53 protein-coding genes and 1 pseudogene (2 of these 54 running past the window's edge) are annotated in these 55,431 nt (G+C 72.2%); 29 read left to right on the top strand and 25 right to left on the bottom strand.

The window, feature by feature from the left end:
• A protein-coding gene (locus ACFZCF_RS17610; RefSeq protein ID WP_391287173.1) for a DNA topoisomerase IB crosses the window boundary here: on the bottom strand, positions 1–878 show its 5' portion. 133 nt of this gene lie to the left of the window's left edge; the window shows 878 of its 1,011 coding nt (coding positions 1–878); the start codon lies at positions 876–878; the stop codon falls past the left edge of the window.
• A gap of 415 nt (positions 879–1,293) precedes the next feature.
• Here ACFZCF_RS17610 and ACFZCF_RS17605 point away from each other — a divergent pair, with 415 nt between their 5' ends.
• On the top strand, positions 1,294–2,100 hold the full coding sequence (locus ACFZCF_RS17605; RefSeq protein WP_388443845.1) for a class I SAM-dependent methyltransferase: 807 nt from the start codon (positions 1,294–1,296) through the stop codon (positions 2,098–2,100).
• Between the two features lie 48 nt (positions 2,101–2,148).
• Here the strand turns inward: ACFZCF_RS17605 and ACFZCF_RS17600 are convergent, their stop codons facing one another.
• Positions 2,149–2,904: an SDR family oxidoreductase gene (locus ACFZCF_RS17600; RefSeq protein WP_391287172.1), complete on the bottom strand. Its 756-nt coding sequence runs from the start codon at positions 2,902–2,904 to the stop codon at positions 2,149–2,151.
• A 633-nt stretch (positions 2,905–3,537) separates the two neighbouring features.
• Between ACFZCF_RS17600 and ACFZCF_RS17595 the strand changes: the two genes are divergently transcribed.
• Together ACFZCF_RS17595 and ACFZCF_RS17590 are read left to right on the top strand one after the other, a co-directional pair.
• Positions 3,538–4,062: a hypothetical protein gene (locus tag ACFZCF_RS17595; RefSeq protein ID WP_391287171.1), complete on the top strand. Its 525-nt coding sequence runs from the start codon at positions 3,538–3,540 to the stop codon at positions 4,060–4,062.
• A complete protein-coding gene (locus tag ACFZCF_RS17590) occupies positions 4,059–6,257 on the top strand; it encodes a M48 family metalloprotease (protein ID WP_391287170.1) in 2,199 nt (732 codons plus the stop codon). Before ACFZCF_RS17595 ends, ACFZCF_RS17590 begins: the two co-directional genes overlap by 4 nt.
• 188 nt (positions 6,258–6,445) lie before the next feature.
• Here the strand turns inward: ACFZCF_RS17590 and ACFZCF_RS17585 are convergent, their stop codons facing one another.
• Positions 6,446–6,979 carry a hypothetical protein gene (locus tag ACFZCF_RS17585; protein WP_391287169.1) on the bottom strand — a complete coding sequence of 178 codons (534 nt, stop codon included), beginning with the start codon at positions 6,977–6,979 and terminating at the stop codon, positions 6,446–6,448.
• A gap of 164 nt (positions 6,980–7,143) precedes the next feature.
• A complete protein-coding gene (locus ACFZCF_RS17580; RefSeq protein ID WP_391287168.1) occupies positions 7,144–8,187 on the bottom strand; it encodes a saccharopine dehydrogenase NADP-binding domain-containing protein in 1,044 nt (347 codons plus the stop codon).
• Positions 8,188–8,317: 130 nt separating this feature from the next.
• Here ACFZCF_RS17580 and ACFZCF_RS17575 point away from each other — a divergent pair, with 130 nt between their 5' ends.
• A complete protein-coding gene (locus tag ACFZCF_RS17575) occupies positions 8,318–9,253 on the top strand; it encodes a helix-turn-helix domain-containing protein (RefSeq protein ID WP_391287167.1) in 936 nt (311 codons plus the stop codon).
• Positions 9,254–9,397: 144 nt separating this feature from the next.
• Here ACFZCF_RS17575 and ACFZCF_RS17570 read toward each other — a convergent pair whose 3' ends face one another.
• Positions 9,398–10,390 carry a LuxR C-terminal-related transcriptional regulator gene (locus tag ACFZCF_RS17570; protein ID WP_388443824.1) on the bottom strand — a complete coding sequence of 331 codons (993 nt, stop codon included), beginning with the start codon at positions 10,388–10,390 and terminating at the stop codon, positions 9,398–9,400.
• A gap of 147 nt (positions 10,391–10,537) precedes the next feature.
• Here ACFZCF_RS17570 and ACFZCF_RS17565 point away from each other — a divergent pair, with 147 nt between their 5' ends.
• Complete coding sequence (locus ACFZCF_RS17565) at positions 10,538–10,837, top strand: hypothetical protein (RefSeq protein WP_391287166.1); 300 nt, start codon at positions 10,538–10,540, stop codon at positions 10,835–10,837.
• A gap of 455 nt (positions 10,838–11,292) precedes the next feature.
• On the opposite strand, the gene ACFZCF_RS17560 is transcribed toward ACFZCF_RS17565, so the two are convergent.
• Entirely contained in the window at positions 11,293–12,087 is a 795-nt protein-coding gene (locus ACFZCF_RS17560; protein ID WP_391287165.1) for a TSUP family transporter, read from the bottom strand.
• Positions 12,088–13,053: 966 nt separating this feature from the next.
• Between ACFZCF_RS17560 and ACFZCF_RS17555 the strand changes: the two genes are divergently transcribed.
• The 12 genes and pseudogenes from ACFZCF_RS17555 to ACFZCF_RS17500 form a co-directional block, all read left to right on the top strand.
• Positions 13,054–13,305: a hypothetical protein gene (locus ACFZCF_RS17555; RefSeq protein ID WP_391287164.1), complete on the top strand. Its 252-nt coding sequence runs from the start codon at positions 13,054–13,056 to the stop codon at positions 13,303–13,305.
• A gap of 597 nt (positions 13,306–13,902) precedes the next feature.
• Positions 13,903–16,479 carry a class III lanthionine synthetase LanKC gene (lanKC, locus tag ACFZCF_RS17550; protein WP_391287163.1) on the top strand — a complete coding sequence of 859 codons (2,577 nt, stop codon included), beginning with the start codon at positions 13,903–13,905 and terminating at the stop codon, positions 16,477–16,479.
• 56 nt (positions 16,480–16,535) lie between these two features.
• The gene (locus ACFZCF_RS17545) at positions 16,536–16,658 is read left to right on the top strand and encodes a hypothetical protein (protein WP_388443812.1); all 123 of its coding nucleotides are present in this window, start codon (positions 16,536–16,538) and stop codon (positions 16,656–16,658) included.
• Between the two features lie 81 nt (positions 16,659–16,739).
• Positions 16,740–16,862, top strand: a complete 123-nt coding sequence (locus ACFZCF_RS17540) for a hypothetical protein (RefSeq protein ID WP_388443810.1) — start codon at positions 16,740–16,742, stop codon at positions 16,860–16,862.
• A 72-nt stretch (positions 16,863–16,934) separates the two neighbouring features.
• Positions 16,935–17,057 carry a hypothetical protein gene (locus ACFZCF_RS17535; protein WP_267882304.1) on the top strand — a complete coding sequence of 41 codons (123 nt, stop codon included), beginning with the start codon at positions 16,935–16,937 and terminating at the stop codon, positions 17,055–17,057.
• An 81-nt stretch (positions 17,058–17,138) separates the two neighbouring features.
• Positions 17,139–17,261 (top strand): hypothetical protein, encoded by a 123-nt coding sequence (locus ACFZCF_RS17530; RefSeq protein WP_267882304.1) that lies wholly within the window; start codon positions 17,139–17,141, stop codon positions 17,259–17,261.
• A gap of 84 nt (positions 17,262–17,345) precedes the next feature.
• Positions 17,346–17,468 (top strand): hypothetical protein, encoded by a 123-nt coding sequence (locus ACFZCF_RS17525; RefSeq protein ID WP_391287162.1) that lies wholly within the window; start codon positions 17,346–17,348, stop codon positions 17,466–17,468.
• A gap of 100 nt (positions 17,469–17,568) precedes the next feature.
• Complete coding sequence (locus ACFZCF_RS17520; protein WP_267882304.1) at positions 17,569–17,691, top strand: hypothetical protein; 123 nt, start codon at positions 17,569–17,571, stop codon at positions 17,689–17,691.
• A gap of 84 nt (positions 17,692–17,775) precedes the next feature.
• Positions 17,776–17,898, top strand: a complete 123-nt coding sequence (locus ACFZCF_RS17515) for a hypothetical protein (protein WP_391287162.1) — start codon at positions 17,776–17,778, stop codon at positions 17,896–17,898.
• 86 nt (positions 17,899–17,984) lie between these two features.
• The gene (locus ACFZCF_RS17510) at positions 17,985–19,310 is read left to right on the top strand and encodes an MFS transporter (protein ID WP_391287161.1); all 1,326 of its coding nucleotides are present in this window, start codon (positions 17,985–17,987) and stop codon (positions 19,308–19,310) included.
• Between the two features lie 672 nt (positions 19,311–19,982).
• Positions 19,983–20,774 (top strand): transporter substrate-binding domain-containing protein, encoded by a 792-nt coding sequence (locus ACFZCF_RS17505; RefSeq protein ID WP_391287160.1) that lies wholly within the window; start codon positions 19,983–19,985, stop codon positions 20,772–20,774.
• A 186-nt stretch (positions 20,775–20,960) separates the two neighbouring features.
• Positions 20,961–21,125 (top strand): annotated as a pseudogene (locus tag ACFZCF_RS17500) (IS5/IS1182 family transposase); the annotation flags it as partial.
• Here ACFZCF_RS17500 and ACFZCF_RS17495 read toward each other — a convergent pair.
• Entirely contained in the window at positions 21,115–21,471 is a 357-nt protein-coding gene (locus ACFZCF_RS17495; protein ID WP_391287159.1) for a hypothetical protein, read from the bottom strand. The pseudogene ACFZCF_RS17500 and the gene ACFZCF_RS17495 overlap by 11 nt on opposite strands.
• A 293-nt stretch (positions 21,472–21,764) precedes the next feature.
• Between ACFZCF_RS17495 and ACFZCF_RS17490 the strand changes: the two genes are divergently transcribed.
• Complete coding sequence (locus ACFZCF_RS17490; protein ID WP_391287158.1) at positions 21,765–22,580, top strand: SDR family oxidoreductase; 816 nt, start codon at positions 21,765–21,767, stop codon at positions 22,578–22,580.
• Positions 22,581–23,172: 592 nt separating this feature from the next.
• On the opposite strand, the gene ACFZCF_RS17485 is transcribed toward ACFZCF_RS17490, so the two are convergent.
• On the bottom strand, positions 23,173–23,805 hold the full coding sequence (locus tag ACFZCF_RS17485) for a type III effector protein (protein ID WP_388443800.1): 633 nt from the start codon (positions 23,803–23,805) through the stop codon (positions 23,173–23,175).
• Positions 23,806–23,932: 127 nt separating this feature from the next.
• Here ACFZCF_RS17485 and ACFZCF_RS17480 point away from each other — a divergent pair, with 127 nt between their 5' ends.
• From ACFZCF_RS17480 to ACFZCF_RS17470, 3 genes are all read left to right on the top strand, one after another.
• On the top strand, positions 23,933–24,364 hold the full coding sequence (locus ACFZCF_RS17480) for an Hsp20/alpha crystallin family protein (protein WP_388443798.1): 432 nt from the start codon (positions 23,933–23,935) through the stop codon (positions 24,362–24,364).
• A 101-nt stretch (positions 24,365–24,465) separates the two neighbouring features.
• Positions 24,466–24,861, top strand: a complete 396-nt coding sequence (locus ACFZCF_RS17475) for a DUF2267 domain-containing protein (RefSeq protein WP_388443796.1) — start codon at positions 24,466–24,468, stop codon at positions 24,859–24,861.
• 77 nt (positions 24,862–24,938) lie between these two features.
• Positions 24,939–25,376 (top strand): DUF2267 domain-containing protein, encoded by a 438-nt coding sequence (locus ACFZCF_RS17470; RefSeq protein WP_388444918.1) that lies wholly within the window; start codon positions 24,939–24,941, stop codon positions 25,374–25,376.
• Positions 25,377–25,944: 568 nt separating this feature from the next.
• Here ACFZCF_RS17470 and ACFZCF_RS17465 read toward each other — a convergent pair.
• Positions 25,945–26,253, bottom strand: coding sequence for a TMEM175 family protein (locus ACFZCF_RS17465; protein WP_391287157.1), 309 nt, complete (start codon positions 26,251–26,253; stop codon positions 25,945–25,947).
• 299 nt (positions 26,254–26,552) lie between these two features.
• Between ACFZCF_RS17465 and ACFZCF_RS17460 the strand changes: the two genes are divergently transcribed.
• Positions 26,553–28,049, top strand: a complete 1,497-nt coding sequence (locus ACFZCF_RS17460; protein ID WP_391287156.1) for a hypothetical protein — start codon at positions 26,553–26,555, stop codon at positions 28,047–28,049.
• Between the two features lie 222 nt (positions 28,050–28,271).
• Here the strand turns inward: ACFZCF_RS17460 and ACFZCF_RS17455 are convergent, their stop codons facing one another.
• The 4 genes from ACFZCF_RS17455 to ACFZCF_RS17440 form a co-directional block, all read right to left on the bottom strand.
• A complete protein-coding gene (locus tag ACFZCF_RS17455) occupies positions 28,272–29,207 on the bottom strand; it encodes a hypothetical protein (RefSeq protein WP_391287155.1) in 936 nt (311 codons plus the stop codon).
• Positions 29,208–29,225: 18 nt separating this feature from the next.
• Entirely contained in the window at positions 29,226–29,555 is a 330-nt protein-coding gene (locus ACFZCF_RS17450; protein WP_391287154.1) for a hypothetical protein, read from the bottom strand.
• 504 nt (positions 29,556–30,059) lie between these two features.
• The gene (locus ACFZCF_RS17445; protein WP_391287153.1) at positions 30,060–31,088 is read right to left on the bottom strand and encodes an MASE1 domain-containing protein; all 1,029 of its coding nucleotides are present in this window, start codon (positions 31,086–31,088) and stop codon (positions 30,060–30,062) included.
• 374 nt (positions 31,089–31,462) lie between these two features.
• A complete protein-coding gene (locus ACFZCF_RS17440; RefSeq protein ID WP_391287152.1) occupies positions 31,463–32,359 on the bottom strand; it encodes a SpoIIE family protein phosphatase in 897 nt (298 codons plus the stop codon).
• Positions 32,360–32,702: 343 nt separating this feature from the next.
• On the opposite strand from ACFZCF_RS17440, the gene ACFZCF_RS17435 reads away from it, so the two are divergent.
• Positions 32,703–34,259 (top strand): SpoIIE family protein phosphatase, encoded by a 1,557-nt coding sequence (locus ACFZCF_RS17435; protein WP_391287151.1) that lies wholly within the window; start codon positions 32,703–32,705, stop codon positions 34,257–34,259.
• A gap of 294 nt (positions 34,260–34,553) precedes the next feature.
• Here the strand turns inward: ACFZCF_RS17435 and ACFZCF_RS17430 are convergent, their stop codons facing one another.
• From ACFZCF_RS17430 to ACFZCF_RS17420, 3 genes are all read right to left on the bottom strand, one after another.
• Positions 34,554–34,835 (bottom strand): hypothetical protein, encoded by a 282-nt coding sequence (locus ACFZCF_RS17430; RefSeq protein ID WP_388443788.1) that lies wholly within the window; start codon positions 34,833–34,835, stop codon positions 34,554–34,556.
• 433 nt (positions 34,836–35,268) lie between these two features.
• On the bottom strand, positions 35,269–36,090 hold the full coding sequence (locus ACFZCF_RS17425; protein WP_391287150.1) for a hypothetical protein: 822 nt from the start codon (positions 36,088–36,090) through the stop codon (positions 35,269–35,271).
• A 413-nt stretch (positions 36,091–36,503) separates the two neighbouring features.
• On the bottom strand, positions 36,504–36,965 hold the full coding sequence (locus ACFZCF_RS17420) for an RICIN domain-containing protein (RefSeq protein WP_391287149.1): 462 nt from the start codon (positions 36,963–36,965) through the stop codon (positions 36,504–36,506).
• Positions 36,966–37,735: 770 nt separating this feature from the next.
• Between ACFZCF_RS17420 and ACFZCF_RS17415 the strand changes: the two genes are divergently transcribed.
• On the top strand, positions 37,736–38,413 hold the full coding sequence (locus ACFZCF_RS17415) for a hypothetical protein (protein ID WP_391287148.1): 678 nt from the start codon (positions 37,736–37,738) through the stop codon (positions 38,411–38,413).
• 80 nt (positions 38,414–38,493) lie between these two features.
• Here ACFZCF_RS17415 and ACFZCF_RS17410 read toward each other — a convergent pair whose 3' ends face one another.
• Entirely contained in the window at positions 38,494–39,588 is a 1,095-nt protein-coding gene (locus tag ACFZCF_RS17410) for a hypothetical protein (protein WP_391287147.1), read from the bottom strand.
• Between the two features lie 477 nt (positions 39,589–40,065).
• Between ACFZCF_RS17410 and ACFZCF_RS17405 the strand changes: the two genes are divergently transcribed.
• Both ACFZCF_RS17405 and ACFZCF_RS17400 read left to right on the top strand, forming a co-directional pair.
• A complete protein-coding gene (locus ACFZCF_RS17405) occupies positions 40,066–40,644 on the top strand; it encodes a TetR family transcriptional regulator (RefSeq protein WP_391287146.1) in 579 nt (192 codons plus the stop codon).
• A gap of 243 nt (positions 40,645–40,887) precedes the next feature.
• Entirely contained in the window at positions 40,888–41,670 is a 783-nt protein-coding gene (locus tag ACFZCF_RS17400; RefSeq protein ID WP_391287145.1) for an oxidoreductase, read from the top strand.
• Positions 41,671–42,003: 333 nt separating this feature from the next.
• On the opposite strand, the gene ACFZCF_RS17395 is transcribed toward ACFZCF_RS17400, so the two are convergent.
• The 5 genes from ACFZCF_RS17395 to ACFZCF_RS17375 form a co-directional block, all read right to left on the bottom strand.
• Positions 42,004–43,638: a trypsin-like serine protease gene (locus tag ACFZCF_RS17395; protein WP_391287144.1), complete on the bottom strand. Its 1,635-nt coding sequence runs from the start codon at positions 43,636–43,638 to the stop codon at positions 42,004–42,006.
• A gap of 131 nt (positions 43,639–43,769) precedes the next feature.
• On the bottom strand, positions 43,770–44,270 hold the full coding sequence (locus ACFZCF_RS17390; protein WP_391287143.1) for a hypothetical protein: 501 nt from the start codon (positions 44,268–44,270) through the stop codon (positions 43,770–43,772).
• 140 nt (positions 44,271–44,410) lie between these two features.
• A complete protein-coding gene (locus ACFZCF_RS17385; protein ID WP_391287603.1) occupies positions 44,411–44,806 on the bottom strand; it encodes a hypothetical protein in 396 nt (131 codons plus the stop codon).
• Entirely contained in the window at positions 44,806–48,327 is a 3,522-nt protein-coding gene (locus ACFZCF_RS17380; RefSeq protein ID WP_391287142.1) for an ALF repeat-containing protein, read from the bottom strand. Before ACFZCF_RS17380 ends, ACFZCF_RS17385 begins: the two co-directional genes overlap by 1 nt.
• 968 nt (positions 48,328–49,295) lie before the next feature.
• Positions 49,296–50,291, bottom strand: a complete 996-nt coding sequence (locus tag ACFZCF_RS17375; protein ID WP_388443767.1) for a LuxR C-terminal-related transcriptional regulator — start codon at positions 50,289–50,291, stop codon at positions 49,296–49,298.
• Between the two features lie 80 nt (positions 50,292–50,371).
• On the opposite strand from ACFZCF_RS17375, the gene ACFZCF_RS17370 reads away from it, so the two are divergent.
• Both ACFZCF_RS17370 and ACFZCF_RS17365 read left to right on the top strand, forming a co-directional pair.
• On the top strand, positions 50,372–50,668 hold the full coding sequence (locus ACFZCF_RS17370; protein WP_391287141.1) for a hypothetical protein: 297 nt from the start codon (positions 50,372–50,374) through the stop codon (positions 50,666–50,668).
• Positions 50,669–51,009: 341 nt separating this feature from the next.
• Positions 51,010–51,153 (top strand): hypothetical protein, encoded by a 144-nt coding sequence (locus ACFZCF_RS17365; protein WP_391287140.1) that lies wholly within the window; start codon positions 51,010–51,012, stop codon positions 51,151–51,153.
• Positions 51,154–51,589: 436 nt separating this feature from the next.
• On the opposite strand, the gene ACFZCF_RS17360 is transcribed toward ACFZCF_RS17365, so the two are convergent.
• On the bottom strand, positions 51,590–51,883 hold the full coding sequence (locus ACFZCF_RS17360) for a hypothetical protein (protein WP_391287139.1): 294 nt from the start codon (positions 51,881–51,883) through the stop codon (positions 51,590–51,592).
• 686 nt (positions 51,884–52,569) lie between these two features.
• Between ACFZCF_RS17360 and ACFZCF_RS17355 the strand changes: the two genes are divergently transcribed.
• Entirely contained in the window at positions 52,570–53,673 is a 1,104-nt protein-coding gene (locus ACFZCF_RS17355) for a DUF5954 family protein (RefSeq protein WP_391287138.1), read from the top strand.
• 91 nt (positions 53,674–53,764) lie between these two features.
• On the opposite strand, the gene ACFZCF_RS17350 is transcribed toward ACFZCF_RS17355, so the two are convergent.
• Positions 53,765–54,049: a DUF3027 domain-containing protein gene (locus ACFZCF_RS17350; RefSeq protein WP_391287137.1), complete on the bottom strand. Its 285-nt coding sequence runs from the start codon at positions 54,047–54,049 to the stop codon at positions 53,765–53,767.
• A gap of 1,271 nt (positions 54,050–55,320) precedes the next feature.
• Positions 55,321–55,431, bottom strand: partial view of a PAS domain-containing protein gene (locus ACFZCF_RS17345; protein ID WP_391287136.1) — the 3' end only. It continues 567 nt past the right edge of the window; 111 of the gene's 678 nt are visible here — the last part of the coding sequence; its start codon lies off the right edge, out of view; the stop codon is at positions 55,321–55,323.

Here is a 55,431-nt window from a genome sequence, read left to right as displayed (position 1 = left end):
GGGTCGATGTAGGAGGCCCGGCAGACCGCCGGGGTGTTGCCGAGGTACTCGCTGACCTCGCGGACGGCCCGGCGGACCGCCTTCGCGCGCGCCGCACGGGACTTCCGCGCCACCGGCTGCGAAACGGCGAGCGCGACGGCGGCGAGAACGGTGGCGTGCCAGGTGCGGAAGTCCTTGGCGGTGATGTCCCGCCCCGAGTTCTCCCGCAGGTACGCGTTGAGTTCCTCGGCCCGGAGGTCGTGCCAGGCGCCGTCCTCCCAGTAGGCGAACAGCCGGGGGCCGCCGTTGCGGCGCGCCAGCAGCATGCGGACCACCTGATAGGCGGGCTCGTCCACGAGGGTGTGGTGCTGCCGGCGACCCGACTTGGCCGGATAGCCGAGGCAGATCTCCCCGCCCGAGCAGGAGGCGTGCTCGCGCAGCAGGGGCGTGAGGCCGTACGAGGCGTTGTCCCGCAGATGCCGTTCGCCGCCGATCCGGAAGAAGCCCAGGTCGAGGAGGCGCGCCGCGCAGGCGAGCACCCGTTCCCGGCAGAGACCGCGCCGGGCGAGGTCACGCTCGACTGCCCGGCGCAGCAGTGGCAGCCCGCGCGCGACCTGCCGCACGTGCGTGTGCTTCGCCTCCTCCCGCCGGCGCCGGAACTCCGCGTGGTACAGGTACTGCCGCCGGCCCGCCGCGTCCGTGCCCACGGCCTGGATGTGCCCGTTGGCCCAGGGGCAGATCCACACGTCCCGCCAGGCGGGAGGGATGACGAGCGCGACGACCCTGGCCTGGTCCTCCGCGCCCAGCGGAGCGCCCGTGGCATCGAGATAGCGGAAGCCGCGGCCGTGGCGGACCCGCCGCCAGCCGGGCCGGTCCGGATCGCTCGTCCTGAGCCGCATCCTTCCACTATGACGCGGGCGGACGGCACGGCCCTGCGGCGAGGGGCCGACTGGGTCAGTAGCAGCGGGCAAAGGTCCAAGGCCCGCACGTGCCCCCTCGGCAGGTACTCCGAACAACCGCGTCCCGTCCCGTCCTGTGCGCCCCTGGCCGACCTGGCTCACGGCCACGCCGGCAGGTACCCCGAACACCAGGCCCACGGCCCTCCCGGCGGGTGACCCGAACAGCGACGTGCCGCGGACCCGGCCCCTGGTGAACGGGGGCCGCAGGCAGGGGAAGCCGCCGCCTGACGAGGGTCGGGCGCGGTACGCACACCCCGTCGCCTCCCGACTCGGCCGGTGGTGGCGCCGTCGACACGATGGTTCCCGGCCGCCACACTTGCCGTGGAGGTGACGCCCTGTGGCGGAGTCAGTGGAAATGCGGGACACGGTCCGGGAGACGTACGGGCCGACCGACCTCAGCTCGGTCCCGGTGTTCGCCGGCGGTTTCATCAATTTCGGGTTCTGGAGCTCGATCGACCTCGCCGGGCCGCTCTCGGTCGACGACCGTATCCGCAGCCAGCAGGACATGTACCGACACGTGCTCGACGCCGCGGGACCGATCGCCGGCAGGCGGCTGCTCGAGGTCGGCTGCGGGCTCGGCGTCGGGTGCGCCCTGGCGCTGCGCGAGTACGACCCGGCGCACATCACGGGCATGGACATCCACCCGCAGCAGCTGGACCGTGCCCGCCGGGCCAACGCGGCGCTGCTGGAGGCCTCTCCGCGGAAACTCCGGTTCGAGCAGGGTGCGGCGGAGCGGATGCCCTTCGGGGACGGCGAGTTCGACCGCGTCCACAGCGTCGAGGCCGCCCAGCACTTCGACGACCTGGTCGCCTTCGCCCGCGAGACCGCCCGGGTCCTTGCGCCCGGCGGGCGGGTCGCCGTCGCGAGCTTCTTCACCCCCGACGACGATCCGGCCCACGGCGGCCGCCTCGCCGACCTCCTCGACACGTACGCCGACGGCCTGGACATCGCCCGCCCCGTCACCCTTCTGACGGACGCGTTCACCCGGGCGGGCCTGACGGACGCGCGGGCCGACTCCATCGGTCCGGAGGTGTGGGAGGGCTGGGACCGCTGGCTGTCGGACCAGTGGAAACCGGGCACCTGGCCCCGCAACTTCCTGAAGGCCCACCAGGAGGGCACTCTGGACTACTACGTCGTCACGGCCGCTCGCCCCGAGTCCTGACCCCCGACCGGGACGGACACGTACGTCCGCCACCGCGTCGACCAGGCCTCAGCGGTGGGGTACGGAGCCGACCAGGCCGCCGTCGACCACCAGGTCCTGGCCGGTGATGTACGACGCGTCGTCGGAGGCGAGGAAAGCGACGGCGGCGGCGACCTGGTCGGCATGGCCGACGGCGCCGAGCGGCACCTGGGCCGCGTTGTGGGCATCGGCCTCGGGACCGGTGGTGGCGGCGCGGTACATGTCGGTGTCGATGTATCCGGGGCTGACGGAGTTGACGCGGATGCCGCGCGGCGCCAGGTCGGAGCCGAGCGTGCGGGCCAGGTTGTGGACGGCGGCCTTGGTCGCCGAGTAGACGGAGGCGACGGGGAGGCCGCGGTAGAGGGTCCAGGAGGCGTTGAGGACGACCGCGCCGCCGTCCTTCAGCAGCGGCAGCGCCTTCTGGACGGTGAAGAAAACGCCTTTGCAGTTGACGTCGACGGAGTGGTCGAAATCGGCTTCGGTGAGGTCGGCGCTGGGCTTGAAGACGCCGGTGCCGGCGTTGGCGAAGACGACGTCCAGGCTGCCCCGCCAGGTCTCCAGGCGACGCATCAGCACATCCAGATCGGCCAGAACCGCGGCATCGGCGCGGACAGTCAACAGCCGTTCCGACGCGTCGAGTTCCGCCGCTGCCTTGGCGAGCCGGGCCTCGTCGCGCCCGGTGATGGCGACGTGGGCGCCCTCGTCGAGAAGGCGGCGCGCGGTCGCGAGGCCCATGCCCGAGGTGCCGCCGGTGATCAGAACCGTGTGGTCGGTGAATCGCTGCATGCGGACGATCCTCCGGCGTCGGGCGGAGGATCGGCAGTGCGGGACGAACATAGGTCTGGCACCACCACCTTCGCGCCTGGGGGGCGACTCCGCAGCACACCACCGCGACCGCGCGTTCCGCTCAGCCGAGAGGCGCGGCCGCGCCTCCGGGAGGAAGGCCAGCCGCTCTTCCGTGCGCGAGCCCGTCGCTGGAGAGCAGCATCAGGCGATGACCAGCCAGCTCGGGGAAAGGTCGAGAGGGTGCGGTCGAAGACGAGTGCGCCGACTGCCGTATGGCCGACGGCCTTCCCGCCGGTGCCGCCCGCACGATGGCGCGCTCGGCACAGATCTCCGCGCACTCTGGGCCGTCGGGATCGCCGCGACTCCCGCACCGGCACTCGGGTCGAGCTGCCCCCGGGACGGCAGCCGGCAGCGAGCGCACCGGCCGGCGGCGCTCAGCCGCGACACCGCCGGTTCCACCCCACTCCACCACCCCGTAGACGGTGACGCGGCCGAGACCGGTCTCTCGCGGGGTCGAATCCGGCCATCGGCCCCCGCGGTGTCTCCCGTGGGCCCCGGGCCCGGCGTACCCTGCGCCGCATCGGGCGGGACGTCGGAGCGACGGGGGTCGGGGTGGCTACGTACGACCGGGACATGGCGACGCGGCTGGCGCGGAAGGCGGTGGCGCTCGTCGCGCCGCACGAACTGGCACAGTTCGAGCTGACGGCGCAGGCCTTCCACAGCGCTCCGGAGCACATGCGGGCCGGTCACGGCGTCCGCCGCGACGATCCGCTGGGCTTCGGCCTGGAGACCGCGGCCACCCTGCTCGGCACGGTCTCCCTGCTGACGGCGGTGCACGTCCTCGACCACTTCTCCCAGCAGGCGGCCGGACAGATGGCCGACACGGCCCGACAGGGTCTGCGGGGGCGCTTCCGCCGGCGTCGCCGCGTGTCGGAGACGGCGCCCGCGCTGCCCCGCCGCGCGCCCCTGTCTGCCGAGCAGCTCGCCGAGCTGCGCCAGGTGGCCCGTGCCACCGCGCTGCGCCTGAGGGTTCCGGAGGCGCAGGCACAGGCCCTCGCGGACGGCATCGTTGCCGAACTGGCCACAGCGGTAGGGGAGTCGACCGCAGGCGAGGGGGCAGGGGAGGCCCCGGCCGGCTCGGCCGACGGACCGGGATGACCCCCCTGCCGCCGCCGTCGTCGTCCCGTGGATCCGGCCCGGCGGCCGGACCCTTCGCCCTGCCCTCGGGTACGACGGTCCGCTTCGTCCTGCTGATCGCGGCGGTGACGGCGGTGACGGCCCTCACCGTCAACTCGGTGTCGGCCGCGCTCGTGCTCGACGCGGACCTCCCGCGGATGGCGGAGTACCTCGACTGCCTCGCCGCGGCGGCGGACGAGGCAGCGGCACGGCGGGCGGAGGACCCGTCGGTCTTCATCCCCGAACCCTTCGAGCACGGCTGCCATGACCCCAGAGGCATGGCGGATTGGGTCCCCGGAGCCGCCACGGGCCTCCTCCTTCTGGTGATCCTCGGCGTCTACCTGGCGCTGCCCCCGTGGCGTATCGCCCGTCGCCGCTACCGCCCGCTCACCGGTATGCCGGAGCTGTCGGCCACCCTCACCGGGCTGGTCGCCGAGACCGGCGTACGCGCACGCGTCACCTTCCTGGCCGAGCCCCTCGACCCGACGATCGCCGCCCTCGCGTTCGGCCGGGTCGGGCGGCGGTACGTGGTGCTCAGCGGCGGGCTGCTGGCACTGTCCGCCCACGACCGGGCGGCGTTCCGGGCCGTCGTCCTCCACGAACTCGCGCACATCCGCAACCGCGACCTGGACGTCGGCTTCCTCACCCTGATCGTGTGGCGGACGTGCGGACCGCCGGTGCTGGCGTTCGCCGGGCTGGCGTTCCTGCTCGCTCCGGTCCTTCAGGGGGCGGCCGTGGTGCTCGTGTACGCCTTCGCCGCCCAACTCGGCCTGCTGGCCCTCCTGGTGACGTTGCTGAGTAGGGCGGTGCTCCGAAGCCGCGAGCTGTACGCCGACGCCCGCGTGTGCCGTTGGGAGGGCGGGAGCGCCTCCTTGCGGCGGCTGTTCGAGAGCCAGGACCGTGCGACCGCGCCGCAAGGTCCGGCGACCGGCCGCGGCGCCGTCTGGGGCCTGCTGCGGGCCCATCCGACGCCGGCCCGGCGCCTGGCGGCCTTGGAGGACGACGGCGCCCTCTCCCACGTCGGCTTCTGGGACCTGGGCGCCGTCGGCGCCGTGGCGGCCTTCGTCCATCAGATCGTCGCCCAAGGGCCGGCCGGCGGCGGATTCCGCGGCGGCCGACTGCCCGAGCACCTCCCCGTGGCGCTGGCCGCAGGCCTCCTCGTCACGGCGGCGGGGACCGTGGTGTGGCGGGCGGTGGCCCGCGGATCGGCGCTCCGGGTGCGCGCCGCCGGGATCGGACTCGGCCTCGGGACAGGCCTGGTGACCGTGCTCAGGCCGAGCGGACTGCAGATGCTGGCGACACTCGGCGGCAAGGGCATCTCGTACGTGCTGCCCTACGCGGCCCTGCTGTGCCTGGCCGGATGGGCGCTGGTGCGCTGGCTGGTGACGGTGGCCGACGCCTGGCAGCCGGTGGCGGAGCGCGCACGCCGGCCCCACGTGCTGTCCGCCCTAGTCCTGGCGCTCTCTGCCGCAGGCCTGACCACCACGCTCGCGTACCTTCTCTCACTGCCGAACCTGGTCGTCTACGCCGCGTCGTTCATCGCGCCCGAGGTGCCGGGCGCCCTGGTCCTCGTCGGCAGCACCGTCTACCTCCTCGGTGACCGCCTCTCCACCGTACTGCTCCCGTTTCTGCTGACCGGGGCGTCGATCCCCCTGCTCGGAGCCGTTCTCGCGGGCCGCCGACGCGACAAGGGGCTCGGCACCGGCTTCGGGCCACCGAAGCCGGTCGCCCGGCTCGTCGTACGGCTCGGAGTGCCGGCCGCGTTCGCCGCCGCCGTTCTGAACCTGGTGCTCGCTGTCCTCGACCCCTTTCCGGAGTACGCCTGGCTTCTGCTGCTCGCGCTCTTCGGGCTTGCGGAAGTGGGCGCGGCCGTGTGGGCGACCCGGGACGAGGCACCGCTCCGCCTGGTGCGCGGCCTGGTGGCCGTCCTCGGTTGCGGTCTGCTGGGCGCGCTCGGGTGGATCGTCCTCGTGAAGACGCTGACGTCCTGCCTGCCCGGCGGCATGCCGTGCGGCCCGCTCCCCGACGTCGGCCAGGTGCGTGTCGCCGTCCTGGCCATGACCTTGACCGCCGTACCCGCCTGGTTGACGTTCGCCGGGGTCGACGCGCTCACCACCGCCCGGCGGCACCGCCGACCGCCCCCACCGGTGCCGGGACCGCTCCACCGCCCCTGGTGACGCCGGACGCCGACGGTTCACCCGGTCCCCGCGCGTGCCCGAGGCCCCCGTTCACCCCGCCGCACGGCCCCGACTCCCCGGAGCGAGGCGCACGGCCCCGACTCCGAGGAGCGAGGCGCTCGGTCGTAGGAGCACCTGCGGAATGCGCGCGCGGGGGCTGCACGGCCGGCGGCCGGCGGCCGGCTGCGTCAGCCGGGGAAGGAGAAGTACAGCGCGTCGCTGTAGAAGGAGGCGAAGTGCTTCTGCCAGTCGACGCGGACCGAGGTCAGCCAGTCGTCGTTCCGGCCGGCGATCGCCGCCTCGGCCTCGGCGACGGCGTCAGGGATGTCCTCGGACACCAGACGCCGCACGCTCTCCACCGGATCGTCATCGGTCATCGAGACGATCTCCCCGGTCTCCAGGACGAAATACTCCGCCCGCTGCTTGTCCAGGTGGGCCGTGGTCCTGGCGACGCAGTCGGCGAACTCGGCGTCGCCTTCCAGGCCCTTGCCGACCACGCGCAGCAGCTCGCGGAGCAGGTCCGCGCCGCCGGTGTAGTCCGCGGCGATGCCGACCGGAGGGTTCCAGATCATGGACGGGACCTGGGTGGTCCCGCGGCCCACCAGGAGCTTGTGCGCGAGCGGAATGTCCCAGTTGTGCTCCGATATGCATCGGATCCGCTGAGGGATCCCCGTCTCGTTCGGCATCGAGTCGGCGGAGTAGAGATACGAACGGTTAGCCATGGCGGCGACGCTAACACCGGCGACCGACAACGCGCCGACGCACCGCAGTCCACCCGCCCACCAGCCCGGTCACGGCCGCTGGGGCGTACGTACGCGGGCCGTCGACGTCCCGGTCGCCACCGCCCGTCGAGGACCCGCGTCCGATGGCGGGCGGGTCGCCCGGGTCAGGCGTTCCGGCGCTGCGGGTGCAGGCCGAGGGTGACGTGCGGCGCGAGCGCCTGCAGGAAGTCCGCGGCGTCGAAGATCTCGCCGGCGGCGACGACGCCGACGGCCTTGGTGCGGCCGGCCAGGACGCGCTGGAGGGCCTCGGCGACGAGGGGCGCCGTGACGGCGTAGATGTCCCGGCCGCCGGCGGTGGCCCGGCGTTCGGCTCCGCCGGAGCGGACGACGACGTCGACGACGAAGGTCTGGTCCGAGCGCCCGAGCTCGTCGGCGGCGGCCGGGGCCGGCGTGTGCGGCGCGGTGACGTCCCGGGCCGCCTCGACGCTCATGTAGGTGGTCACCTCGGGGATGGAGAGGTGCTGGGCGACGGTGACGACGTCCGCCATCGTGAACTCCCCGATCACCGGCCGGGGTCCCAGCGGCTCGGGGAACGCCCACTCCAGGGTGGGCGCGGCGTCGGCGCGGCGCTCCCACCGTCCGCCGCTGTAGCGCAGGCGGTGGTCGCCGCGCCGGGCCCGGGAGACCGCGCCCGAGAGCCGGGTACCCGCGGTGGGGTGCCAACTGCTGAGCGCGTAGGCGATGTGCGCCTCGTCGGCTTCGGTCCAGTCGCCCATCGCCGCGGTGGTCAGCAGATCGCCGAGGCCGCCGAAGAAGGCCATGGCCGGGACGATCACCGCTCCCGCGCCCCGGGCCCGCTCGCGGTAGTGGGCGAAGGTGTCGAGGTTGGCCTCCAGTTCGGCGGCCACGTCCAGGTAGGGGATCCGCGCGCGGAGCGCGGCCTCGATGACGGGGCCCGTGGTCGAGGCGAAGGGGCCGGCGCAGTTGATCACCGCCGCCGTGCCCGCCAGGGCCCGGTCCAGCGAAGCGGGGTCCTCGGCCGACGCCACCCGGGCCTCCAGGCCGTGGTGGCGGGCCATCTCCTCCAGGGTCCGCGCGTCGCGCCCGGACAGCACCGGGGTGAACCCCCGTGCCACCAGCTCCGCGACCACGAACCGTCCGGTGTGACCGTAGGCGCCGAACACCGTCACCGGCGTGCCTGACCCCATGGGACTCTCCCCTGCACTCGAATGAAGCCCGCCGCGGGGTCGTTCCGCCGCGGCCTGACATCGCCATCCTGTCCTTCCGGCAGGGACCCGCACGAGCGTCGGAAACGACATGCCACGTACAGTTTCGGACATGCCTGCTGTCGCGCTGGCCGTCACCGACGGCATGCTCCACTACGAACTGTCCGTGGCGGTCGAGGTCTTCGGGTCCGACCTGACCCACCTCGTGGACCCCTGGTACGACTTCTCCCTCTGCGGGAGCGGTCCGGTGGACGTCGGCCGCTTCCGACTGGAGCCCGACAACGGACTCGACCACCTCGCACGCGCGGACACGGTGATCGTCCCCGGCTGGGCCGACACCGACCGCGACCCGCCCGCCGAGCTGGTCGAGGCGGTGCGCGCGGCCCACGCGGCCGGTGCCCGCGTGGCCTCCCTGTGCACGGGCGCCTTCGTCCTGGGCGCGGCAGGACTGCTCGACGGCAGGCGTGCCACCACCCACTGGGCCCACACGGGGGAACTGGCCCGGCGCCACCCCGCGGCCACCGTCGATCCCGACGTCCTCTTCGTCGACAACGGCGACGTCCTCACCTCCGCGGGCAAGGCCGCCGCCATGGACCTGTGCCTGCACCTGGTCCGCCTCGACCACGGCTCGGCCGACGCCAACAAGATCGCCCGACGCCTGGTCGTCCCGCCCCATCGGGACGGCGGCCAGGCCCAGTTCATCGCCACCCCCCTCCCCGCCCCCGGCAACCACCCCCTGGGCGAGCTGTTCCCCTGGGTGCTGGAGCGCCTGGACCAGCCGCTCACCGTGGAGGACCTGGCCCGCCGGGCCCGCATGAGCTCGCGCCACCTCGCCCGCCACTTCAAGCGCCTGACCGGTACCACGCCCCTGCAATGGCTCCACACCCAGCGCATCCGCCACGCCCAGGAACTGCTGGAGACCACCGACGCCACCGTGGACACCATCGCCACGGCCACCGGCATGGGCACCGCGACCACCCTGCGCCGCCACTTCCACCGCAGCGTCGGCGTCCCGCCCGACACCTACCGCCGCACGTTCCGCCCCTGAAACAGCACCGGGGCTGAGCCCGGGTCCGGGCCCAGACCCAGGCCCAGGTCTGGTCACGCTCCGAGCCAGGGTCACTTCAGGCTCCGGCCCCAGGTCTTGTCAGGCTCCGGCCCCGGGTCGGGGCAGGCTCCGGCCCGGGGCCGGTCAGGGTCTGGGGAGCCAGCCGTGGTGGGCGGCGTTGGCGCCGGCCTGGAAGCGGGAGCGGGCGTTGAGACGCTCCATGAGGTCGGCGGCGATGCGGCGGGCGGTACGCGGGGAGACGCCGAGGTGTTTGGCGATGGTCTCGTCGGTGTGCCCTTGCGCGAGGAGCTGGAGGGTGGCGGCCTCCTGCGGAGGGAGGCCGTTGGGGTCGGTGCGCGGGGCATGGCCGAGAGGGGTGGCGGTGCTCCAGACGCTCTCGAAGAGCGCGCAGAGGGCGGCGACGGTGCCGGCTCCGGTGAGGACGACCGCGCCGGTGCGGGCGTCGTTGGTGTCGATGGGGAGGACGGCGTGCGTGCGGTCCGCGATGATCATGCGGATGGGGAGGGTGGGGCTGGTGCGGACCTGGGCGCCGTGGGTGTTGAGCCAGTCGACGTGGTCCAGGGTGGGCGTGTGGTTGCGGACGCTGTCGAGGTAGACGGTGCGCAGCCGGATGCCGCGCTGGAGGAGCTCGGCGTTGGGGGCGCGGCTGGCTTCCAGGTCGGCGGCGGTGTGGGCGCCGCCGGGGGCGAAGGTGGTGATCTCGCTGGTGGCCTGGGCGGCGAGGCGGGCGAGGCGCTCGCGGATCTCGTCGGGACCGGTGAGTTGCTCGGCCTCGGCGTCGGGGGAGCGGGGGCGCAGGGCGGAGCACTCGGCGATGAGCTGGGCGGCGGCGGCACGTGAGGCCTCCACGCGCATCTGCTGGGCGGCCAGTTCGGCCTGCTGACGTGCGAGGAGGACCTCCATGGCCGTCTCGGGGCTGATGGCCCGGAACCCGGCGCCTTCGTGGGCGGCTGGGCGGACCAGGGCGAGTTCGCTGAGTCGGTCGAGGCCGGTGCGTACTTGCTCTTCGGTCATGGACAACAGACGGGCGAGTTCGGCCACGCCGTCTTGGGGCCGGCCGAGCATGGCGCGGTAGACGCGTTCGGCGTCGGTGTCGAGTCCCAGTATGTCCAGCACTGTTCGACCTTTCCTTGGTCGCCTCAGGAGTGCACGGATTGTAAAGGCATTGTGTCCGTCCGCACAGGTGGACGGTTTCTGCATGGCCGGAAGCGTCCGTGGGCGTGGGCTTGTGACGGTTCACGGGGGCCCTGGAGGATCGGATTCATGTATCTCGTACACGCCCGCCTGAGGGCTCCCACAGGCCAGCGACTGCCCTCTTACGCTGCTGCTTTCGTCTGCTGCCAGGCACGGGACGCGGAGTGCCTGGAGCACGTGAGCGTCCACGAGTCGGGGGAGGAGTGGGTGCTGGGTCTGTTTTTCGCCACCGGGACGCTCGCGGAGGCCGAACGGAACGCCTCCGGGCTCTGCGACCGCGCCCTGCGGGCGCCCGGCCCGTTACACGGCTGGGCGCTGCTGGGGTGTGGTGCGGCGCTGATCGACGCGCCCTGGGATCCCTGGAGTTAGCCGCCCTTCCTCCCGGGCGTTTCCGGCCGGTGGTGCGCGAGGCGCCGTGCCTGAGGCGAGTCCCGTGCTACGAGGCGCGGACGGCGGCGCTCGGGCAGTCGAGCCGCCACCGCCACCGCCCTGCCACCGCCTCCACGTTCATCGCGACCGTCGTGGTCGCCGTCTTCGCTTCGCTCCGGGTACGGCCCCGGGCCCGGGGCCGGGGCCGCGGGCCGATCGGGACGCCCGGCGTACGAGAAACTCGTGTACGAGCTCCGCGGCGCACGGCCCCGCCCCGACGCCGCCGCCCCGGAGCCGAGTCGGGTGGATGGGTGGGGCGGGGCCGGCGGCAGCCGGAGCCGTACCTGTTCGCGCGGATTAGTGGGCCAACCCTCGCTCGTACCCGCTCCTGCCGGCGTATGCGCCCGGCTCGCGATGTCCCCCGGTGCGGCGGGTGCGGACGCGGTGCCGGAGGCTCAGCGCAGGGCTTGGACGGCGTAGAGGGTGCCGATGGCGGTCGCCAGGGTGGCGAGGAGGAGACGTAGGGCGGTTTCGGGCAGGCGGGGCTGGAGGCGGGCTCCGAGGTATCCGCCGAGAAGGCCCCCGGCGCCGCAGGACAGGCCCAGGAACCAGTCGGGGGCGACGGCGCCCGTGGTGGTCAGGGACAGCAGTGTGTAGGTGGCCGCGCCGGCGAGGGAGGTCACGAAGGTGGCGGCCAAGGCCGCCGGGGCGACGGTGGCGACGGGGGTTCCGCGACCTGCCAGGATCGGACCGAGCAGGGAGCCGCCTCCGATCCCGTAGACACCGCCGACCACCCCGACCGCCAGGGCCAGCAGGCGCGTGCCGCGAGCCGAGAGCGGACCGGGCGCGCGTGGCGGTGTACGCGTCGGTGCCGGACGTACGGTCCGCAGCCCCAGCCACAGTCCGAGCGGCAGCAGGAAGGCCGCGACGAGCAGCCGGAAGACGTAAGGGCCGGGTACGGCGAAGACCCGGATCAGCGCGCCGAGAACGACTCCGGGCAGAGTGCCGGCGATCAGCAGACGCGTCAGCGGCCCTTTGAGCCGGCCGGCCCGCCAGTGACCGAAGAGGGCGCCGGGGCCGGCCACGACGTTGTAGAGCAGGTTCGTCGGTGTCACCGCCGGGCTCGGCACGCCCAGCAGACTCACCTGAACGGGCAGCAGGAAGACCGCTCCGGAGACGCCCACGGGGGCGGTCGCCACGGAGATCGACAACCCGGCGGCGAAGCCGAGCAGTCCCATCGACCAGTCCACGAGACCCCTTCGGTGCTCTGATTCCGGCGCCGGGCGAGGGCTCCGGCTCGGGCGCCTCTCGTTCTCGTGAACATCGACCCCGCCCTGATCCAACCGCCTCCCACCCCCACGAACAACCGCTGTCCGACCCCGGAGGCGAAGTCGGCCTCTCCGCTCCCCGGTCGGTATGGGTGAGGAGTTCCCGCTGGAGCTCGCCCGACCCGCCATGCCCCTCCGTCCGAGGCGCCGCACATGCTGAGAGGCACCTGCTTGCTCGCCTGTACGCCTCCACACCCGCGCGGGCCATCAGGGATCGGACCGACCCGGGGCGTCGAGGCAGCCACTTCAGGCGGGGCGGGGCGACAGCGAGACGAGGGCGGCCGGCTCATCGCGTGCCCGGTGGCACGGGGCGCCGGCCGCGAAGAGGCGGGGGCGCCACGGCCCTGGCCCGCGTTCGCGAGGCGTGCGGGCGGCGGGGGAGCGGGACGGGGGGCGGTGCTCTCCAAACCGTGCGAATGGGGGAGCGGGCCAGGCGCGTCCTCTCCAGGCCGTACGAACGGGGGAGTGGAGCGTGAGCGGCGCTCTCCGAGCCGTACGACCCGGAGAGCTCCGCCTCCACCCCAGCTTCGGGGTGCCCCCGGCGAGGGCAGGCCTGGCCGCTTTTCCCCTCCGCAGCGCACCGACTGCCTCGCGCTCCTCCTCGACCCCCTGCCCTCTCCTGGGTCGCCACCCGAGGGCGTACCCGGAGAAGAGCTGGTCACGGGCGTGCGGTGGGCTCGCGGAGGGGGCTGGCCGGTTCCGGCCCGGGGCGGGGGAGGGTGGACGGCTTATGCCACTGCAGGATCCGTCCAGCCTTAACCCGTTCCCTCCGGTCCGGGGAGACGCCACAGTAGAGCCATCGGCAGCCGGAAAGGCCGCCGGGAAAAGCGGGAAGCGGAAACCGGAAAAAGGTTTCCTCATTCGATATCCATCATGAGAGGAATAGAAATGACCGTTCGTCGCATCGCCTCCCTCGCCGCCGGCGTCCTGATCGCTTTCGGAGCCACGAGCGTCGCGGCGAACGCCGTCACCACATCTTCCTCCGCTTCCCCCGTGTCCCCTGCTTCCTCCGTCTCCGACGTCACGGTCCTGACCGTCCCGGAGCAGGAGCAGGGCGAGGAGCCGGCGCCCTCCCCGGCCCAGGGAGAGCCCACCCCGTCGCCCACCCCGTCCGTCGAGGACGTGACCTGGGGCGGCTGAGCAACCCCTCTCGGCAGACCGGCCGAGACCGCTCCACCACGGGCGCTACACGCCTCATGCACCACGCGCCACTCGCAACTACGCAGGCCACACACGCCACTTGGGTCGCATGCGCCACGCCGCACACCGGCACACGCACCACACGCATCACACCCACCGCACCCACCGCATGCGCATCACAGTCCGCCCACACCATCCAAGGAAGCAGGTACCGACATGAACACCAGCCCCGCCACCGCGCCGGCCTTCCTCTCCGACTCCGACGGCGCCCTCGACGACGGTGACGTCTTCGGCCGGAAGAGCCGCAAGGACTCCACCTGGGTCCTCGCCTGAGGCGAACCCGCGCAAGATCCCTCCCGGAAGAGATCCACGAAGGAACCGGGAAATGCCCCGGGAACGGAAACCGGGGACAAGCCCCGGGGAAAGACCGGGATCAGTTCCCGTGAAGGTCCCGGAGAACAAGGTCCGGACCCTCGGGAAGCCGGAAGAGGAATTCTCCGCCGTTCACGCGGAACCGTTCAGTAACCGGTCTGCGGACAGACCGTACGTCGACAGACCGTAAATCGATCGGGCAGCGATCGAGAAGGGGTGGATCAGGTGCGAGACAACCATCATGTGTACGCCGGGGCGGACCCGCTGTTCTACGACCACCCCGCCGGCGGCGGCGACCAGCGCAGGTTCGCGGCAGCGGACCGCGAGACGCCCGAGGGATTCCGCCGCCACGAGACGGCCAGCTGGATCCACCTGGTGCCCGACAGTCCCGGCGACCCGGCCCTGCCCGCCCAGGGCTACAAGATCCACGTCTCCTCCACCACCGAGGACGCCGAACGCGTCATCGACCTGGTCAGCGCGTACTGCCTGCGGGAGCGCGTGGCCCACAAGTTCCTGCCCACGCACCGCATCCACCTCCTCAACAACGGCAAGTACGCCCGGCGAGGCAGCAGCGGCAAGCTCCTCACCCTCTACCCCGCCGACGAGGCGCGCCTGGCCACCGTCCTGACCGATCTCGACCGGCGGCTGTCCGGCTTCACCGGCCCGTACATCCTCGGCGACCTCCGCTACGGCAACGGCCCCCTCTACGTCCGCTACGGCGGTTTCACGGAGCGCTGGTGCACCGAGCCCGACGGCACCAGGATCCTCGCGATCGAGGCGCCCGACGGCACCCTCGTGCCCGACCGGCGCGAACCGTACTTCCAGCTGCCCGCCTGGCTGACCCCGCCCGCCATCCTCCGCGAGGCGCTGAACGCCCACGACCGGCAGAGCCTGGACCCCCTGCCGTACGAGGTGGAGGCCGCCCTCCACTTCTCCAACGGCGGCGGGATCTACCGGGCCCGCGACGCCGCCGGCCGGCAGCTCGTCCTCCGCGAGGCCCGCCCGCTGGCCGGCCTCGACGGATCGGGCACGGACGCGGTCGCCCGCCTGGAACAGGAGGAGCGCGCCTTGCGGGCCCTGTCCGGCCTGCCCTGGGTGCCCCGACTGCTCGACCGCTTCACCGCCTGGGAGCACCACTACCTCGCCGAGGAGTACGTCGAGGGCGAGACGCTGCGCCAGTTCATGGCCCGCAACAACCCCCTCGTACGGCCCGACCCCACCCCCGAGGCGCTGGCCCGCTACAGCGCCAAGGTCGAGGACATCGCCGGCCAGCTGCGCCAGGCCCTGGACGCCATGCACGAACGCGGCTGGGCCTTCGGCGACCTCCACCCCACCAACGTGCTGCTGCGGCCCGACGGCCGTGTCTGCCTCATCGACTTCGAGACCGCGCACCGCCCCGGCCTCGACACCCCGCCCAGCATGGGCTGCCCCGGCTTCGTCGCCCCGCACGCCCCCGAGGGCTTCGCCCGCGACCACTACGCCCTGCACAGCATCCGGCTCGCCCTGCTGCTGCCGCTGACCATGCTCATCGACCTGGACGCGGGCAAGCTCGACGAACTCCTCTCCGCCGCGGCCGAGTTCTTCCCCCTGCCGCCCACGTGGCACGAGGAGATACGCACCGCCCTGCAGCGCCCCACCACCTCGACGGCCCGCACCACCCCCGCGGTCTCCGCCCGCCCGTCAGCCCACTGGCCGGACGAGGAGGACGGCGCCGAGGGCCTGACCGCCCTGGGTGCCCGCCTGGCCCGCGCCCTGACCGCGTCCGCCACCCCCGAGCGCACCGACCGGCTCTTCCCCGGAGACCCCGCCGCCCTCCACGACGGCGGATACACCCTGGCCCACGGAGCCGCCGGCGTCCTGCACACCCTGCACACCACCGGCCACCCCGTCCAGGAAGAGCACATCGAATGGCTATGGCGGGCCGCCCGCCACGCCGCCGACGCCCGCCCCGGCCTCTACTCGGGGCTCCACGGCGCCGCCCTCACCCTGGACCGGCTGGGCCGCACGGAGCAGGCCCTGGAACTCGTCCAGCGCGCCGCCCCGACCGAGGACACCTCGCTCTACGGGGGACTGGCCGGCATCGGCATCGCCCTGCACCACCTGCACCGACCCGCCGAAGGCACCGACCTCTCCGCGGAACTCGACACCATCACCCAGAACTTGACGGATCGTCTGGACCACCTGGACGACCCGGGCCCCGCACCGCGCCGCGCCGGCCTGATGCACGGAGCCACCGGAACGGCCGCGTTCCTCCTGCACCGCTACGAGACGGTACGCGACCCGGCCCTGCTCGACCTCGCCCAGCGCGCCCTGCGCGCCGACGCCGAGCACTGCGTCCGCAGCGAAGAAGGCGCCGTCAACCTCCGCGACGGCACCCGCCTCCTGCCCTACCTCGCCAACGGCAGTGCCGGCCTGGCCCTGACCGCAGGCCACTACCTGCGCCACCGCCACGACGACACCCTCCAGGAGCTCCTCGACGGCATCGTGTACGCGGCCCGAGCCCCCTTCGTCCTCTACGACGACCTGTTCACCGGCCGGGCCGGACTGATCGCCCTGCTGGCCGCCCACCGCGACCACCCCGGCACCCGCGAAGCCCTCCAGCGCCACCTCAGGCTCCTGCGCTTGCACGCCATCGGGTACCGCGACGGCCTGGCCTTCCCCGGCGCCCAGCACTACCGCCTCTCGATGGACCTGGCCACCGGCACCGCCGGCGTCCTGCACGCCCTGCACGCCGCCGCCGGCACCCGGCCGCCCCTGCCCGGACTGCACCAGCACTCCGAGCCCCTGATCCCGGCCGCCTGAACGGCCGAGCACGACCCCGCTCCACCCCGCACCCCACCCACCGAAAGGAACCCCTCATGTCCGAGATCCTCAAGCTCCAGAACCTGTCCGTGAACGACCCCGAGGGTTCGGAGGACCAGCAGGTCGCCGACTGGTCGACGGTCAGCACCGACTGCAACAACACCAAGATCGAGGCCTGAACCTCCGCCTCGCACCACGCGAAGCACCCCGTACGACGCACGTCACCTCCGCAACGCCCCATCCACCGAAGGGAACCCCTCATGTCCGAGATCCTGAAGCTGCAGAACCTGTCCGTGAACGAGCCGGAGGGTTCGGAGGACCAGCAGGTCGCCGACTGGTCGACGGTCAGCACCGACTGCAACAACACGAAGATCGAGGCCTGACCTCCCCTTCTTCGCCCCCAGCAGCACCCCGTACTTCACCACCGCAACGCCCACCGACGGAAAGGACCCACCATGTCCGAGATCCTGAAGCTGCAGAACCTGTCCGTGAACGAGCCGGAGGGTTCGGAGGACCAGCAGGTCGCCGACTGGTCGACGGTCAGCACCGGGTGCAACAACACGAAGATCGAGGCCTGACCTTCCGCTTCGCACCACGCGAAGCACCCCGTACGACGCACGTCACCTCTGCAACGCCCCATCCACCGAAGGGAATCCCTCATGTCCGAGATCCTGAAGCTGCAGAACCTGTCCGTGAACGAGCCGGAGGGTTCGGAGGACCAGCAGGTGGCCGACTGGTCGACGGTCAGCACCGGCTGCAACAACACCAAGATCGAGGCCTGACCTTCCGCTTCGCACCACGCGAAGCAAGCGCCCCGCACGTCGCACTTCACCTCCGCAACGCCCACCGACCGAAAGGAACCCCTCATGTCCGAGATCCTGAAGCTCCAGACCCTGTCCCTCGGCGAGCCGGAGGGCTCGGAGGACCAGCAGGTCGCCGAGTGGTCGACGGTCAGCAGCGGCTGCAACAACACCAAGGTCGAGGCCTGACCTCAGCTCCGCACCCGAAGCACCACCCCGTACATCGCACCACCCGCACCACCCACACACGTCGGCCCGCCGGCCGGCCCCAGACCGAAGGGAACCCCTCATGTCCGAGATCCTGAAGCTGCAGAACCTGTCCGTGAACGAGCCGGAGGGTTCGGAGGACCAGCAGGTGGCCGACTGGTCGACGGTCAGCACCGGCTGCAACAACACCAAGATCGAGGCCTGACCTTCCGCTTCGCACCACGCGAAGCAAGCGCCCCGCACGTCGCACTTCACCTCCGCAACGCCCACCGACCGAAAGGAACCCCTCATGTCCGAGATCCTGAAGCTCCAGACCCTGTCCCTCGGCGAGCCGGAGGGCTCGGAGGACCAGCAGGTCGCCGAGTGGTCGACGGTCAGCAGCGGTTGCAACAACACCAAGGTCGAGGCCTGACCTCCTAGGCGTCACCCGTGAAGTGGCCGGCACTCCGGTGCCGGCCACTTCGGCCGTTTCCCGAACCCGGAAAGGAGAGCAGACCCATGCCGGACCCCACGTCAGCCCCCGCCCCCCTCCCCAGGCAGGCCCCCGCGCCCACCCCCCTGCACCGCAACCGGGACTACCAGCGGCTGTGGCTCGCGCACGCCCTCTCGGGCTTCGGCTCCCAGGCCAGCGCCATCGCCCTGCCCCTGGTGGTGCTCCACGCCACCGGGTCGGTCACCGCCTTCGGCCTGGTGACCTTCACCGAGATCCTCGCCTCCGTCCTGGCAGGCCTGCCCGCAGGCGTCCTGGTCGACCGGCTCCCGCGCAAACTGGTCCTGATCATCAGCGACGTCGCCCGCGCCCTGGCCTACCTGGTGATGACGGCAGCCGTCCTGACGGACCGGGTCAGCCTGGCCCTCGCGCTGTGCGTGGCCGTCGTCAACAGCGTCTTCAGCGCCCCCTTCAACCCCGCCGCCTCCGCCGCCCTGCGCCACGTCGTCCCGCGCGAGCAGCTGCCGGCCGCCCTCTCCCTCAGCCAGGCCCGTTCGGCTGCCGTCACCCTGGCCGGCCCGCTCATCGGCGCCGCTCTCTACACCGTCGCACCCGCCCTGCCCTTCCTCATCGACGCCTTGTCCTACCTCGCCTCCACCGTGTGCGTGGCACTGGTACGCCTGCCCGCCGGGCGCCCCGCGTCCTCCACCACCGCCCCGCCCGCCCCCAGCCTCGTCAAGGACCTGGGCACCGGCTTGCGGGAGGTCCGCCGCAGCCCCTTCCTGCGCTACACCCTGGTGAACGCCGCCCTGGTGAACCTCGCGTTCAGCGGCATCGTCCTCGTCCTGATCACCGGCGGCGCCCACGCCCCCTCGGGCGGCTTCCACAACGCGGTCATCATCGCCGCCTCCGGCGCGGGCAACCTCGTGGGCTCCCTGATCGCCGCCCGGACGACGACCACCCTGCCGCCGCGCACCCTGGTCCTCCTGGTGTGCTGGAGCACCGCCCTGTTCACCCCCCTGCTGGCCCTGAGCGACAACACCGTCGCCCTCGCCCTGGTCATCGGAGCGTGCAGCCTGGCCACCCCGGCCGCCAACGCCGTCATCTCCGCGGCCCGCCTGCACTCCATCCCCGACCACCTCCAGGGCCGCGTCCAGGCCGCCTGCGGCCTCATTCCTGCCCTGATCGTCCCGTTCGGCCCCCTGCTCACCAGCACCCTGCTCGCCCACACCGGCCCCGGCACCGTCCTGCTCGCCAACTCCGCCCTCCTCCTCGCCCTGGCCTGCTACAGCACCCTCAGCCCCGGCCTGCGCCTCATCCCCGACCTCCGCCCCCGCAAGCCGGCTGCCCACCCCGACCCGGCGCCCGCCGCCCCGGCCCCCGCCAAGGCCTGACGCCCACCACGTCCCGCGGAGAAGCCGGCCAAGGCCCCGCTGAGCACAGAACCAGCACACAACCGCCGCGGACGGACCCGAACGACCACGTCACGCGACGGTCAAGCCCCGGCCGACCGGCGTTCCCCGCACCGACGCGACTGCCGACACAGACGCTCCGCCGCGAACGCCCCGCCTGAAGACGAGCAGCCCCTGAACCGCCCCACCAACTCCTTCAGCCACACCACGGGCCAGGCCCCCGCGGATCTCTCCGCAGGAGCTTGGCCTGTCGCGACACCTGCCACCTCGCCTCGGGAACGCCGACGAGAACCGACCGGCCGCCACGCAGCCGGGCACCGGCGCGCGTCGGGCGGACGACCGCCTGGGACGTGTATGTGCAGGTAGTGCGCGTGCCGCCACCTCAATTTCCGCTCAGATGTGATGACGATCCTTCGAACGGGTCTCTAATGTCCTCTCAATCGAGGAAGACGGAGCAAGGGACCGATGAGCGCAGAGGCAGTGTCCGAGGAGCACGGAGATTCTTTCCGGGCACAGCAGGAGGAACCGGTCGTCCGGCCCGCAGCGAAGAAGCGATTCGGAGCACGCGTCCCACAGGACGCGAACCGCACGAGCAGCCGCAGTAAGACCTCGCACACCACCGTGAGGCCCCGAGGCATCCGCCCGGTCGGCGCCGTGGCCGGCACCGTCGCCCTCGCTCTGACCGCCACCGCGTGCGGCCTCGGGTCGGACCTCGGCGGCAAGAACGAGAAGATCGCCATCGGCATCAAGTTCGACCAGCCGGGCCTCGGCCAGAAGACCGCCGACGGCTACACCGGTTTCGACGTCGACGTCGCCACGTACGTCGCCAAGAAGCTGGGCTACTCCGAGGACGACATCGTCTGGAAGGAAGCTCCGTCGGCCCAGCGCGAGAACCTCATCAAGAGCGGTGACGTCAAGTTCGTCGTGGCGACCTACTCCATCAACGACAAGCGCCTGAACGAGGTCGACTTCGCGGGACCGTACTTCCTGACCCACCAGGACCTGCTCGTCCGCGGCGACGAGGTCTCGATCACCAAGGTCGAGGACCTCAACTCCAGGAAGCTCTGCTCGGTCACCGGCTCGACCTCCGCACTCAACGTCAAGGAGAAGCTGGCCCCCAAGGCCGCCCTGCAGCAGTTCGGCGGCTACTCCGAGTGCCTCAAGGGCCTGGAGGACAAGAAGGTCGACGCGGTCACCACGGACGCCGCCATCCTGGCCGGCTACGCCTCCCAGCAGCAGCACTGGGGCAAGTTCAAGCTCGTCGGCCTCTCCCTGAGCGACGAGAACTACGGCATCGGCCTCAAGAAGGGCGACTCCGAACTCAAGACCCAGATCAACAAGGCGCTGGGGGAGATGGTCACCGACGGCACCTGGCGCAAGCTCGTGAGGAAGCACTTCAGCCTGTCGAGCTACCAGAGCGAACCCCCGCCGCCCATCGAGGACTGACACCCCTCAAGAGCACCCGCCACCCCACCGCACCCCAGGCCCTCCCGCTCGTGAGCGAGGCGCCCCCAGGCTCCAGCCCCCATCCCAATCCCGGGACCGGAGCCTGGGAGCGTACGGCCCCCGAGGCCACGAGCCGTAACCAGCGCCCCGCACACGCAGCACCCGGCCTGCCGACAGTTCCCCCTCATGGGTGCGGTACGCCGGGTGGTCGAGAGAACCGTGTCCTGGCTGGCGGGCTGCCGCAGCCCCCATCGCCGCTATGAACGGAAGGCCGAGCACTTCCTCGCCTTCGTCGACATGGCCGCAGCCCTCATCGGCTACCGCTGCTTGGCCGGCCTTCTCACGGCCTGAGCCGGTTCTGCTGCACGTCGAAGCAGATCAGGCCCATGGACTCCGCGACGTCCGCCGCGTAGGCCGACGCTTCCTCGGCCATGCTCCACCGCATGGGAAAGTAGATCAGTGGGCCGCTGGCCTCGCCGATCAGCGGCCCGGTTGACCAGGGAGAGGTGTCTTCCTCGTCCTCGGTGAGGTCGCACCACCGCTCAAGCAGCGTGGCGACGTAGGCCGCGATGCGCTCGGAGGGAGGCTCGACCACCTTGCTGTCGATGTAGCGGTCGTACAGGTCGGCGAAGACCCGGCCGGCGGTCTTGTCGTCCGTCGGCTTCTCGCCTTCCCAGACAGCAAGGTCGAAGCTCATGCCAGGAGGCTTTCATGCCGCTCTGACAGCCATAAGAAACGGCGTCCAAGCCGACCCGCCGACGCCCCGCTGGGAGCTCCTCGGCCGCTCGACCAGTTCCCTCCGGCCGGCAGCCGCGACAGGACGCAGTGCCTGGTGATCCGGCTGAGCCCCCCTGCGTCGACCTGTCGAGCCGCGGATGACGGCTCCGGCCGTCCACCGTGTCCTCCGACTCCCGACATGGCCTCGGCCAGGCCGGGTAGCTGCGGGCGGAGGGTCGCGTCGCGGCTCGTACTGGGAGAGGAGACCCGATCATGGCCGGTTCGAACCTCGGGGGACGGACGGCGCCCGTCGCGCTCGTCACCGGATCCGACTCCGGTATCGGCAGGGCCGTCGCCGTGGCCCTGGCCGCACGGGGCATGGACGTGGGGATCACCTGGCACACCGACGAAGAAGGGGCGGAGAAGACCGCGGCCGAGGTCCGGAGCCACGGAAGGCGCGCCGCCGTGGCCCGACTCGACCTGACCCGTCTGCCGGAAGCCGCCGATGTGATCGACGATTTGGCAGAGCGACTCGGCCGCGTCGACGTCCTGGTCAACAACGCCGGAACCGGGACGGCCACCCCGTTCCTGGACATCACCCACGACACGTTCCGCGAGGTCCTCGACGTCGACCTGACCGGGCCGTTCCTGTGCTCCCAGCGTGCGGCCCGCCGGATGATCGCCCAGGGCGACGGGGGCCGGATCGTCAACGTCACGTCCGTGCACGAGCACCAGCCGAGGGTTGGCGCCGCTCCCTACTGCGCCGCCAAGGGCGGTCTGGGCCTGCTCACCCAGGTGATGGCCCTGGAGCTGGCCGAGCACGGCATCACGGTGAACGCGGTCGCACCCGGCGAGATCGCCACGCCGATGACCGGGCAGGAGGACGAGGACGTGTCACGGACCTCGCGGCCGGGCGTCCCCCTGGGTCGTCCCGGGGACGCCCGCGAGGTGGCGGCCGTCGTAGCGTTCCTCGCGGGAGAAGAGGCGTCGTACGTCACCGGCGCGTCCTGGGCCGTCGACGGCGGGATGCTCAGGATGGGCCCCATGGCCGGGTCCCATCTGCACGACGACGCATGGCGTCAGCCCTGAGCCGGGGGTGGGCGGCTGCGGGCTGACCGAAATGTAGAGGCGGCAGTCGGACGCCTCCGGTACGAGCAGCAGCCCCCATGCCGCGCACCGATGCCGATACCCGCCCCCCACCGGGCCGTACACCCCGCCCAGCGGAGTACGCCCCCCGGACCTGCCCCGAGAGCAGATCCGGCAACCCGGTGCCTGCCGGGCTGAGCCCACCCCCTCGAATTCCGCGGATTGTCCGCCCGCTGGGACACCGCGTGGGCGGTGGCGGTCACGGGCCGTGGTCCAGGGCGCCGCAGGGCAGGCCAGCGACGTAGTACCGGTCGCAAGGGGCGGACCGGCGACAGGTGCACGGCACCGGGCGCCGGGATGTCCGGGCGGGGTAGGGCCCCGTAAGGCCCCGCGTGGTTCCTCCCTCGGCCTCTGCAGCCGCCGCCCTGTCCGAGCGCCGGCTGGGCCCGATCGCCTCACGCCGCCCGGAGGTTCCTGGCGTCCCACGTGGGCGGGGCTCATCGGGTTCGGGTTCACCAGGGAATCCTCCGGTGCAGCAAGGTGCGGGGCACCGGGCGACAGGGGCCCTTGTCATGGCTCGCGGCAGGGGGCGGACTCAAGGGGGCGTAAGGGTGTCGAGCCGGGCGGCGAGGTCGGGGTGGGTGGCGGCCAGGTGGGGGCGGGCGGCGGTCAGAGGGGCGATGAGGTCGGCGGGGTCGTCCTGGGCGAGGGCCTCGTGGAGCTCGCCCAGGGGGCGGCGGGCGGCCGGAGGGAGGTCGGTGAGGGCGGTGATCTGGCCGGCGAGGCGGCGCAGGTCGGCGGCGTTGGCGCGGGCCCAGGTGGCGGTAGTGCGTTCGGCGGCCCGTGCCTGGCGGGTCGCCGTCACGCGCTGCTCGCCCGTGGTGCCGGCCGGGCCGGGGCGACCACGCAGGTAGCGGCGTTCGGCGGCCTGGCGGCTGGCCACGCCCAGCGGATCGGCGAGGTCAGCCCAGCTGGCTCCGGCGTCCCGGGCCGTTTCGATCAGGCCCGTCTCCCATCCGGCGAGCCGCTCGCGCACCTGCCGCAGCAGCAGCAGCGAGGCCAGGGCCTGCTCGGCGCCGGGACCCGGCGCGTCGGAGGTGTCCGGGGACTCTCGCTGGGCGTCGCGCAGGGCGTCGTCTATGGCGTGCAGGGCCGTCGCGGCGGCGAGGAACGAGGCGGGACCGTGGGTGTTCGGGTCGCCCTCGGGGGCGTGGTCGGCTGGTGTCATGGGCACCTCCCTCTCCTTGTCATCATCACGACGACATCGTGTTTGTCATCCATTGGATGACATGTTACAACGGAGTCAGTGAGGCGCATTGGCAGCAACTGCCTGAACCGCTGGAGGTGTTTTCACGATGTTGATGCGCACTGACCCCTTCCGTGAGCTGGACCGGCTGACGCAGCAGCTGATGGGTCCGGGCACCTGGTCGAGGCCGTCGGCGATGCCGATGGACGCCTACCGCGAGGGCGACGAGTACGTCGTGGCCTTCGACGTTCCCGGTGTCACCGCGGACGCGATCGACATCGACGTCGAGCGGAACATGCTGACCGTCAAGGCCGAGCGCCGGCCGGTCGTGAAGGCCGACGACGTGCAGATGGAGCTGTCCGAGCGGCCGCTGGGCGTCTTCTCCCGCCAGATCGTGCTCGCCGACACCCTCGACACCGAGCGCATCCAGGCGGACTACGACGCGGGCGTACTCACGCTGCGCATTCCGATCGCCGAGCGCGCCAAGCCCCGGAAGATCACCGTCGGCGTCGGCTCCGGCCGCAAGGAAATCGCCGGCTGACACCGGCCGGACGGGTGCGGAGGGCGGGCACCTGATCTCACCGTCGCCCTACCTCCGCATCCCTCTCGGGCAAGCCGAAGAAGACGAGGGGTGGCGGTGAGATGACCCTGCGACGCGAAGCGTTCCTCGGCCACGTGACCGAACGCGGCCGGTACGACACTCCGGAAGAAGCCGAACGCGCGGCGCGCGTGGTGCTCGCCCTGCTCGGCGCCCACCTGGTCGGCGACGTCCGGGCCCGGTTGGCGGCACGCCTGCCCGAGGCGTTCGCCCTGATCCTGCTCAACCCGCTGCAGAGCGCCGAGCCGCTGTCACCGGAACGGTTCGTGCGCGCCACCGCCGCGTGGATCGAGGGCGCGACGGAGCGGACCGCGGCCTGGGACGTCAGCGCCGTGCTGTCCACCGTCGCCGATGCCGCCGGCGAGGACCTGCTGGGCCAGATCCTGCTCCAGCTCCCCACCGGCTACGACCTCCTCTTCGGCCATCCCCACCCCGTCTGATCACCTGACCGTCCCGCATGCCGGTGCCTGGACACCGGCCCCAGCAAGAAGGGCAACCAACCCCAGTGATCTCCGAAGTGATCTCCGACCGGCAGGCATCGCTCCAGCAGCCGTACGGGACGCCATACGAGCAGATGCTGGAGAAGGTCCGCTACGAGGGCGCCTACCCCACCCGCGAGAAGGCCGACGAAGCCGTCCGCCTGGTTCTCGCCGGACTGGGGCGCCAGCTGACCGGCGACGAACGCGTCGACCTGGCCGGCCGCCTGCCCCTGGAAGCCGCACGCGTGCTGACCATGCAGATCCCCGCCACCGAGCCGCTCACCGGCTGGGCCTTCGTCAAGGACCTCGCCGCACGCACCGGCGCCTCCCTGGCTACCACCCGCTGGGACACCGGATCCGTCCTCTCCGCGGTCGCCGCCTACGCCGGACACGACCTCACCACCCGCATCCTGCAGCAACTCCCCACCGGCTACGCCCTCCTCTTCGGCCGCGCCGAACTCACCCCCGCCGCGTAGACGGAGACGGTGCGGCCGGCGTGTTCGGGGCGGACGCGGCGGCTTGTGCGTCGCGTCCCCCCCCCGCACGCGCGTGCCCACCTTCACCATGTCCGCCGCGTCCGCCTCCTCTGGTCGCGGGGGCGCCCTGGGACGATCCTCGGCGCGGAACGTTCCGGCCGGCACGGCTCACCGTGGGCCGGGGCGCGGCGGCCGAGCATCCGACCGCGGCGCAGGGTGAGCTTTCGGTCAGCGGTCCCTTGGCTCGCGACCTTCGCCGGCCCCCCGTACAGGTCGAGGACGTCCGCGTGCGGGTGGCGTGCCGGTGGGCCAGCACGCAGAGGGGCACGGTGGCGATCCAACTGCAGACGGCCGCCGAGGGAGAGAACTGGGTGATCACGACGGAGAGGAGAAACACGAACGCCTGCGCGGGAAATGGCGGGAAGGGCCCCCGGCGCCCCGATTCCCGGGCGATGCGCACTGCCATCAAGAGCAGTACCAGGGCGTACCGATCACCGCGCCGTACAGGGCTGGTCCGACCGGCCGGTGGCCGTATTCGGCCACCCTCGTCGGGAAGGGGGCAAGGAGATCAGCGCGCCAGAAAGGCGACGTTGCACGAGAAGAGGGAGCCGTCGTTCCACTCGGCGTCCCGCAGCACCGCGTGGTGCGCCCGCCAGAACAGAGCGATCAACACAGCGTTCAGTAGGAACGTTCCCACCTGGCCCCGTACGGCGTCGAGCGCGTCCTCCAGGGCCTGCCCGCGAAGCCCGTCGGGCAGGTCGACAACGAGCACCAGCAGCGTCATGGCGATGGCCACGGCGCCGTCGGTCAACGCGAGAACCCTGCGCTTCGGCAGATGCGTGTGCTCCGCAGGGGCGGTTACGTGTCCGTGGCTCATCTCCATCGTCCTGTGTGAGCACCCGCGGTGCCACACTCCGACGCCCGTCCGCGCGGGCCGCGCGCGTGTCGTGGCCCGGGGTGCTGAGGACGCAACGGCGCTGCGAGGTACCCCACCCCAACCTCGCTGGCGAGCTCGTACAGACCCGTACTGACTCGTGCAGGGCCGGGGACGGTCAGGCCACCGTCTACGCCAGTCTGCTCGCCCTCAAGGGACTCGGGCACCTTGCCCCTTGCGGCGCCCCGGCGGCGTCACGGAATGGAAACGAGCAAGGCACGTCGGCCCGGAGGCGTCCTACCGTGTCCGTGGAGCCGGGGGGTGCGATGCGAGCTCAGGGGTGGCGGTGGCTGCTGATCGGGTTGACGGGTCTCCTCGTCATGGGGTGCTTCGGCCCGCAAGGGCCGCAGTTCGGCGACGGCTCGGCGGTTCCCGAAGAGGCTTCCCGCGTCCGGCTGCCGGTGTCGCCGGGGCTTGACGGTACGTGGGTGGTGAACTCGCCCCGAGAGGGGTTGCTCGGCCAAGGCGGCGTCCTCGTCCGACGGGAAGGGCCGGACCGGCGGGGCTGGCGACTGGCCCTGCCCACCGAGTTCACGCTGACCTCACCCCGTCCGGGCTCGGCGCATTCCGCGCTCGTCCAAGACCACCGGGTCGTTCTGGTGGGCGGACGCGAAGGTCACGAGGGCCCGAGTACGATCGCCGGGCTCGATCTGGAGAAAGGGCGCTTGGCATGGCGGCGCCCACTGGCGCCGGGCAGTCAGGTCTTCCTGTACGACTACGGGGCAGCGGCCGTACTCGTCGCCAACTGCCGCACCGGTTCCTGCCACCTGACCGGCTACTCCCAGTACGGTCAGCGCGTATGGAGCCGTACGGAACCGGGGGCGGTGAAAGTCCTGGACGGCTGCCGGGCCGACGCCTTTACCACCGAGCCGCCCGCCGGTGACAGAAACTGCCACGCCTTCCTGGTCACCCCCGACCGCATCGCCACTCTGGACATGGACAACGGCCGACCACACTGGCATGCGAGATTCCAGATCCCCCAGGGCAGCATCGACCGGATCGCCGAAGACAACGGCCTGATCACCCTGGCCACCGCGCCGGCCGAGGGAAGCTGTCGCGCCACCGTACTTGCCGGACCAGCTGGACCAGCCGGACCAGCAGAACCGTCCGGACCGCCTGAGGCTGGCGGGACGGGCGAGCCCGCACGGACCGCCGAATCCGCAAGGACCCCCGGACCGGCCGGGACCCCTGAACCGGCCAAGACCGCCGGACCGGCCCGTACGGGCGCCAAAAGCGAGCAAGCCGGCTGGCAGCACACCTTCGTGTGGCACCAACCCCAGGCCCCGCGCGACCCGCGCACCGGATGCCGCTGGGACCGCACGCTTCCCCTGCTGACTCGGTTCTCCATGGTGCTGCCGGACGCCGAGGGCGCCCTCGTCGTCAGTCCCTACTTCGGTACCGAGGGCCCCGCCCGGCGACTCTCCCCGGGCGAGTACCTGGTCACCGACGGGACCTTTAACCAAATCGTCCGCGCGTCCGGCCGACCGGACCGGAACCTCGACACGTCCGACCGGCCGGTCCGCCCGGAGGGGTTGAGCCCCGCAGCGCGTGCTCTTACGAGGCATTTCTGGCAGGACGGCCAACGTCTGCTTCTCCTGGACCACGAGAACCGCCCTCTCTGGGAGGGCACCTCGGCCTGTGAGGCCTTCCTGCACGACGGCACCGGCCCCCACGTCCGCGTGACCTACTGCGACGGCACCGACCTTGTCGAACTCCGTCCCGTGCACAGGAATAACTGACGACGCATCAGGACGCTTGCTGCCCGCGCCAGGGCACCGAAGCAACAGACTCCTTTTCACCCTCGCCCCCTACCTGCCAGGCAGCCAGGTCACGCCCAGGCGATCCGACCGTCCGACGGCCCGCCCGCCCAAGACAGCCCACCCGTGCAGCAGACCGCCCTCGCTCCGTACGCCCATCTGCCCCAAGCGCACCACGACTGCCAGGTCCTGACCAGCACCGTCTCAATTCGCCTCCCCGAGGTAGCTCAAGGCTTGGCGGAAGTCGTCGAGGGCGGCCCTGAACTCGTGGGCGGCGGTGTGGAAGGTCGATCGGTCGATCAGGATCTTGGCCAGTGTGCGCGTTCCGTCTGTCGGATCGTGCTGAGACAGCCGACGGGCCAGACCCATTCCTTCATCGAACAGGGAACGCACACGCTCCGCGAACAGATGGGTACGGTTCTGCCAGTAGACGGCGGAGCGGACGGTGAGGACCCGATGCGGCCGGACCAGTTCGGCCAGATGCCGGTCCGGATCCTCGGTGGCTCGCGCAGCGAGGGTGTCCACCTCTTCACGGAGGGCATGGCGGCTGTCGAAGTAGCGCCGCTCGGCATCGGGCGACCATCGCAGAGGCGCCGCCCCCGAAGGCGGACGCGGTCCATCGGGCGCAGGCCGATCGCTTTCGGCACCGGAGATGTTCAGCAACACCGCCCAGAACGAAGCCTGGTAGCCACTCCAGGACTTCCGCTCACCGGTATCGGCCAGCTCCGTCAGCAAAGCGAGCGCTTCTTGCCGGACGAGGGCCGCCTGCTCCCCTCGGCCGTTGGTGTCGAGCATCCGCGCGTACCCGATGAGGGAGTGGAGATGGCAGGCCATCGGCCCGCGTTCATGCGCGGCTTCGGCCGCTTGCATGCTGACGAGCGTCTCGAACGCGGCGAGTGCTTCGTCGCACCGGCCAGCGTCATGGAGAGTGGCTGTCCACTCCAGGAGGGTCCAGGCGAGACCCCCGTCGGCGGGCCCCTCGGGCAGGATCGCCGCGACCAGTTCGGTCATGGCATCGGCGGCCTCGGCATACCGGCCTTCCTCGGAGAGTCCGGTAGCCCAGTCATACAGCCCTTTGACCACGGGGTCTCCGGACAGTTCGGCTTGTGCACGGCCAAGGGCGAGCATCTCGGCGCGCATGGCAAGTCCTTCGGCGCGTCAGCCCGCCATGTACAGCTGTCGCTGGCACGAGTCGAGGGCCCGGTACAGAACATCGGCCCGGGCGGTCTCGGCCGGGTCGATGGACCGCGCAGCGGCCACCGCCTCCTCGCACAGCGCGAGCGAGGACGGATGCCACTTGCCGACGCTGGTGTCGTAGCTCAGACGTTGCAGCGCCCCGGCCAAGAGCGGCAGGTACGAGGCGGGACTGACCTGGGTGAGCACCCGATAGGCGTCGACTTCCTCGCGCGGCGTGCGGCGACCCGATGCGAGCAGCACATTCCGCGCTCGCACGATGTCGTCATGATCGACTTTCCCCGAGTGATTCATGACGGAGATTCTGGGTCCCCCGGAGAGGGCCGAACCAGGCTCCTCACCTGTGCCGTTCCTCCTACGAGAACGAACTCTGACCTGTCATGATGGGTGTGACATCACTTTCCTGGGCGTACTGGGGCGCACTGGCAACTGCGGTTGTTCGACCTCAGTCGGTGAACCCAGCGACCAGGACCACCGCACCCTCTCCCGGGAACCCGACGCGCGGGCGCCCCAGGACGGCGACGGCTGAGTGCCCACATACCTCCGCTCCGAGACCCACCCACCCGGCCAGCGAGACCCGCCCGCCGTACTCGCGATCTCCGGCGACAGGCTGCCCACATCGTCCGTCCCTTCGTCGAACGGGCGCGCCTCGGCCTCGCGGTCTTCGCCCTACGTCACTGGGTGAAGCGACGTCCGCCCCCCCCGGCCGGCTTCTCCACCTTGGCCGCGTACAGCCGTTCTCGGCGGACGGGCCCGGCCGACCGGCGGGGTGCGGGGCTGGGCGGAGGGACGTGGAGGTCACGGGTCCCGGTGCCCACCCGGCGGGACCGCCCGGGTGCCGGGGCTTCCGAGGCTGCCGGGCGAACCCGGCGGGGGATCGCCCGCCGCGAGGTGCTCCAGGACCGCCGCCAGCTCCTCGCAGGCGCGGCGCACCGACCGGCGGGTGGCGCGCTGCTCGGTGATGACGGCGGCGAGAAGCAGGGCCGTCAGGGCGGCTGAGCCGTTGAAGGCCTGCAGTTTCACCATGATTTCGACGTCCGACAGGTGGAGGAACGCGCCCCGCGCGGAGGTCGCCTGGAAGGTGGTGAGCACGGAGGCGAAGAGCGCGCACAGCATGCTTCCGGCGAGCTGGAAGCGGAGCGCTGCCCAGATCAGCAGGGGGAAGACGAGGAACAGCATGCTCATCGGGCTGAGCACGGCGAGGGGCATGAGGACCACGGTCGCCAAACCCAGGAAGACCGCCTCCTTCCAGCGCCGTGTCCGGAACCGTCCGGCCGGCCCGCCGAGGACGAGCAGGAGCGGGGCGACCAGCAGGACTCCCATGGTGTCGCCCACCCACCAGGCCAGCCAGACCCCCCAGAACTCGCTCCTGTCCAGGGAGCCCGTCGCCACCTGCAGGCCGACCCCCGCGGTGGCGCTGATCAGCATGGCGCCGAACCCGCCGAGGAACACCAGGGAGAGTCCGTCCCGCAGCCGCGCTATGTCGAGCCTGAAGCCGACCCGTCTCAGCAGCAGGAAGGAACAGAGTGGCGCGACGGTGTTGCTCGCCACCGTGACCAGCGTGGTGGGCCCCGGGGTGGTGAGAGAGGCGATGACCAGGAAGGACCCGAGGGCGACGCCGGGCCAGACCCGCGCGCCGAGCAGCAGCAGGGCGGCGACGGCGACGCCGGTGGGCGGCCAGATGGGGGTGACCACCGCGCCCTCGACGACGAGGCGGCCGAGCAGACCGAGCCGCCCGGCCGCGTAGTAGCAAAGCGCCACGGCCAGCGACGTCAGGGCCGCCTCTGTAATGCTCCGGAACTGCCGAGTGACCAACACGTCAGCCATCAGACACCGGCGGGGCCGCCACGACCGAGCAAGGACCCCTGCGTGTCGGGCGCGACGGTACGGTACGAGACCGTGCCTCCACGGGATCGTGCCGCCAGGGTCCGTATAGCCGCGAGCTGCGAGCTGGGTCTGCCACCGGCCCGAACCAGTGCGACGGACACCAGTACGAGCCTGGCCCGGCACGAGGCCCGCCCGGTCCCGGGCCCCATCCGGCACGAGGCCCGCCCACCCCGATATCCGGGACGCCGACCACGTCCGGCGGATCCTGCCCGATGTGGTCGGACCCTGCACCGTCGGCACATGGAGAGAGACGCCCGGCCATCCCGCCCGGGGCCGACCAAACGGCGTGCGCCCGCCCTTCGCGGCCAGCCCCGTCACGCCTCCACCGGTGGCTGGTGCGGACCGGGTGGCTGATCCGTGCTGGACAGCTGATCCGTACCGGACGGCTCGTCCGGACCGCCGTCATGGCCCACGACCAGGACGGCCGCGTCGTCCTCGTGCCCCACCGTGGCCGCCAGCTTCATGACGGAGGTGGCGAGCGCGTCGACGCCCAGTCCGGCGACGGCGGTGATTCCGGCGAGCCGCATCACCCGGTCCAGGCCGTCGTCGAGGTGGAGCGAGGGTCCCTCCACCACCCCGTCGGTCAGGAGGACGAAGACGCCGCCGGCGGTGAGCCGGTGCAGCGTGGTGGGGTAGTCGACGCCGCGGAGCACGCCGAGCGGAGGGCCGCCCTCGCCGTCGTCGATGCCGGAGCGGCCGTCGGCGGTGGCCCAGATGTGGGGGATGTGGCCGGCGCGGGCGCACTCCAGGGTGCCGGCGACGGGGTCGAGCCGCAGGAAGGTGCAGGTGGCGAAGAGATCGGCGCCCAGAGAGATCAGCAGGTCGTTGGTGCGACCGAGCAGCTCTCCCGGGTCCTCGGTGACGGAGGCCAGCGCGCGAAGCCCGACCCGGACCTGTCCCATGAAGGCGGCGGCCTCGATGTTGTGCCCCTGCACGTCACCGATGGACATGCCGATCCGCCCGCCGGGCAGGGGGAAGGCGTCGTACCAGTCACCGCCGACGTTGAGTCCGTGGTTGGCGGGCTCGTAGCGGACGGCCAGCCGGGCGCCCGGAAAGCGGGGCAGGTCCGAGGGCAGCATGCCGCGCTGCAGAGCCACGGCGAGCTCGACGCGGGACCGCTGGGTCTCGGCCAGCTCCCGCGCCCTGGCGGTCAGTGCCGCGAGCCGGACCAGAAGGTCCTCGCTGCTGTCGGCCGGCCGTCTGCGGAACATCGATCACTCCGACGTCACGAGAGCCCTCGCATCAGTTCGTCCCATCTCCAGCGCGCAGGACCAAGGGGACCACCTCGGTAGGAAAGGTCCTTCCCCACTCTGCCCGGAGGTGCCGCCGTCCGCATCTCCTCGATCCCGCGCCCACCCCGCCACTGTCGCCAGGGCGCGTTTCCCGTCCGGCACCGCCGGGTGATCCGCGCCCTGATACGAGGATCCCGATACGAGGACGCCGGTCGTGCCCCGAGTCGCCCCGCGCGTGTGCCGTCAGGTGGCGACGGGCGTGGTGGCCCGGGGTCGAAGCGGGATGATCGGTACTGTCGGTTACGTGCTGTCACTACACGGTTTGACACGAGCGAGGCTGCTGCTCGCCGCCATGATCGGCGCGGCGGTGCTGCTCGCGGCCGGCGTCGCGGTGACGGGTTTCGTTCTGAACGCTCGGCACGAGCGGGCCGCGCAGCGGATCGAGACTCTTTGGCATCCGGCCGTCGCCGGAGTCGGCTCTGTGCGGGCGGCGGTGGGGGACGTGCGGGCCGCGTCGCTGGCGGGGGACGCGGGCGAGGCGCTACGCGGGACGAGCCGGGTGAGTCTCGAGGAACACCTGGAAGGGCTGAGGCGGCTGACCGCAGGTACGGACGACGAGGTGGACGAGGGCATCGTGCTCCTCGACCGCAGCGTGGCCCGGTGGCTGGAGAACGGGCGCCCCGGAACCCAGGTGGACCGCATGGAGGTGTACGGGCTGCCTGCGGCCGCCGTCGGAGCGGACCCCGCGGAGGGCACCTACGCGGCGGTCGACGCCCGCTCCAAGGAACTCGCGGCGCTCCTGGAGCAGCGCAGTACGCGGGAGGCCGAGATGGCCATGTGGCACATGAACAGCATCTTGTCCTACATCCTGAGCCTCGCCGTGGCCGTGCTCGTCGCTGCGGTGGTGGGGGCCGTGGTGCTGCAGCGCCGCTACCTCGCCCCGGCGGGGGCACTGGCCCAGCGTCTGCGGCGCGCGGCCAGCGGTGACGCGAACGGCGCGGGACCGCCGTCCGGGAGCGACCGGAGCTGGATCGGCCTTCTGTCCCGAGAGGCCGAAGGGGTGCGCGAGCGCTTGGTGGTGTCCCAGCGCGAGTCTCGTCGCAACCACGAAGCGCTCGTGCAGGTCGGACCGGCGGTGCAGGGCTTGCACGAGATCCTGGTCTCCTGCGAGGAGCCGGGGCCGGGGGCGCTGGTGACCGGTGACGTGCGTGCGGCCGAGGGACTGATCGCGGGCGACTACCTCGGTGCCGTGCGGCTTTCCGACGGATCCACCGCCGTCTTCCTCGGCGACGTCTGCGGGCACGGCGTCGCCGCCGGCCTGCTGGCCGTGCAGCTGAAGAGCGTCGTGACGGTGGGGCTGCGCCTGGACGTCGATCTGGACACGCTGATGCGCGCGGTGCACCACGCGCTGGCCGGCGAGGACTGCTTCACCACCCTGGCCGTCGCGGTCCTGTCCCCGGAGCGCTCGCTCCTCACCTGGGTGAACGCCGGACATGAAGAACCGTTCCTGCGACGGGCGGACGGGACGCTCGAACGGCTGGAGACCACCGGCCCCTTGGTCCACCCGTTCCTGGACGCGCCCCCCGGCAACTGGCAGACGCGCTCCGTCCGGTTCGACCCCGGTGATCTGCTGGTGCTGTCCACCGACGGCCTCACCGAGGGCCGCCGCGACGACGGTGAGGAGTTCGGTGAGGAGCGGATCTCCCACGTGCTGACCGGCCTGGACGACCCGGCTCCCTCGGTGGCGGTCACGGCCCTCCACTCCGCCGCCGAACGCTTCGGCGTCGACCGGGGAAGAGACGACATGAGCCTCCTCGCGGCCGCCACCACCCCGCGAGGCACCTCCGGAAGCAGCCCGGCCTCGGCTCACGACCGATGACACCGGCGCGAGGCGGTGGTCGGCCCCGGCTCCGAAGCCCTGCGCGCCGCCCGTTCGCCCGACCTGCCCTCGTGCGACCTGCCCTCGTGCGTCCTGCCCTCGTGCGGCGCGCCCCCGCCGGTCCTGGTCCTGCCGACGTGGCGGTCTGCCGACCCGCCGCGCTGCCCCTGCCGACCTCCCGACGGCCTGCTCGGGATCCTTGGCTCAGGGGTCGGGCGTTGCCTGGTCGACGGAATATGGCCTCCCGCCCGGGCCACCTCTTCGATGACCGTGGGCGGGAGTCCTCCGCGACTGTCAGCAGGGGATGCTGAGCGTCATGCTGGAACCCTGGTAGTGGGTCTCGTACGCGTGCTGCACGCTGCCGTTGACCATCCCGGAGTACCGGTACATGGTCACGCCCTCGTCCGACACCCACTCACCCTCGTAGGAGAAGGTGACCTCGTACGAACGGATCTCGCTGTCCCACACGTCGCCGCACCCGGCGCCGGCGGACGCAGTGCCCGCTCCCCCCAGCACCAGGCTCAGCCCGAGCAGGGCGGATGCGGCGATGCCGAACGGCTTGGCCTTGAACTTCATGGTTCCCCCTTGATGGGCGCCCGGCGCCGTCTGCGCAGGGCGCGTGGGGAACGTACCTCGGAGGAATCGACTCCGGGATCGGCGATTTAGGCCAGAGAGGGTCGAGAATGCGACATGCCGGATAACGGCTCCGGCCCGTAGCGGCTGCCACCGTTCGGCCACTCCCGTAGGGGCGAGCCCCACCTGACGCTGTTCGCACGGTAAGGCCCCATCCCCGAAACCGTCACGGCAGGTTGGGGCAGCGCCAACGGCAACTGGATGCCCGCAGAGGAGTGGGATGTTCGAGAGCGCCTTCGGGACAGCAGCCCCACATGCCCGGCCGCCGTCGCACCCGCATCACTCCTCAGGCAGCCCCGACGCGCGATGACAGAACCCGGAGCGCACCCTTCTCGGCTGGCCGCCGACTGAACCCGTCAATGGGCGCTGTCGGAGGTCAGGGCCGCTGGATCGCAGGGTCGGGCTTCCCGTCCGAACGGTCGGCGCAGAGCTGCCAGATCTCTTCCAGCAACTCCGGGTAGTGCTCTCCGTACGCCGCCACCGCGTGCGAGACCGCGTCCAGGGCCGCTTTGAGCGGGGAGGGCTCGGCGGCAGCGGGTACGGCGGGGAGTGCGAAATGCGGTTGCGAGATCAGCCCGCGGTCCAGCGGTGTGCGGGCGGGGTGCGTCAGTTCCGTGGGGGTGACGAAGGCGGGGACGGGACCGAGGTCTGCGGCGTGCGTTGCCGACAGCTTGGCGTCGGACCCCGCCGGTGCGGGGCTTTCCGGCAGTCGGCCGAGTTCGTAGTGCCTCGCCCCGTCGTCGCCGGGCTCCGAGGTCGGGATCCATCCCCACCCGACGGGTGTCGGGGGAAAGTAGGGCGGTCGTTCCGGCGGCGTCGCCGCTCGCACCGTCGGCCCGGGCGCGAGCGCGGTGGAGCGCAGCGTCTCCCACATCCGGGCCGTGTCGTCGAAGGGCGGCGGAAGCGGACGCCCGTCCATCAGGGCGGTGAGCGCCCTCGCGACCCACGGCACGGTGGTCAGGCCGGCCGTCTCGCACGCCCGACGCGCGGCCAGACGCGCCACGGAACGCTGGACGTCGGCCCCCGCGGCATCAAGGGCGTGTACCAGGTCGCTGTCGAAGGGGAGCAGGCCGAGGACGTTGCTGTGGCGGACGGCGCGGAGGCTCTCGCTCGGAAGCCTCCCGCCCCACTGCCACCTCTCGTAATGCAGCCGTCGCTCCTCGTCGGCCCCTTCGTCGTCCATGACCGGCCCGTGCACGGAGCACCTCCTTCTGCCGACGGCTTCGAAGGCCCCGAGCCTCGACTGATCAACCGTCACCTGCTCCGCATCATGCCGCAAGCCACTGACACCAGGCTGAGACACCGTTGGACCGGGACGACTCTCACGGGGGTGGGCTTCTTGTCATCACAGGCCGGGCGGCGTTCGCGGGCGACCGAGCCACGCGGCGTCCCGGTCCGATCGACGTCGCCCTGGCCGTCGACATCACCTTCGCCGGCCCGGTCTCGGCAGTTCGCCAGTCACCCGAACCACCTCGGTCACACCGTTCGATCGGTAGCCGCCGCGCGGGCAGCGGGAGCGGGCAGTAGGCAGCGCGCGGCGGGCGGCAGGCGGTCGTCGTGGGCCGACTTGCTGTGAGACAGGTGCCCGTGACGGGTGCCTCACCGTGGGGATCAGAACCAGCTCTGGTACGGAAGACTGTTGCACGCCCAGGTGCGGAAGCCCAGGGAGCTGTCGTCGATGCAGCGGGAGGTGAGCTGGTTCTGGAAGCGGACGGTGCCGTCGTTCCAGACCTTGATCCACCAGCTCTGCGCCGGGCTTGAGTTGCAGACCGCGGTGCGGAAACCGCTGTCGGTGTCCTCGATGCAACGGCCGGTGTTGATGTTCCTCAGCTGACGGGTCCCGTCACCCCAGACGTGGACGTCCCACTGCTGCGGATTCGAGCCGTTGCAGCTCCAGGTACGGAAGCCGTTGCTGGTGTCGTCCATGCACCGGCTCGTGGCCTGGTTCTGGAACGACTGGACGGCGCCGGACGCCCGCGCCTGGCCTGCCGGGCCGGAGGCGGCGGCCATCGCGCCGGTCGTTGAAGTGAGGGAGGTGAGGGCAAGGGCCCCGCCGATCAGAACCGTGGTCATGACGCGCATGTGACCCGTCGTCTCCTTCGTGTCCGTGGAACCGGCTGGGCCGCAAACGTAGAAGCTGAGAGACGGGACAGGCGATCCGGAACCATCCGGAGTGACAGCATTCCGCCGGATTCCGCCGCCTGGCAGGGCCTTGTCCAAAAGAGCCGCCGATCGCGTCCCCGAGCAGGGCCGGTCGGGTCTGTTCGTTTGGCACTCCACGCGGAGGCGAGGCTGCTCGCCGTGGCCGGGGCCGGTCCGGCCCCGGAACCCCCGGACGGTGGTTGGCCGAACCATCCGGTGCGCGCGGCGGCCCAGCTCGCGTCGGACCGGCTCGACCCACGGGCGCTGCGGCTCTGCCGGCTCACGGCCCTCGGTGGCTGGCCGTCCGTCTCCGCCGCGATCGCGGCTGCCGCCGCCGGTGCCGACGAGACGACGGCGGCCCGGTCGCTCCAGGAGGCGGTGGACGTCGGGCTCCTGGACGCCCTGCCCGACCGGCGCTACCGCTTCCGACCCGAGATCAGGCGACACCTGGCCGAGTCGGCCACCGCCGAGTACGGCCTGCGGGCGTGCGCGGACGCGGTCGACCGCGTCCTGGGCCTTGCTCAGGCTCGCTCTCCCGGCGTCCCGGACTGCCCTGCCGGAAAGCTGGCGGACCGAGCTGCCGGCGGAGTATCAGGGGGACTTCCGGTAGCGGGGCCGACGGCATCGAGGTCCTGGCGGCGGAGGTCGCCAACCTGGGCCGGGCGGTCGTCGTCGCCGAGGAGCACGGGAGATCCTCCACCGTGTGGTGGCTCGCCCGCTCCCTGTGGCCCCTGCAGCTGAAAGCGGGCTACTGGGACGTCCTTCCCGCGCTGCGTGACGCGTCGCGCTGCGCCGAGGAGGCGGGTGCGGACGGGCGGACGGCGGGCGCGCTCCACTCCCAACTGGCCCACCGCCTGGGAGAGATGGGCCGCTGGGAGCAGGCCCACCGTGCCGCCCGGGCGGCCGTCACGTACGAGCGAGCGGCGGTTCACCTGCGCGGAGAGGCGTCGGCGGTCGAGCTCTTGGGCCTGCTGAGCCTGTACCGCTGGTCGTTCGAGGAGGCGTACGAGAGGTTCACTGAGGCCGAGTCCCTCTACCGGGGCGTCGGGGTCGACGAGGAGGGCGCCGCGGATCTCCCGAGGGCCCTCGCACTGGTCACCCGCCATCAGGGACGGGCCCTCCGCTGCCTGGACCGGCTGGACGACTCCCGCCGATGCCTCGAAAGCGCCGTGGACTTCTTCGCGGGCCGTACGGGGGCGGTCCCGGAGCCGTACAACCACGCCCGTGCCCTCACGGACCTGGCGGAGACCCTCCACGACGCAGGCGACGACACGGCCGCTCTGGCCAGGATCACCGAGGCGGAGCGGCTGTCGCCCGCCTCCGCCACTCCGCACCGGGCCCATCTGGCCGGCCTGCGGCGGCGGTGCGAGGCGCCCTAAGTCGGGCCGGGGCGCCCCGGGCCGGTCCGGGCCGTCCGCCTAGGTCTGGGGCGTCCTGGGTCCGTCCGGGGCGTCATGGGTCAGTCCGAGGGCTCCACGAGGAAGGGATGTACGCGGCCTGCCGTGTGCATCCGGAGGACGACTCCGCGCTCGGGGACGGCACCGCCGTACGCCAGCCAGGCGTGCAGCGCGGAGGCGTACGCGGCCGGATCCGCGTCCGCTCCCTCGCGAGCGGACAGCAGGAACGTGCCGCGCAGCCCTCGGCCGCGTACGACGCAGGTGTCCGGCCCCGTCACGTACACGGCCGTCGAACAGTGGGGGTGCCGCCGCAGGACCTCGGTGGTCCATGAGCCGGGGCCGCCGAGCCGAGGGTCCTCCGCCGGTCCTTCACGCAGAATCACGTCCGCGACGTCGAGGTCGCCCGGGTGGCGCGTCTCCTCGTGCACCGCGAGGTGCGCGTCGCCGGCGGCGTGGGGAGGATGGCCGGCGGACCGCTCGACGGCGATGTCCGCACCCTCCATCCGGGTCCGGACGTGCAAGGAGGCTGTCACCCTTCCCGGCCCGTACGGAGGAAGCGGGAGCGGCTCCAGGGAGGCGGACCCAGCAGGTTCCTGGAGGCGCATCAGCGCGTAGTAGTGCCGGCGGAGCAGTTCGGCGGACCGGCCCGGCTCCGAGGTGACGTACCCGGCGGGCGCCTGCTCCGGACGGTGGGTGGCGATTCCGTGCCGCACCTGGGGGAGGAGCGGCGCGTACGGATCGAGCCGGGGCGCATCTCGCACGAATGCCGCGAGCGGTGCCTCGGCGTCGAGGACGTCCGTCCCGTCCGCGGCGATCAGCACCGGCGTACCCAGCGCGGCGGCGTAATAGGAGACGGCGCCGAAGTCCCCCATGACCAGGTCGGCGGCGAGCAGCGCTTGGCGCCACGCGTGGACGGGGTCGATCAGGATCAGGCCGTTGCGCCGGGCGCGGTCGAGCCAGGCGCGGATCTGGCCGGGCCCGTGCCCGTACCAGATGTTGGGGTGCAGGACCACGGCGAGACGGTAGTCGTCGGTCGGCAGTTCGGCGGCGAGCCGGGGGAGCAGTCCGGGCAGTACGTCCCGGCCGCCGCCGTTGCCGAAGAACCCCTCGGGGTTCCAGGTCGAGTTCAGGACGATCAGTCGCTGTCCCGCGCGCACTCCCCACGCGCGCCGGAACCTATCCCGGTACGGACGCGCGGCAAGCATGCGGTCGAAGCAGGGATCACCGGCGAGAACAGCGGACGGCACGGCCTCCGCGCAGACCCGCTCCAGTCGTTCCAACTGCTCCGGGTGGGAGAGGACGAGTCCGTCGACGTGACCAGCAGCTGGACCCGGAAGTCATCGTGGAACAGCGGAACCAGGTCCATGAGTCGGCCGGCCGAGGTGACGTTGTGAACGACCAGCAGGACCCGGCGCTGGACGGATCGACCTGTCCACAGGTCGGCCCCTTCTCCTACCGGCACGCCGATTGTCTGGGGCTCAGGCCCCACCCGTGACCTCCTGAGCGAACGTGTCGTCGTCGCTCGCCCACCTTATCCGTCCCGAACCGCTCGACCGGGGGTCCGGGACCCGCTCGCCTCCTCCCCGACGACATGTTTTCGACCTCAAGGTCAAAAACGGTGTTACGGTGCCCTCATGGGTAGGCCGAAGCAGTTCGATCCGGACGTGGCGGTGGAGCGCGCGATGGGCGTGTTCTGGCGCAAGGGGTACGCCGCGACGACGCCGCAGGACCTCGTGGACGAGATCGGCATCGGCAAGGGCAGCCTGTACAACGCCTTCGGCAGCAAGCATGCCCTGTTCGAGCGGGCGCTCATGCGGTACCGCGACTCCCAGGCGGCGTGGCTGGAGGCGCTTCTCGATCACCCCGGTACGGCGAAGGACCGCCTGCGGGGCGCGCTGGAGGCGCTGATCGGGCTCGACCTGGGCGACCCGGACCGGCGCGGCTGCATGGCCGTCAACACCGCTGCCGAGTCGGCCCCTTCGGACGCCGGGACGACGGAAACGGTGCGCAGGATGTTCGCGCGTACGGAGAGTGCGTTCCGGGCGACGATCGAGGCGGGCCAGCGGGCCGGCGAGATCGCAGGCGGCCGCGACGCGGCCTCCACGGCCTCCTGGCTGCTCGCGACGGTGATCGGCATGCGGGTCCTGGCGAAGACCGCGGAAGACGCCGCGCAGTTGAGGCGGGTCGTGGACGCGGCGATGGAGGCTCTGTAGGCCTACGCCCGCGTCGGCACCGGCAACCGGCGCAGGCAACGGGAAACGGCAACCGGTGCAGGCAACCGGCACGCACTGATATCGGCAGCCGGAATCGCCACCGCCACCGGAATCACCACCGCCACCGACGCCGACACGGGAGTCCATGTCGACACGGAAGTCCACGCCGACACCGCCGACCGATGCCCACTTTTTTCGGCCTAATTTTGTACCTGCAGTTCAAATAAATCTGAGGAGCCTGACATGGAGCTCGATCTCGCCGGGAAGACCGCCGTCGTCACCGGAGCCAGCCGAGGCGTGGGCCTCGCGATCACGCGGCAGCTCGTCGCCGAGGGGGTCCGCGTCGTGGGTGCGGCCCGTACGATCACGGCCGAGCTGGAGGAGACCGGCGCCCACCCGGTCGCGGTCGACCTGAGCACGTCGGAAGGGGCCGAGGAGTTGGGGGCGCGGGCGTTCGCGGAGCTCGGCGGGGTGGACATCCTGGTCAACAACCTGGGTGGCGGCGACACCTTCACCCTCAACGGGTTCCTCGCGACCGACGACGCCCAGTGGGCGCAGAGCTTCGAGGTCAACCTGTTCGGCACCGTCCGGGTCACCCGCAGGCTGCTGCCGAGCCTCCTGGAGCGCCGCGGTTCCGTGGTGAACATTTCCTCGATGAGTGCCCGCCTGCCGGGCACGGGCCCCATCGAGTACGGCGTCGCGAAGGCGGGGCTCAACGCGTTCGGCAAGGCGCTGTCCGAGGAGTTCGGCCACCAGGGCGTACGGGTGAACACGGTCTCTCCCGGCCCGACGCGTACCGGCATGTGGGAGGACGTCGACGGCTTCGGCGCCCGCCTCGCGGAGGCGAACGGTGTCGGGCACCGCGAGTTCCTGGCCGGGGTGCCCGCGGCGATGGGTATGACCACCGGACGCATGGTCGAGGTCGAGGAGGTCGCGTCCGTCGTCGCGTTTCTCGTCTCGGACCGCGCGGCAAGCGTCACCGGCGCCGACTACGTCGTCGAGGGCGGCGGCATCAAGACGGTGTGAGTCGACCGGCCCGCCGGGGCGGTGAGGAGGCTCAAGCCCCAGCGGCTGCCCGTCCAGCTGCGGGCACGGCCGGGAGGCCGGCACGGCAGGGGCAGGGCACGGGCGCGCGCAGACGCGCGCATGGACACAGGCGGGGACACGGGCACAGCCGGGGACGCGGGCGCCGGTGCGTCGTCGCGCGGCCGGATCGCCGACCGCCGGGGTTCCGGCCCGCCGACAAGCCCCCTCCCATACCGCTCATGCGGGCGCCCCCGGCACTCGCAGTGCCGGGGGCGCCCGCATTCCGCGGCGTGGCGGTGCACGGCTCGAAGCCGGGCGGTGCCTGCCCTGGGGTCAGCCGGTGTAGGTGGCGGTGATGGCGACGTCGCCGGGGGTCCCGGTGATCCCCACGAGGGGCGCCGGCACCGTCGCGTTCCAGGTGCGGTCGGTGTGACGGGTGGTGTGGAGCAGCTTGTTGTCGGTGGTGGTGACGGCGACCTGGAGCTCGCCGTTGACGGCGGCCGCGGAGACGGACTTGGCGGTCACCGAGCCGAGGACGCCCTTGAGGTCGCCCCAGGCGGCCCACGTCCCGTTGAAGTTGCGGATGGTGTGGTACTGGCGGGTGCCGTTGTCGGTGGCGATGACGAGGTGGGCCTCGTCGCCGGTGCCGGCCATGCTGAGGGAGGTCACCGGGCCGGTGGCGCCGACGGCCTGGGCGACGTTGCCCCAGCCGAGCCAGGTCCCGCTGGTCTGGCGGATCGTGTGGTACGGCTTGCCGCCGCTGACGATGCCGACCTGGAGTTCGCCGCGGACACTGGCGGTCGCCGCCGCGGTCACGCCGGTGAGGGAGCCGTTGATCTGGCGGAAGGGGGTCCAACTGCCCGCGCTGTTGCGGACGGTGTGGAAGGCCTTGCCGTCGGCGACGGCGACGACGTGGAGGTCGTGACCGATGGAGACGGCGGAGACCTGGGTGAGGTTGCCGAGGGCGTTGGCCACGGCGAACACGTCCCCGAAGGTGCCCCAGGTGCCGTCCGGCTTGCGGACGGTGTGGAACAGGCCGCCGCTGGTGCTGACGGCCAGCACGTGGGTGTCGCCGTTGATGCCGGCGGCAGCCGTGCTGCGGATCCCGCCCAGGCTGCCGATCTTGGACTGGAGGTCGGTGTATCCGGTCCAGGAGCCGTCGGGCAGCCGAACGGCCTGGTAGAGGCTGGTGCCGGCCTGCACCAGGGCCTTGGTCTGCCAGCCCGGCGTCGTGGCCCGCACCCCGTCGATCCACTCGCGCAGCCCGTCGGTGCGGGCCGCGATGGCACCGGTACGGGTCTCCGCGGGGTCCGCGCCCAGGCAGCCGCCCTGCCAGGAACGGCTGTTGACGCCCACGAGCTCGCCGGCGGCGTTCAGGAGCGGCCCGCCGGTGTCGCCCTTGCAGACGGCGTCGGTGCCCTTGCCCGTGATGGTCAGCGTGGTGGCGTCGGCCGCGTTCAGGGTGAACGCGCCCGTGTGGGCCTTGCCCGGGGCCCACTCGGTCTTCGTCCGCCCGAGGCCCACGGCGGTGAGGTCGGCGTTCACCGCCGGGGCGGCGGACGCCGTCGTGATGCCCGCGGGGCCGGCGGCGGGGGTCTTGAGACGGGCCATGACGACGTCCCGGTCGGTGCGCGGGACCAGCTCGGCGACCTCGATCCGCTTGCCGTCGCCGAGGACCACGGTGGACTTCAGCGCGGGAGCACCGGCCGGCAGCGTGGTGCCGGGCGTCGCGGCGAAGCAGCTGGAGGCGGTCAGGACCCACGAGGCGTCGACGAGGGAGCCGGTGCATCCGCGGCCGGTCGCCTCGTCGCCGATGTTCAGCTTGACGACGGAGGCGTGCTGGCCGGCCGCCGCCTCCGGACCGGAGACGGCGTGGACGGCGCCGGCGGGAACGAGGCCGGCGGCGACGGCGGTCGTGGTGACGAGCAGGCCCGGGAAGAGGGCGGTGCGCGGACGGAGTGCAGACATGTGCGGTTTCCTTCAGGAACGGGATGAGGTGGACGAATGCGCCGGAGTCCGGCCGTGCGGGCACCGGGCCGGTGACCGGCCGGTGACGCCGGGCACGGCGGGGACCGGAAGAGCCCGGCGGTCGGAGCGGGCTACTTGGAGACCCGGATCTCGACCAGGACGTGCTCCCGGCCGTCCACGGACTCGCCGACCCCTTCCCACGTCTTCGCGGGGATGTCGTACTCGGCGTGGTCTTCCTCGGCGGTCATCGACAGGTGGGTGTTGACGGAATCGTCGGTCCGCACGCCGTGCACCGACGGGATCTCCAGGGTCAGGAAGCCCTCGTCGGCGGTGACCTTGAAGCACACGTCCGCCCGGTCGCGGGCGAGGAACATGAGGAGGTTCTCCTCGCTGCGGCAGTCGGCGAGCACGATGTGGCCGTCGCCCCGCTTGAGGACGATCCCCTGTTCGGCCAGGATCTTGTCGGCGTCGGGGTAGTTGTAGTCCTCGATGGCGTACCCGGGCCCCGTCTCGGCGACGAGTTCGCCGACGGGAGCGGCGGAGGGCTGGCCCGAGGCCACCACGGCCCAAGCCAGCGCACCGGCCACCATCGCGCTTCCCACCGTGCGCGTCCATGCCTTGCGTGCGTTCATCACAGTCCTCGATCTCCTCGAAGTCGATTTCAAAAGTCGGGATCGCAGGGGGCGGAGAGGGTTCTCCGCGGCCCCTTGCCTTGCTGAAAGGAAGAGGGAATCCGACCGAAGGGCCGAACCCCGTGAGACGGCGGCGGCCGCTACGGCGCCGCTGTTCTGGTGAGCTTCAGGGAGGCCGGCCCGTCCGGATCCGGACGGAACTCCACCGCGTTCGCCCCGCTCGGGTACAACTGGACGCCGGCGATCGGGCCGAGCCCGCCGCTGTCGACCGACAGGTAGACGAAGTCGCTGCCCGCCCGGCCGCCGAGCCACTCCCAACGGCCGCTGAAGTCGACGGGGCCGGAGGAGCCGTCCGCCACCACGTCCACCGCGGAGAACGTCCCGTCGGACTCGAGCCGCAGCTCGGCCCCCGCCCCCTCGTTGCGGTACACACCGGGCAGCTCGCCGGGGTCGACGGAGCCCGCGCACCCCGAGACGAGCGCCACGACGGCGGCCAGGAGGGCGACGAGCCGCCCGGCGCCCGCCCTCCCGGGCATCACGGCCCCAGCGTGACGTCGAACTCGATGACCTGGGTCTTCGGCGACATCGGACCGGAGTCACCCACGATCTTGTCGATGAGCGAACCGACGTTGTTGCTCCACCAGTCCGTGTAGCCGATGACCGGGGGATGGGTCGCGGACTCGATGTCGGACTCGTTGTAGGCGGTGTACCGCCACACGACGGAACCGTCCGCGTTCTTGCGGATGGGCGTCATCCGGACCTGGTGGGAACCCAGGAACGTGTACGCGAGGTTCCCCGTCAGGCCGGCCGTGGAGAGCGTTCCGTAGTCCTGGAGGTACTTCCACGCACCGTCGAACCCGCCCAGGGAGTAGTCGTACTTGAGCGTGCGACCCAGCTCGTACTCGCCCGTACGCGTACGGTTGGCGAAGAAGGCGAGCGCCTCCTGGGTGTGCTCGTGCTCACGGTAGACCCGGGTGAAGTCGTCGTTCGGCCCGAAGCACTGCGACGTGGGGCCCTTGCCGGTCAGCCAGCTCCAGCCCAGCTCCCACGGGTTGGTGCCGTTGCCGGACTCGATGGGGCTGCCGAACGGGGTCAGGCAGCTCTCGGCGCCCTCCGGCAGGCCGTTCGTGCCCGGCTTGATGGGCGTGGTCGCGTTGGCCAGCGCCTTCTGGATCGCCTCCTGCCTCGCGGCCTCGATGACGAGGTGCTTGGCCTGCAGCGCCGAGGCGGCGGCCGCCGCCGCGCTCGCGCCCGCCGCCAGCGAGGCCTGGCGGGCCGCCGCGGCCGACGCCGCGGCGTTCGCGGCGTGCGAGGCGGCCTCGGTGGCCGACCGCACCGCACGGGTCGCCGCACTGCGGGCCACACTGCTCGCCTGACGCGCCGCCGCGGCCGCCTGACGCGCGGTCTCGGCGGAGCGGGCGGCCTGGGCCGCGGACCCTTCGGCGGCCTCGGCGTTCTTCCGCGCCTCCTCGGCGGAGAGCTTCGCGGCCGCGGCGTACCCCTTCGCGAGCTCGGCCCACTCCGTCGCCTTCGCGGCGGCGTCGCGCGCCAGGGCAGCGGCCTCGGAGGCCCGTGCCGCGTTCTCCTGCGCCTCCTGGGCCGTCTTGGCCGCACCCGCGATCATCGCCCGCACGGCGCTGATGTGCGTGGCGTGGTCGTGGTCGATCCGCGCGAACTCGTACTGCGTGGTGCCGACGAACTGGCGCAGCATGTGCGTGTCGCCCTCCAGGGCGATCGCGGCGGCAGCCCTGACGTAGGGGCCTCCGTTGCGCAGCAGCGTGGTGGCCGCCACCTCGTCGTCCTCGTGGACGGCCTTGGTCCGCTCGACGTGCAGGAAGTCGTGCAGGGCCCGGGCGGTGCCCGCCTCCAGCGCGGCCACGGCCGCACGCCGTACCGCCGAGCCGATGGTGCCGTCGGCCAGGACCGTCGTCACCTCGACCCGGTTGTCCTCCTTGGCCGCCTCGATCGCCCCGGTCTCCAGGAACGTCCTGACCTTGGCGTGGTCCTCGGTCCTGAGCACGTCCACCGCGGCCAGTGCCACGTTCTTCGTGGAGATCGCGGCCATGGCGGCGACGTTCTCGATGTTGTCCTGCTGCAGGGCGATGAGGCGATCGGCGTCGATCCAGTGGACGACGTCCTCGTCCGAGCCGGCCAGCGCGAACTCCGCGGCCTGCCGCGTCCACGTGCCCGACCGGTCGACGAGCCCGATCGCGGCCTTGCGCCCGGCCGCCACCGCGTCGCCGGTCCTGCCGTCCTTCAGTGCCGCCTCCGCCGAGGCGATGAGCGCGAGCAACTCATCGGACAGCCGCGCCTCCTGCGTCCGCTCCCGGTTGTACCGGGCGAGCTGGTCCGTCTCGGCGTCCGCCTCCAGGCGCGCCCGCTCGATCGCCTCGGCGGTCTCCTCGGCCAGCCGGGCGGATTCGGCCTGCCTGGCCGCCTGTTCCACCTCGCGTGCCTTGTCGACCGCCGCGGCGGCCTTGTTCGCCGCCTCGACGGCCGCGTTGGCGGCCTCGGTCGACCGGTTGGCGTAGTCGACCGCCTGACCCGCGTGGTTCGCCGCGTCCAGAGCCCGCGCGGCAGCCTTCTCGGCGTGGTCGGCGGCACTCTCCGCCGCTTCGCGCGCCACATGGGCGGCAGCCGCCGCCTGTCCGGCCAACGTCCGGGACTGGGCCGCGGCCTGCGTCGCCCTGGCGGCGGCCGCCTCCGCCACAGCGGCTTCCCGCTGCGCGACGGCGGCCTCGGACCCCGCGGCACCGGAGGCCGCGGCCGCGTCGGCCGACGCCCTGGCGGCCGCAGCGGCGTTGACCGCCGACCCGGCGGCGGCCGACCCGGCGGCCTCGGCCGCTTCCGCGGCGACGGCGGCCAGACCCGCCTTCTGCGCCACCGTGCGGACGTACTGCACCATGGCCGTCGCCGCCCGCGCCGCCACCCGGGCCGCCTCCGCCATCGAAGCGTCCCTCGACGCTCCGATCGCCGCGTGGTAGGCCTGAGCCGCGGCCCGCCCCGCCGCCGCGGCCGCCGCGGCGGCCGCCTGCGCGGCCGCCACGCAGCGCTGCGAGGCGGCCTGCGCGGTCCGCGACGCCGACACCGCCGTCGACGCCGCAGCCGCCGCGCCCCTGGCAGCCTGAGCCGCCTTGTTCGCAGCCCGGGCGGAGCGCTGGACGTCGTTCTCGGCGGCCTCGGCCTCGGCCTTCGCCTCCAGCGCCGCCTTCTTCGCGTCCTCGGCGGCCTTGACCGCCTGCTGGGACAGCTCGACGGCCTCGTCCGTCTTGCGGCCGGCGCGCTGCCCCTCCGCCTCGACGACCTTGACCAGCTGCTGGATCGTCGCCGTCTCCTCGTCACGGGCCCGGGCGATGTACTGGCCCGTCTCCAGGAACCAACGGATCGCCCGCGGCGACCCGTCGTCCAGCGCCCGCTGTGCGTACACCCGCACCTGCGGCGACGCCGTCACCAGGATCGACGTCACCCGCACCCGCTCGTCCTCCTCCTGAGCGGTGAACTGCCGGCCGCTCAGGAAGGCGCGGAGCGCGAAGTCCGACCCGGCGTCAAGCGCGGCGGCACCCTCGCGCTTCACCGCACGGCCCCCGTGCGCCATGACCGTGGTCACGGCCACCCTGAGGTCCTCGCGCACCGCCGCCTGGAACCCGCCCATGAGATACGCCTCGACCGCTGCGGCACCTCCGGACAGTGCCGTACCGATGCTCTCGCGGGTCGCCCTGCCCGCCATCACCAGCGACCTCGTGAGCGTGAACCGGTTGTCCTCCGCCCGGGCCACGGGCAGCCTCTCCGCGAGGAACGCCGCCACGTCCGCCGCACTCCCCACCAGGGCCGCGGCGGCCGCGGCCCGCACCGCCCGCCCGCCCGTCCGGTACGCCCAGACGACCCGGCCCCGGTCGGTGTTCGGCAGACCGGACCCCTCGGGCAGCGAGCCGGCCCCGCCCGCCGCGTACGCCGGCCGGCTGAGCACGGTGCACTCCGGCAGCACACACGCTGCCGCCACCCCCGTGAACGCGGCGAGCATCTGACGTCTGCTGAACTGTCGTGAACGCTGAGCCATCACGACTCCCTTCCCCTGCGGTGTGATCCCTGCCAGGACGTGCTCCCGGCCCGACGGACCCTCGTGGTCGGTGGCCGCATCCGGGACGTCGCGTCGGGCTCCGGATACCAGCCCCGCGGTGACGTGCCCTGCGGCATGCCGGCCGGGTCACGCTGCGCTCCCTGGCGGCGATCACCACTCTCGGCGCACCGGCAACCCCAGGGGAAGGGAGATCGGATGGCCGGAAACGTCCCTGGCCAGATCTGGCCGGACGGGGGGTCCGACGGGCGTCCCGGCGCGCGTCGGTGAGGCCTGACCCTGGCCGGATCTGGTCCGACGGGCTTCCTGACGCACGTCGGCGAGGCCTGTCCCTGGCTAGATCTAGTCCAACGGGCGTCTGACGCACGTCGGTGAGGCCTGTCCCTGGCCGGATCAGGGCCAATGGGTTTCCTGACACACGTCGGCGAGGCCTCAGCAGGCCGCGCGCGCGTCAAGTGGGAGCGGACGCCCGCGCAGTCGAGAACACCGGACGCCGCGCCACGCCGACGGCTGAGGGGGAGCCCCGCACACCAGGCCGTCCCTCGTCGCCGAGTCGTACGAGAAGCCGCGGGGCCCGGCCGCAGGACCGCAGGGCCACCTCCACCGAGACCGCGGGGTCCGGCCGGAGGACCGCAGGGTCACCTCCACCGAACTGGACACTTGTGGTCCAGGCCCCTTCAGGCCAGCGGACCCGGCTTCCGAGGACGGCGGGACACGGAAAGACTGGGGCCGTCGGCCGGTGGCACCGACATCGCGGCGCCACCGCCACGCCCCTCGACCACCGCTCTCTCCGACACCACCCCTTCCGGGACCACGATGCCTGCTCACCTCTCAAGGGCCAGCGCCCGCGCGCGCCGGCTGACCGGAGCGACCCCTCGGCCCGGGCGAACTCAGCCCGGTAGTGCGGGCGGCCGTACGCCACAGCGTGGCTGTGCGGGAAGCCGTCCGTCTCAGCCCGGCTGCGCGGGCAGCCATCCGTGTTGCACGGCCCGTACACCCGCCTCGAACCGGCTCCGCGCGCCCAACCGCTCCATGAGATCGGTCGCGATCCGCCGGGCCGTACGAGTGGACACCCCCAGCCGCTTGCCGATCGCCTCGTCCGTGTGCCCCTCGGAGAGCAGACGGATCAGAGCCGTCTCCTGCGCGCTCAGACCGTGGACGTCGCGGACGGGAGCCTCCCCGAGCGGGTGCGCCGCGGCCCACACGCTCTCGTACAGCGCGCACAGCGCGGTCAGCGTTCCCTGCCCGGTCAGCACGACGGCGCCGCCCGCGGTGTCGTCACTGCTCACGGGTATCACGGCGGTCGACCGGTCCACGATGATCAGACGGGTGGGAAGGGTGGCGGCGGTACGGACCTGGCCGCCCAACGAGGCCGTCCAGCGCGCGTACTCCACGGTCGGCCGGTGATGGCGGACGCTGTCCAGGTACACCACCCTGGACCGCACGCCGCGCCCCAACAGCTCGGCGTCCAGCGGGCGGGACGCGGCGATGTTCTCCTCCGTCTGGGGCCCGCCGGGTGCGAAGGTCATGACCTCGTGGCGGACTTCACGGGTGAGCTGGGCGAGCCGGTCCCGGATCCGGTCCAGGCCGATCAACTGCTCGACGCCCGGGCTGGCGCCGGCGGGCCGAAGGTCCGCGTACTCGGAGATCAACTGGGCGGCTGCCGCGCGGGAGGCCTCCAGCCGCTGCTGCTGGGCCGCGATCTGGGCCTGCTGGCGAGCCATCAGGACTTCCATCCCGAGGTCGGGCGAGACCGCGCGCAGCCCGCCGCCTCCGGCCGACGGCCGAACGAGCGCGAGCTCGCTCAGCACGTCGAGTCCGTCACGTACCTGCTGTTCCGTCGCGCCGACACGGGCGGCCAGGGCCGCGACCCCGCCCTCCGGATCGGCCAGCATGGCCCGGTAGACGACCTCCGCCATCGTGTCGAGCCCCAGCGCAGACAGCATGAAATTCCCCCCGGAAGTGCACATCCCCAGCACAAAAAAGATCATCATAAGCCCGCATCGGGAGGCAGAAGGAAGGGGTCATGTACCTCGTTCACGCGCATTTGCGACCATCCGCCCAAGCCGGTGACCTGCCACCCGACGTGCGCGCCCTCGTCTACGGATGCGCCCGCCCCGAGGACGGCGTCGAGCACGTCAGCGTGCACGACGACCCCTCGTCGGCACCGGTGCTGGGCCTCTTCCTCGTGACCGACTCACTGGCCCGGGCGGAAGCGACCGCGACAGCCGTCTGCACCCGACTGCTGGAGAGCCACCCCGCGTTCTCGGGCTGGACACTCCTGCGCGCGGAAGCGCCCCTCATCGTCGTAGACGGCCAGTAGGACCGACCTGGCCCCGCTCGGCGCGACAGACGGTAGGGGATGGGGGACAGGGGACGGGGGTGGGGGGACTGGGGACGAGGGCAGGGCCCACCACGCTCGCCGCCCGCCCGCCCACCCCTCCACGAGAGCCGCCCCTCCCCCCCGGCGGGTGGACACAAACGGCCCCCGCCACTTCCGTCCACCCGCCGGCTCTTCCACCTCCGCCGACGTGCAGCGAAAGTAGTCCTTGCCCGACGGACACCGCTCCCGAAGGCCCCCGGACCGGAAAGCGCCACCGCGGGTCGCGGCCGGTCCCGCCCGGACACCCGACACACCGTCAACTTCGAGAAACGGAAACACCCATGTCCCTCACGCGCATCGCCCAGGCCGCCGCGGTCCTGACCCTCGCGCTCACCGCGCCCCTGTTCGCCGCCACCACGTCAGCCGCGGCACCCGCCCCGTCCGTCCCCACGACCACGGCACAGGACAACATGGGCTGGCAGTAGAAGCACCGCGACGCACACCGAACGGACCGGCGCGCACTTTCCGTCCACGCGCCCCGTCGGCCCCTACGAGCGCCGCGCCCAGGTTCCTCCTCGCTCGAGGCGACCCCACCGCACGCCCTCCCGGCCGTAGGCGCCACAGGCCCACGCCCCGGAACAACGGAAGCCGGGCCGAGAGCGGTGCTCGCGTCTCACCTTCCGGTTCCGTGAGCGCCGGGACGGATTTGAGGACAACGCCCCGCGGTCGCCCCGCGGATCAAGGCATCCTTGACGCGACTGGCCAGGACACCTCGGCTGCCGCGGCCGACCGACGAGCCCGCCCATCTCCCAGGCGCATCGACACAACTTTTCGCCGGGACTGCTCCTCTACGAGTCTGCCCCCCTTTGGAGGGCGAGCCGACGACCCCGTACGCCGCCCGGGTGTCGGGTGGCTGGATGGTCAGAAGCCGGTCACGACCGGCAGCGCGTCGGAGCGGCCGTAGGTGAGGACGCGCTGAAGCGCCTCTTTCATCCGGGCCACCTTCTCGGCCGGTGCCTGGAGGACCGCTTCGACGACCGGGTCGTCCAGGCCGAGGTCGTCAAGATGGGCCGGGGCGAACGCCAGCCGCAGGAGATCGCCTTCGCACTCGACCATGCGCAGGCATCCGTAGGCGGTGTTCTGGTCGGGTGTGACGACGCAGTACGAGTCCATGCCCAGCGGGATCTCCTGCCCGTCCGGCTCCCCCCCCACCACCCTGGAACTCCAGCGCGAAGTCCTCCTCTGCGTCCGATTCGGCGAGCCCGGCCAAGGGCACGTAGACGCCGGGTGGGAAGTTGTCGTGCCATCCGTAAGCGACGGTTGCAACAAATCGGTGGGGCATACGGGCGTTCTATCAGCTGGATCGCGCCCGGCGAGTATGTGTGAGGCAGAACCGACCGACCTGCGGAGAGCCGTGCATGAACCGGGTGGCGAGATGGTGGCGTCGCCCCTGCGCCTGCCCCTGCCGCTGTCGCCCCAGACCCCGACGCCGACACACCGGTTGATCGCGCGGTCGGGACCGGCGGGGAGGGTAGCGCCGATGCTGGTGAGCGCGGTCAGGAGGGCGGTTTCCTGTTCCGGGGTGGGGCGGAGGAAGGCACTCCTGGTGAGGGGTGCCGGCGTGGCCGTGGCGGCTTCGGCGCCGTGCTGTCCGAGGGGGTGGCCGGTGGGTTGTCGGCAGCGCCGCACGCGGTGAGCGGGAGTGTGGCGGCGGCGGGGAGGCGGATGGTCGTCGTGCGCACATGCATACGGGTGTGGCCGAAGCACCCCACGACGCGGGACACAGCCACCGCTGCGACGAGGCTCTGCGGGCCCCTGCCGGAACGTCCTCTCGACCCACGACGAGGTGGAAATTTGCGGAATCCGCGCTGCGCGTGCACCGGGGCCGCGACGATGGGGGCATGAGCGAACAGGACGCGGGGCCGGGGGAGTGGCCGGTGGTGGTGAGGGTTCCGGTGGAGCCGGTGGAGGCCGCGATGGAGGCTGACGCCCGCGACGCCGCGGCGCGTCACAGCGGGTTGGCCGTACGGGGCCCGCTGTTCGGCGTCGCCGCGCAGGACCGGGACGGCGGGCGGCGGTGGAGGGTGGTCGTCGAGGTCACCCACGGCTGTCCGCAGCAGGCCCGGGACGCGCTGAACTCCCTGCTCTGGTTCCAGGCGAAGGACGAGGCGCAGAACCGAGAGGAACGCCGCGCGCTGCTGGCGGCGGTCGCCCGTCTGGAGAAGGAGCCCGTCGACGAGCTGACCGTGCTCGGCACCCGCTACCGCGTCGTGCGGGCCGAGGAGTACGCGGCCGTCGACGAACACGGCGCCATCGAAACGCCGCGGCCCACCGACCCCGAACCCCTGACCCCCGACTGGAATCCCGGCTCCCGCAGCCCGCGGGTCGACGACGGCCTGGTCCTGGACCCGGACGCACCCCTCTCCCCGCTGCAGGCGGCGGAACGCGTCGCCCTGCGCCCCCTGGCCTACAGCGGGGCCCGCTTCCCCGACGCGGTCCTCGCCGATTCCGCACGGGCCGTGGAGAGCCATCCGGACGTCCTGCTGATGCCGGCAGGGTTCCTGATCGTCGAGCGATCCGGCGATGGCCCCTGGTTGCCGGGCAGCAGCCTCCACACCACCGCTCACGGCGCCCGCCGCACCCTGGACTTCGCCCTGATCTGGATGGAACCACGCACCCGCGGCCTGATCTCCTACGACGCCGACCGCACCGTCGACGCCCGCCGCCCGCCCGTCGGCACCACAGGCAAGGCAGCCGCGGAACTCAAGGAATACGCGGAGGCCGCGGACAGACTGCGCACCGGCCGCTGCGACCAGGTCGAGGCCCGCGGCACCGTCTACCGCATCGGTCGCTCCCGACGTCTGCTCCGCTGGGGCCCCGACGGGCCGGAAGGCCCCCGTCCGTCCGACGTCGCCAGCCAGGCCCCGGCGGTGCTCCATCCGCCCCTCGACGAGGACGGCACGGTCCACTTCGACCAGCCCGCCGGCGACGACCCCACCTCCTGACACGGAGACGACTTTCTGCGAATGAGGTCCGTGGCGAAGGCGTCATACACCTGAGACGGCAGGACGCGGCCGGCGCGGAGCGCGTCCTGGTTCAGCCGAAGGCCCCATCGTCACGGACCGAGAAGTGTTCACACCCGTCGTGCTCAAAACGCACCCGCCCGTCGAAGGGAGAGCCGGTGCGGGTACAGGCTCCCCAGTCCTGACCCAAGTTCCCGCTCAGCGGGATCCAGAACCGGCATCCGCCGCACTGCTCGTCAAACCATTCCTCCCGGTAGCCGGGGACCCCCGTGGAACGGTTGAGCTGCTGCAACCAGCGTCTGTGGACGTCGTCGCCGTCGTCTGCGGTGCCGTACGTCTGCGGCCCACCCACTGTCATCCGTCGCCCGCCCCCACTCGCCGTACGTACAACGTCACTGTGTACGGAACCGGCGGCCGCCCACCAATCGATTCACCCGAGCCCGATTCAAGTCCCTGGGCATGCTGTGGCTGGCCACGCCGCTCCTGGCTACTCCGTTTCTGGCGGCCGATCTGCGGCCGAATGGCGCCCAGTTGCTGTGGATCACCGATATCTAGGGCTTGCTCACCGCCGGCACCCCCATGTACTGCACGACGGGTCGCTCGGCCTCTCCGCGAAGAGCCTGAGGAGTGACCCCTGCGGGATTCAACCGCAACCTCGGGGGCACCCTGAACTCCATGGCGATCGCCGACACGTCCTCCTGCTACCTCATCGACGCGCTTGGTTCTGTCGGAGCGCTCGCCGACGAGTCCGGCAGCGAGGGCGACCCCCCTTACTCCCCCGGCCCCAGCGGGCGCGTCGGAATCCCGGCACTGGTTCGAAACGGCGACTGCCTGCATCGGCATCGGCATCGGCATCGGCATCGGCATCGTCGGAGCGGCGACCACGGAAGGCGGAGAGGCGATCGTCGACGGAGCTGCTCCGTGGTCGGCCCCCGCCTGCAGGAGAAGACGAAGGGTTGGTACGGGAACTGACGTCCGGCCCTGGTCCGGCGGCTCTTCGTAGTGGGTGCCCAAGGCACGCCCCTGCTTGAGCTTGTTGATGCAGCGCTCGACGACGTCGAGCAACTCGTAGGCCTCACGGTCGAATGCCCGCCGATGGCCACCGAGTCGGTCGCCCCGCTTGATGTCCGTGGGCCGGTGACGGAGGCGCGGCGGCATCGCCGCGCGGATCCCGCGTCGGCGGGGGCGGCCTTCGGACCGGGCGGGTCGAGGAGGCCTTGTCGCCCAGAACCACCTCTGCTGTCGTCTTGGGTCGGGCCGGTCGGCCGGAGCAGGTGCCGGCCGGTCTGCGGCAGGATGTCAGTGCGATGCGTCAGCACGACGGTCGCGCCGGCCGGGCGTGCGTCGACCACTACGGCAGGTGGTGACGGCCCGTCACAGCCGAGGTGAGACTGCCTTTGGCCAGGACCGCTGCCGAACGGCTCCTTCGCTGTGGGGGCACTCTCCGAGTTGAGCGGGAGCTGCACGGATACGGGGGTGACGCCGTTGTTGAGCTCGGCGTGCGTGTCGCGGCCGAGCGGGACGACCACGGCGGTGGCGTCGGCCGGGCGGATGCCGTGGGGGTTGGCCGTCCTGGGGGAGTTGGCCGCGTACCCCCTCCGGGGGATGCGGCGGCCGGTAGTGGGCCGTTCATCGATACGGCTGTTTCGAGTAGTTGTAGACAGTCGCTCGCGAGATGCCCAGCTGGTCGGCGATGAGCTGTGCGGAACTGCGGGTCTCGAAGAAGCCCTCGCGATGCAG

The sequence above is a fragment of the Streptomyces sp. NPDC007945 genome, assembly GCF_042958885.1.
Lineage (GTDB): Bacteria > Actinomycetota > Actinomycetes > Streptomycetales > Streptomycetaceae > Streptomyces.
The sequence above is the reverse complement of the archived record's forward strand: the minus strand, read 5'-3'. Positions and strand labels throughout refer to the sequence as shown.

Bases quoted from the DNA above. Each gene is read 5' to 3' on its own strand.
- ACFZCF_RS17430 (WP_388443788.1), bottom strand. From the start codon at position 34,835: ATGAAGTTCAAGGCCAAGCCGTTCGGCATCGCCGCATCCGCCCTGCTC.
- ACFZCF_RS17595 (WP_391287171.1), top strand. From the start codon at position 3,538: ATGGCGACGCGGCTGGCGCGGAAGGCGGTGGCGCTCGTCGCGCCGCAC.
- ACFZCF_RS17440 (WP_391287152.1), bottom strand. From the start codon at position 32,359: ATGTTCCGCAGACGGCCGGCCGACAGCAGCGAGGACCTTCTGGTCCGG.
- ACFZCF_RS17390 (WP_391287143.1), bottom strand. From the start codon at position 44,270: ATGAACGCACGCAAGGCATGGACGCGCACGGTGGGAAGCGCGATGGTG.
- ACFZCF_RS17490 (WP_391287158.1), top strand. From the start codon at position 21,765: ATGGCCGGTTCGAACCTCGGGGGACGGACGGCGCCCGTCGCGCTCGTC.
- ACFZCF_RS17400 (WP_391287145.1), top strand. From the start codon at position 40,888: ATGGAGCTCGATCTCGCCGGGAAGACCGCCGTCGTCACCGGAGCCAGC.
- ACFZCF_RS17530 (WP_267882304.1), top strand. From the start codon at position 17,139: ATGTCCGAGATCCTGAAGCTGCAGAACCTGTCCGTGAACGAGCCGGAG.
- ACFZCF_RS17370 (WP_391287141.1), top strand. From the start codon at position 50,372: ATGTACCTCGTTCACGCGCATTTGCGACCATCCGCCCAAGCCGGTGAC.
- ACFZCF_RS17585 (WP_391287169.1), bottom strand. From the start codon at position 6,979: ATGGCTAACCGTTCGTATCTCTACTCCGCCGACTCGATGCCGAACGAG.
- ACFZCF_RS17380 (WP_391287142.1), bottom strand. From the start codon at position 48,327: ATGGCTCAGCGTTCACGACAGTTCAGCAGACGTCAGATGCTCGCCGCG.
- ACFZCF_RS17525 (WP_391287162.1), top strand. From the start codon at position 17,346: ATGTCCGAGATCCTGAAGCTCCAGACCCTGTCCCTCGGCGAGCCGGAG.
- ACFZCF_RS17420 (WP_391287149.1), bottom strand. From the start codon at position 36,965: ATGACCACGGTTCTGATCGGCGGGGCCCTTGCCCTCACCTCCCTCACT.
- ACFZCF_RS17515 (WP_391287162.1), top strand. From the start codon at position 17,776: ATGTCCGAGATCCTGAAGCTCCAGACCCTGTCCCTCGGCGAGCCGGAG.
- ACFZCF_RS17605 (WP_388443845.1), top strand. From the start codon at position 1,294: ATGCGGGACACGGTCCGGGAGACGTACGGGCCGACCGACCTCAGCTCG.
- ACFZCF_RS17445 (WP_391287153.1), bottom strand. From the start codon at position 31,088: ATGGCTGACGTGTTGGTCACTCGGCAGTTCCGGAGCATTACAGAGGCG.
- ACFZCF_RS17590 (WP_391287170.1), top strand. From the start codon at position 4,059: ATGACCCCCCTGCCGCCGCCGTCGTCGTCCCGTGGATCCGGCCCGGCG.
- ACFZCF_RS17600 (WP_391287172.1), bottom strand. From the start codon at position 2,904: ATGCAGCGATTCACCGACCACACGGTTCTGATCACCGGCGGCACCTCG.
- ACFZCF_RS17350 (WP_391287137.1), bottom strand. From the start codon at position 54,049: ATGACAGTGGGTGGGCCGCAGACGTACGGCACCGCAGACGACGGCGAC.
- ACFZCF_RS17535 (WP_267882304.1), top strand. From the start codon at position 16,935: ATGTCCGAGATCCTGAAGCTGCAGAACCTGTCCGTGAACGAGCCGGAG.
- ACFZCF_RS17495 (WP_391287159.1), bottom strand. From the start codon at position 21,471: ATGAGCTTCGACCTTGCTGTCTGGGAAGGCGAGAAGCCGACGGACGAC.
- ACFZCF_RS17365 (WP_391287140.1), top strand. From the start codon at position 51,010: ATGTCCCTCACGCGCATCGCCCAGGCCGCCGCGGTCCTGACCCTCGCG.
- ACFZCF_RS17375 (WP_388443767.1), bottom strand. From the start codon at position 50,291: ATGCTGTCTGCGCTGGGGCTCGACACGATGGCGGAGGTCGTCTACCGG.
- ACFZCF_RS17480 (WP_388443798.1), top strand. From the start codon at position 23,933: ATGTTGATGCGCACTGACCCCTTCCGTGAGCTGGACCGGCTGACGCAG.
- ACFZCF_RS17545 (WP_388443812.1), top strand. From the start codon at position 16,536: ATGTCCGAGATCCTCAAGCTCCAGAACCTGTCCGTGAACGACCCCGAG.
- ACFZCF_RS17540 (WP_388443810.1), top strand. From the start codon at position 16,740: ATGTCCGAGATCCTGAAGCTGCAGAACCTGTCCGTGAACGAGCCGGAG.
- ACFZCF_RS17485 (WP_388443800.1), bottom strand. From the start codon at position 23,805: ATGACACCAGCCGACCACGCCCCCGAGGGCGACCCGAACACCCACGGT.
- ACFZCF_RS17355 (WP_391287138.1), top strand. From the start codon at position 52,570: ATGAGCGAACAGGACGCGGGGCCGGGGGAGTGGCCGGTGGTGGTGAGG.
- ACFZCF_RS17510 (WP_391287161.1), top strand. From the start codon at position 17,985: ATGCCGGACCCCACGTCAGCCCCCGCCCCCCTCCCCAGGCAGGCCCCC.
- ACFZCF_RS17465 (WP_391287157.1), bottom strand. From the start codon at position 26,253: ATGAGCCACGGACACGTAACCGCCCCTGCGGAGCACACGCATCTGCCG.
- ACFZCF_RS17520 (WP_267882304.1), top strand. From the start codon at position 17,569: ATGTCCGAGATCCTGAAGCTGCAGAACCTGTCCGTGAACGAGCCGGAG.
- ACFZCF_RS17385 (WP_391287603.1), bottom strand. From the start codon at position 44,806: ATGCCCGGGAGGGCGGGCGCCGGGCGGCTCGTCGCCCTCCTGGCCGCC.
- ACFZCF_RS17405 (WP_391287146.1), top strand. From the start codon at position 40,066: ATGGGTAGGCCGAAGCAGTTCGATCCGGACGTGGCGGTGGAGCGCGCG.
- ACFZCF_RS17580 (WP_391287168.1), bottom strand. From the start codon at position 8,187: ATGGGGTCAGGCACGCCGGTGACGGTGTTCGGCGCCTACGGTCACACC.
- ACFZCF_RS17450 (WP_391287154.1), bottom strand. From the start codon at position 29,555: ATGAATCACTCGGGGAAAGTCGATCATGACGACATCGTGCGAGCGCGG.
- ACFZCF_RS17575 (WP_391287167.1), top strand. From the start codon at position 8,318: ATGCCTGCTGTCGCGCTGGCCGTCACCGACGGCATGCTCCACTACGAA.
- ACFZCF_RS17395 (WP_391287144.1), bottom strand. From the start codon at position 43,638: ATGTCTGCACTCCGTCCGCGCACCGCCCTCTTCCCGGGCCTGCTCGTC.
- ACFZCF_RS17455 (WP_391287155.1), bottom strand. From the start codon at position 29,207: ATGCGCGCCGAGATGCTCGCCCTTGGCCGTGCACAAGCCGAACTGTCC.
- ACFZCF_RS17555 (WP_391287164.1), top strand. From the start codon at position 13,054: ATGACCGTTCGTCGCATCGCCTCCCTCGCCGCCGGCGTCCTGATCGCT.
- ACFZCF_RS17475 (WP_388443796.1), top strand. From the start codon at position 24,466: ATGACCCTGCGACGCGAAGCGTTCCTCGGCCACGTGACCGAACGCGGC.
- ACFZCF_RS17565 (WP_391287166.1), top strand. From the start codon at position 10,538: ATGTATCTCGTACACGCCCGCCTGAGGGCTCCCACAGGCCAGCGACTG.